Origin of the sequence: Vibrio sp. ZF57, assembly GCF_001691235.1 — a bacterium.
Lineage (GTDB): Bacteria > Pseudomonadota > Gammaproteobacteria > Enterobacterales > Vibrionaceae > Vibrio > Vibrio crassostreae_C.
In genome coordinates this window covers 1-57,671 of sequence record NZ_MAKD01000024.1, presented here as the reverse complement: position 1 = coordinate 57,671, position 57,671 = coordinate 1, and the positions used below count along the sequence as shown (strand labels likewise).

At 44.1% G+C, this 57,671-nt stretch carries 53 protein-coding genes (1 of these 53 running past the window's edge); 25 read left to right on the top strand and 28 right to left on the bottom strand.

Translation table 11 applies throughout. The annotated features are described in order from the left end of the window. The 7 genes from sucC to sdhC all read right to left on the bottom strand — a co-directional run. A protein-coding gene (sucC, locus tag A6D97_RS03320) for an ADP-forming succinate--CoA ligase subunit beta (RefSeq protein ID WP_019820479.1) crosses the window boundary here: on the bottom strand, positions 1-840 show its 5' portion. Its footprint begins 327 nt before the window's first position; 840 of the gene's 1,167 nt are visible here — the first part of the coding sequence; its start codon is at positions 838-840; its stop codon lies beyond the left edge, outside the window. A gap of 206 nt (positions 841-1,046) precedes the next feature. Beyond that, on the bottom strand, positions 1,047-2,255 hold the full coding sequence (gene odhB / locus A6D97_RS03315; RefSeq protein ID WP_017056410.1) for a 2-oxoglutarate dehydrogenase complex dihydrolipoyllysine-residue succinyltransferase: 1,209 nt from the start codon (positions 2,253-2,255) through the stop codon (positions 1,047-1,049). Between the two features lie 21 nt (positions 2,256-2,276). Continuing rightward, the gene (gene sucA / locus A6D97_RS03310; RefSeq protein ID WP_017061946.1) at positions 2,277-5,093 is read right to left on the bottom strand and encodes a 2-oxoglutarate dehydrogenase E1 component; all 2,817 of its coding nucleotides are present in this window, start codon (positions 5,091-5,093) and stop codon (positions 2,277-2,279) included. A gap of 97 nt (positions 5,094-5,190) precedes the next feature. After that, positions 5,191-5,904 (bottom strand): succinate dehydrogenase iron-sulfur subunit, encoded by a 714-nt coding sequence (locus A6D97_RS03305; RefSeq protein ID WP_010436773.1) that lies wholly within the window; start codon positions 5,902-5,904, stop codon positions 5,191-5,193. A 12-nt stretch (positions 5,905-5,916) separates the two neighbouring features. Continuing rightward, the gene (sdhA, locus tag A6D97_RS03300) at positions 5,917-7,683 is read right to left on the bottom strand and encodes a succinate dehydrogenase flavoprotein subunit (RefSeq protein ID WP_017061947.1); all 1,767 of its coding nucleotides are present in this window, start codon (positions 7,681-7,683) and stop codon (positions 5,917-5,919) included. Continuing rightward, complete coding sequence (gene sdhD / locus A6D97_RS03295; protein WP_010436768.1) at positions 7,684-8,031, bottom strand: succinate dehydrogenase, hydrophobic membrane anchor protein; 348 nt, start codon at positions 8,029-8,031, stop codon at positions 7,684-7,686. After that, entirely contained in the window at positions 8,025-8,417 is a 393-nt protein-coding gene (gene sdhC / locus A6D97_RS03290) for a succinate dehydrogenase cytochrome b556 subunit (RefSeq protein ID WP_017061948.1), read from the bottom strand. Before sdhC ends, sdhD begins: the two co-directional genes overlap by 7 nt. A 417-nt stretch (positions 8,418-8,834) precedes the next feature. On the opposite strand from sdhC, the gene A6D97_RS03285 reads away from it, so the two are divergent. Continuing rightward, positions 8,835-10,124, top strand: coding sequence for a citrate synthase (locus A6D97_RS03285; RefSeq protein ID WP_017061949.1), 1,290 nt, complete (start codon positions 8,835-8,837; stop codon positions 10,122-10,124). A gap of 207 nt (positions 10,125-10,331) precedes the next feature. Here A6D97_RS03285 and A6D97_RS03280 read toward each other — a convergent pair whose 3' ends face one another. Then, positions 10,332-11,090 carry a Nif3-like dinuclear metal center hexameric protein gene (locus A6D97_RS03280; RefSeq protein ID WP_065583829.1) on the bottom strand — a complete coding sequence of 253 codons (759 nt, stop codon included), beginning with the start codon at positions 11,088-11,090 and terminating at the stop codon, positions 10,332-10,334. A gap of 90 nt (positions 11,091-11,180) precedes the next feature. Between A6D97_RS03280 and A6D97_RS03275 the strand changes: the two genes are divergently transcribed. Continuing rightward, positions 11,181-11,939, top strand: coding sequence for a DUF1853 family protein (locus tag A6D97_RS03275; RefSeq protein ID WP_017061951.1), 759 nt, complete (start codon positions 11,181-11,183; stop codon positions 11,937-11,939). Between the two features lie 122 nt (positions 11,940-12,061). On the opposite strand, the gene pgm is transcribed toward A6D97_RS03275, so the two are convergent. Together pgm and seqA are read right to left on the bottom strand one after the other, a co-directional pair. Further along, entirely contained in the window at positions 12,062-13,708 is a 1,647-nt protein-coding gene (gene pgm, locus A6D97_RS03270; protein ID WP_017061952.1) for a phosphoglucomutase (alpha-D-glucose-1,6-bisphosphate-dependent), read from the bottom strand. 92 nt (positions 13,709-13,800) lie between these two features. Further along, positions 13,801-14,340, bottom strand: a complete 540-nt coding sequence (seqA, locus tag A6D97_RS03265; protein WP_017061953.1) for a replication initiation negative regulator SeqA — start codon at positions 14,338-14,340, stop codon at positions 13,801-13,803. A 93-nt stretch (positions 14,341-14,433) separates the two neighbouring features. On the opposite strand from seqA, the gene A6D97_RS03260 reads away from it, so the two are divergent. From A6D97_RS03260 to fldA, 3 genes are all read left to right on the top strand, one after another. Continuing rightward, a complete protein-coding gene (locus A6D97_RS03260; protein ID WP_017061954.1) occupies positions 14,434-15,195 on the top strand; it encodes an alpha/beta fold hydrolase in 762 nt (253 codons plus the stop codon). Positions 15,196-15,303: 108 nt separating this feature from the next. Then, on the top strand, positions 15,304-15,522 hold the full coding sequence (locus A6D97_RS03255) for a DUF2788 domain-containing protein (protein ID WP_004737900.1): 219 nt from the start codon (positions 15,304-15,306) through the stop codon (positions 15,520-15,522). A 58-nt stretch (positions 15,523-15,580) separates the two neighbouring features. Then, positions 15,581-16,114: a flavodoxin FldA gene (gene fldA / locus A6D97_RS03250; protein WP_010436745.1), complete on the top strand. Its 534-nt coding sequence runs from the start codon at positions 15,581-15,583 to the stop codon at positions 16,112-16,114. A 96-nt stretch (positions 16,115-16,210) separates the two neighbouring features. On the opposite strand, the gene A6D97_RS03245 is transcribed toward fldA, so the two are convergent. After that, positions 16,211-16,717 (bottom strand): DUF4442 domain-containing protein, encoded by a 507-nt coding sequence (locus tag A6D97_RS03245; RefSeq protein WP_017061955.1) that lies wholly within the window; start codon positions 16,715-16,717, stop codon positions 16,211-16,213. A gap of 207 nt (positions 16,718-16,924) precedes the next feature. Here A6D97_RS03245 and fcrX point away from each other — a divergent pair, with 207 nt between their 5' ends. Further along, positions 16,925-17,371, top strand: a complete 447-nt coding sequence (gene fcrX, locus A6D97_RS03240) for a ferric iron uptake transcriptional regulator FcrX (protein ID WP_017061956.1) — start codon at positions 16,925-16,927, stop codon at positions 17,369-17,371. A 162-nt stretch (positions 17,372-17,533) separates the two neighbouring features. On the opposite strand, the gene glnS is transcribed toward fcrX, so the two are convergent. After that, the gene (gene glnS, locus A6D97_RS03235) at positions 17,534-19,201 is read right to left on the bottom strand and encodes a glutamine--tRNA ligase (RefSeq protein ID WP_065583828.1); all 1,668 of its coding nucleotides are present in this window, start codon (positions 19,199-19,201) and stop codon (positions 17,534-17,536) included. A 299-nt stretch (positions 19,202-19,500) separates the two neighbouring features. Next, positions 19,501-21,063 (bottom strand): N-acetylglucosamine-specific PTS transporter subunit IIBC, encoded by a 1,563-nt coding sequence (gene nagE, locus A6D97_RS03230; protein ID WP_065583827.1) that lies wholly within the window; start codon positions 21,061-21,063, stop codon positions 19,501-19,503. Between the two features lie 475 nt (positions 21,064-21,538). Between nagE and nagA the strand changes: the two genes are divergently transcribed. The 4 genes from nagA to asnB all read left to right on the top strand — a co-directional run bounded on the left by nagA (position 21,539) and on the right by asnB (position 27,468). Beyond that, a complete protein-coding gene (nagA, locus tag A6D97_RS03225; protein ID WP_017062193.1) occupies positions 21,539-22,675 on the top strand; it encodes an N-acetylglucosamine-6-phosphate deacetylase in 1,137 nt (378 codons plus the stop codon). Between the two features lie 2 nt (positions 22,676-22,677). Next, entirely contained in the window at positions 22,678-23,892 is a 1,215-nt protein-coding gene (locus A6D97_RS03220) for an ROK family protein (RefSeq protein ID WP_065583826.1), read from the top strand. A gap of 83 nt (positions 23,893-23,975) precedes the next feature. Continuing rightward, positions 23,976-25,562 carry a cation:proton antiporter family protein gene (locus A6D97_RS03215; RefSeq protein ID WP_017062195.1) on the top strand — a complete coding sequence of 529 codons (1,587 nt, stop codon included), beginning with the start codon at positions 23,976-23,978 and terminating at the stop codon, positions 25,560-25,562. Positions 25,563-25,797: 235 nt separating this feature from the next. After that, a complete protein-coding gene (gene asnB, locus A6D97_RS03210; RefSeq protein ID WP_017062196.1) occupies positions 25,798-27,468 on the top strand; it encodes an asparagine synthase B in 1,671 nt (556 codons plus the stop codon). A 79-nt stretch (positions 27,469-27,547) separates the two neighbouring features. On the opposite strand, the gene rfaH is transcribed toward asnB, so the two are convergent. Then, on the bottom strand, positions 27,548-28,054 hold the full coding sequence (rfaH, locus tag A6D97_RS03205) for a transcription/translation regulatory transformer protein RfaH (protein WP_017062197.1): 507 nt from the start codon (positions 28,052-28,054) through the stop codon (positions 27,548-27,550). A gap of 501 nt (positions 28,055-28,555) precedes the next feature. Here rfaH and A6D97_RS03200 point away from each other — a divergent pair. Next, a complete protein-coding gene (locus tag A6D97_RS03200; RefSeq protein ID WP_017062198.1) occupies positions 28,556-29,953 on the top strand; it encodes a peptide MFS transporter in 1,398 nt (465 codons plus the stop codon). 123 nt (positions 29,954-30,076) lie between these two features. Here A6D97_RS03200 and hemH read toward each other — a convergent pair whose 3' ends face one another. The 3 genes from hemH to htpG form a co-directional block, all read right to left on the bottom strand. After that, positions 30,077-31,039: a ferrochelatase gene (gene hemH / locus A6D97_RS03195; protein ID WP_017063404.1), complete on the bottom strand. Its 963-nt coding sequence runs from the start codon at positions 31,037-31,039 to the stop codon at positions 30,077-30,079. 277 nt (positions 31,040-31,316) lie between these two features. After that, complete coding sequence (gene adk / locus A6D97_RS03190; protein ID WP_017062200.1) at positions 31,317-31,961, bottom strand: adenylate kinase; 645 nt, start codon at positions 31,959-31,961, stop codon at positions 31,317-31,319. Between the two features lie 388 nt (positions 31,962-32,349). Further along, positions 32,350-34,254, bottom strand: a complete 1,905-nt coding sequence (gene htpG / locus A6D97_RS03185) for a molecular chaperone HtpG (protein ID WP_017062201.1) — start codon at positions 34,252-34,254, stop codon at positions 32,350-32,352. Positions 34,255-34,525: 271 nt separating this feature from the next. Between htpG and A6D97_RS03180 the strand changes: the two genes are divergently transcribed. The 3 genes from A6D97_RS03180 to A6D97_RS03170 all read left to right on the top strand — a co-directional run bounded on the left by A6D97_RS03180 (position 34,526) and on the right by A6D97_RS03170 (position 36,410). After that, positions 34,526-35,437 (top strand): transcriptional regulator, encoded by a 912-nt coding sequence (locus A6D97_RS03180; protein WP_017063403.1) that lies wholly within the window; start codon positions 34,526-34,528, stop codon positions 35,435-35,437. Position 35,438: 1 nt separating this feature from the next. Next, positions 35,439-35,954 carry a regulatory protein ToxS gene (locus A6D97_RS03175; RefSeq protein WP_017063402.1) on the top strand — a complete coding sequence of 172 codons (516 nt, stop codon included), beginning with the start codon at positions 35,439-35,441 and terminating at the stop codon, positions 35,952-35,954. Positions 35,955-36,089: 135 nt separating this feature from the next. Continuing rightward, positions 36,090-36,410: a SelT/SelW/SelH family protein gene (locus A6D97_RS03170; RefSeq protein ID WP_017062204.1), complete on the top strand. Its 321-nt coding sequence runs from the start codon at positions 36,090-36,092 to the stop codon at positions 36,408-36,410. Positions 36,411-36,434: 24 nt separating this feature from the next. Here A6D97_RS03170 and yfcE read toward each other — a convergent pair whose 3' ends face one another. Genes yfcE through A6D97_RS03145 form a run of 5 tightly spaced genes read right to left on the bottom strand, consistent with a single transcriptional unit; the run spans position 36,435 to position 39,297 of the window. Next, positions 36,435-36,980, bottom strand: coding sequence for a phosphodiesterase (yfcE, locus tag A6D97_RS03165; protein ID WP_065583825.1), 546 nt, complete (start codon positions 36,978-36,980; stop codon positions 36,435-36,437). Between the two features lie 47 nt (positions 36,981-37,027). Beyond that, positions 37,028-37,435 carry a CBS domain-containing protein gene (locus A6D97_RS03160; RefSeq protein WP_065583824.1) on the bottom strand — a complete coding sequence of 136 codons (408 nt, stop codon included), beginning with the start codon at positions 37,433-37,435 and terminating at the stop codon, positions 37,028-37,030. Continuing rightward, positions 37,432-37,782 (bottom strand): P-II family nitrogen regulator, encoded by a 351-nt coding sequence (locus A6D97_RS03155; protein ID WP_017062207.1) that lies wholly within the window; start codon positions 37,780-37,782, stop codon positions 37,432-37,434. Before A6D97_RS03155 ends, A6D97_RS03160 begins: the two co-directional genes overlap by 4 nt. Then, positions 37,772-38,566, bottom strand: coding sequence for a DUF1538 domain-containing protein (locus tag A6D97_RS03150; RefSeq protein WP_065583823.1), 795 nt, complete (start codon positions 38,564-38,566; stop codon positions 37,772-37,774). Before A6D97_RS03150 ends, A6D97_RS03155 begins: the two co-directional genes overlap by 11 nt. Beyond that, a complete protein-coding gene (locus A6D97_RS03145) occupies positions 38,563-39,297 on the bottom strand; it encodes a DUF1538 domain-containing protein (RefSeq protein WP_017072437.1) in 735 nt (244 codons plus the stop codon). Before A6D97_RS03145 ends, A6D97_RS03150 begins: the two co-directional genes overlap by 4 nt. A 289-nt stretch (positions 39,298-39,586) precedes the next feature. Here A6D97_RS03145 and A6D97_RS03140 point away from each other — a divergent pair, with 289 nt between their 5' ends. From A6D97_RS03140 to A6D97_RS21395, 6 genes are all read left to right on the top strand, one after another. Beyond that, positions 39,587-40,501, top strand: coding sequence for a TIGR01777 family oxidoreductase (locus tag A6D97_RS03140; RefSeq protein WP_065583822.1), 915 nt, complete (start codon positions 39,587-39,589; stop codon positions 40,499-40,501). A gap of 43 nt (positions 40,502-40,544) precedes the next feature. Continuing rightward, positions 40,545-41,372, top strand: coding sequence for an SDR family oxidoreductase (locus A6D97_RS03135; RefSeq protein ID WP_017061923.1), 828 nt, complete (start codon positions 40,545-40,547; stop codon positions 41,370-41,372). Between the two features lie 396 nt (positions 41,373-41,768). Next, positions 41,769-42,623: a co-chaperone YbbN gene (locus A6D97_RS03130; protein WP_065583821.1), complete on the top strand. Its 855-nt coding sequence runs from the start codon at positions 41,769-41,771 to the stop codon at positions 42,621-42,623. A 197-nt stretch (positions 42,624-42,820) separates the two neighbouring features. Then, on the top strand, positions 42,821-43,750 hold the full coding sequence (locus tag A6D97_RS03125; protein ID WP_017063395.1) for an SPFH domain-containing protein: 930 nt from the start codon (positions 42,821-42,823) through the stop codon (positions 43,748-43,750). A 3-nt stretch (positions 43,751-43,753) separates the two neighbouring features. After that, entirely contained in the window at positions 43,754-44,203 is a 450-nt protein-coding gene (locus tag A6D97_RS03120; RefSeq protein ID WP_017061926.1) for an NfeD family protein, read from the top strand. 319 nt (positions 44,204-44,522) lie between these two features. After that, on the top strand, positions 44,523-44,702 hold the full coding sequence (locus tag A6D97_RS21395) for a hypothetical protein (RefSeq protein ID WP_017061927.1): 180 nt from the start codon (positions 44,523-44,525) through the stop codon (positions 44,700-44,702). A 76-nt stretch (positions 44,703-44,778) separates the two neighbouring features. Here A6D97_RS21395 and cueR read toward each other — a convergent pair whose 3' ends face one another. The 5 genes from cueR to zipA all read right to left on the bottom strand — a co-directional run bounded on the left by cueR (position 44,779) and on the right by zipA (position 50,941). Next, the gene (gene cueR, locus A6D97_RS03115; protein WP_017061928.1) at positions 44,779-45,171 is read right to left on the bottom strand and encodes a Cu(I)-responsive transcriptional regulator; all 393 of its coding nucleotides are present in this window, start codon (positions 45,169-45,171) and stop codon (positions 44,779-44,781) included. Between the two features lie 93 nt (positions 45,172-45,264). Next, positions 45,265-46,068 (bottom strand): DUF2057 family protein, encoded by an 804-nt coding sequence (locus A6D97_RS03110; protein WP_065583820.1) that lies wholly within the window; start codon positions 46,066-46,068, stop codon positions 45,265-45,267. A 98-nt stretch (positions 46,069-46,166) separates the two neighbouring features. Further along, positions 46,167-47,267 carry a porin gene (locus tag A6D97_RS03105; RefSeq protein WP_065583819.1) on the bottom strand — a complete coding sequence of 367 codons (1,101 nt, stop codon included), beginning with the start codon at positions 47,265-47,267 and terminating at the stop codon, positions 46,167-46,169. A gap of 525 nt (positions 47,268-47,792) precedes the next feature. Beyond that, positions 47,793-49,805: an NAD-dependent DNA ligase LigA gene (gene ligA, locus A6D97_RS03100; protein ID WP_065583818.1), complete on the bottom strand. Its 2,013-nt coding sequence runs from the start codon at positions 49,803-49,805 to the stop codon at positions 47,793-47,795. Between the two features lie 92 nt (positions 49,806-49,897). After that, positions 49,898-50,941, bottom strand: a complete 1,044-nt coding sequence (gene zipA, locus A6D97_RS03095) for a cell division protein ZipA (protein WP_065583817.1) — start codon at positions 50,939-50,941, stop codon at positions 49,898-49,900. A gap of 229 nt (positions 50,942-51,170) precedes the next feature. On the opposite strand from zipA, the gene cysZ reads away from it, so the two are divergent. The 5 genes from cysZ (at position 51,171) to crr (ending at position 56,172) form a co-directional block, all read left to right on the top strand. Further along, a complete protein-coding gene (gene cysZ, locus A6D97_RS03090; RefSeq protein ID WP_029235129.1) occupies positions 51,171-51,929 on the top strand; it encodes a sulfate transporter CysZ in 759 nt (252 codons plus the stop codon). A 237-nt stretch (positions 51,930-52,166) separates the two neighbouring features. Beyond that, the gene (gene cysK, locus A6D97_RS03085; protein WP_017061934.1) at positions 52,167-53,135 is read left to right on the top strand and encodes a cysteine synthase A; all 969 of its coding nucleotides are present in this window, start codon (positions 52,167-52,169) and stop codon (positions 53,133-53,135) included. Positions 53,136-53,437: 302 nt separating this feature from the next. Continuing rightward, a complete protein-coding gene (locus A6D97_RS03080; RefSeq protein WP_004734263.1) occupies positions 53,438-53,695 on the top strand; it encodes an HPr family phosphocarrier protein in 258 nt (85 codons plus the stop codon). Between the two features lie 136 nt (positions 53,696-53,831). Further along, positions 53,832-55,556, top strand: a complete 1,725-nt coding sequence (ptsI, locus tag A6D97_RS03075; RefSeq protein WP_048660880.1) for a phosphoenolpyruvate-protein phosphotransferase PtsI — start codon at positions 53,832-53,834, stop codon at positions 55,554-55,556. A 106-nt stretch (positions 55,557-55,662) separates the two neighbouring features. After that, positions 55,663-56,172 (top strand): PTS glucose transporter subunit IIA, encoded by a 510-nt coding sequence (crr, locus tag A6D97_RS03070; protein WP_004737851.1) that lies wholly within the window; start codon positions 55,663-55,665, stop codon positions 56,170-56,172. A gap of 490 nt (positions 56,173-56,662) precedes the next feature. On the opposite strand, the gene A6D97_RS03065 is transcribed toward crr, so the two are convergent. Continuing rightward, a partial coding sequence (locus A6D97_RS03065; RefSeq protein ID WP_065583816.1) for a flagellin occupies positions 56,663-57,671 on the bottom strand: 1,009 nt, incomplete at its 5' end.

The following is a 57,671-nucleotide window of genomic DNA, read 5'->3' as shown; positions in this document are numbered from 1 at the left end:
GCCGTGTAGGTTTACGATATCCATCGTACCCATCGCAAGGCCTGCACCGTTAACCATACAGCCAACGTTACCATCTAGTGCTACGTAGTTCAGTTCCCACTGTGCTGCGTGTGCTTCGCGCTCATCTTCTTGAGATGGATCGTGCATTTCACGTAGTTTAGGCTGACGGTACATCGCGTTTGAGTCGATGTTGATCTTGCCGTCTAGACAAAGCAGGTTGCCTTCGCCAGTAATTACAAGCGGGTTGATTTCTAGTAGAGCTAGGTCGTACTGAGAGAACATTTTGCCAAGACCCATGAAGATCTTAACGAACTGTTTGATTTGATCGCCAACTAGACCAAGTTTGAACGCCAGTTCACGGCCTTGGTAAGCTTGAGGGCCTACTAGAGGATCGATCGCTGATTGGTGAATCAACTCTGGAGTTTCTTCAGCGATTTTCTCAATGTCCACACCGCCTTCAGTTGACGCCATGAATACAATTTTACGCGTTGCGCGGTCAACAACAGCACCTAGGTAAAGTTCGTTAGCAATGTTTGATGCTTCTTCAACTAGGATCTTAGTTACAGGCTGACCATTAGCGTCTGTTTGGTAAGTCACTAGGTTTTTACCTAGCCACTTTTGTGCAAACTCTTTAACGCCTTCTTTGGTGTCATGTAGCTCTACGCCGCCCGCTTTACCGCGGCCACCAGCGTGTACTTGACACTTAACGACTTTCTTGGCTGTACTGATACGACCTGCAGCTTCGAAAGCTTCTTGTGCAGTATCACATGCGAAACCTTCTGGTACAGGCAAACCGAATTCTGCAAACAGCTGTTTGGCTTGGTATTCATGCAAATTCATTTTGATATTCCGTTTATTTTCCCTTAAGGGATTATTATTTCCATAACGACACAGTTTCCTGTGTTACGTCTGTAGGGTCTTCTCAAAACAACTGCTGTCCATTTTCTAATGGCTTTACAGTTCAATTGAAGGCCAGACGTTGAGCAGCCTAGCCTTTGAAACTTTTTACGTCTAGCTAACGGGGTTAACTAGACGTTTTAGCGATACTAAACGTCTAATAGCAGACGTGCAGGATCTTCTAGAAGCTCTTTGATGGTCACTAGGAAGCCAACTGATTCACGGCCATCGATTAGACGGTGGTCGTAAGAAAGCGCTAGGTACATCATTGGTAGAATCTCTACCTTGCCATCAACAGCCATTGGACGGTCTTGGATTTTGTGCATACCCAAAATTGCCGCTTGAGGCGGGTTGATGATTGGCGTAGACATTAGAGAACCAAATACACCACCGTTTGTGATAGTGAAGTTGCCGCCCATCAGTTCATCAACCGTTAGCTTGCCGTCACGACCTTTGATTGCTAGCTCTTTGATGCCTTTTTCGATATCAGCGAAACCTAGTGTGTCACAGTCTTTGAGTACTGGAGTCACTAGACCACGTGGCGTAGATACCGCCATGCTGATGTCGAAGTAGTTGTGGTAAACGATATCTGTACCATCAATAGAAGCGTTCACTTCTGGGAAACGCTTCAGTGCTTCTGTTACTGCTTTCACGTAGAAAGACATGAAGCCAAGACGCGTATCGTGACGTTTCTCGAATTGGTCTTTGTACTGCTTACGAAGGTCCATGATTGGCTTCATGTTCACTTCGTTGAAAGTAGTCAGCATTGCTGTGCTGTTTTTCGCTTCTAGAAGACGGTTTGCAACTGTCTTACGCAGGCGAGTCATAGGCACGCGTTTTTGGCTGCGAGCCGCTGCTGGCGCTTCAACTGCTGGTGCAGATGCTGCTGCCGGAGCCGCTTTCGCTGCTGCTAGGTGTGCGTCGATGTCTTCACGAGTAATACGACCACCAACACCAGTGCCTTTAACGTCAGCTGGTTGTAGGTTGTGCTCAGCAAGCAGGCGACGAACAGCTGGGCTTAGCGCGTCGTTGTTCTCTTCTGTTAGCGCAGCTTTATGGCGCTTATCAGGAGATGCTTCTGTATCTTCAGTGGTGTCTTTCGTTGGTTCACCAGCGACAGCACCCGGCTTGATTTTAGCCAAAAGCTGCTTAGAAAGTACCGTAGCACCCTCTTCTTCGATGATAGCTTCCAGAACACCCGCTTCAGGAGCCGGTACTTCTAGAACTACTTTATCTGTTTCGATATCTACAATGACTTCATCACGTGCAACCGCTTCGCCCGGTTTTTTGTGCCAAGTAGCAACTGTTGCATCAGCCACAGATTCAGGTAAATCTGGAACCAGAATTTCAATTGTCATGTGCGTATTTTCCTTTTACTTCTAGTTCTTAAGTAGGGTCAAAGCGTCGTCAACTAACGCTTTTTGTTGTTTCAAGTGTACTGACATATAGCCAACAGCTGGTGATGCTGATGCAGGACGACCTGCGTATTGAATATCAGCACCTACTGGGATAGCAGCTCGGAAATTATGTTGGCTACTGTACCAAGCACCTTGGTTTTGTGGCTCTTCTTGACACCAAACGTAATCGACTACATTTGTGTACTGTGCGATGGCAGCTCTCACGTCCTCATAAGGGAACGGGTAAAGTTGCTCAATACGTACAATAGCGACATCGTCTTGCTCGTTCTTACGTCTTTGGTCAAGCAGGTCAAAGTAAACCTTACCTGAACAGAACACGACGCGTTTTACGTTCTCAGGAGCCAGATCATCAATTTCTGCGATAGCTGGTTGGAACGTGCCTTCTGCCAAATCTTCAAGAGAAGAAGTACACAGAGGGTGACGAAGCAATGACTTAGGTGACATTACAATCAGTGGACGACGCATTGGTCGAACAACCTGACGGCGAATCATGTGGTAAACCTGAGCTGGTGTTGAAGGAACAACAACCTGCATGTTTTGTTCAGCACATAACTGAAGGTAACGCTCAAGACGTGCAGAAGAGTGCTCTGGGCCTTGGCCTTCATAACCGTGAGGAAGCAGCATAGTTAGACCACATAGACGTGCCCACTTTTGCTCACCTGATGAAATGAATTGGTCGATAACAACTTGTGCACCGTTTGCGAAGTCACCAAATTGAGCTTCCCAAAGGGTTAGACCGCTTGGCTCTGCTGTCGCGTAACCATACTCAAATGCGAGTACCGCTTCTTCAGATAACACAGAGTCAAACACTTGGAATGGCCCTTGTTTATCATGAATGTTCGCAAGAGGAACATACGTGCTTGCATCTGATTGATTGTGCAGTACTGAGTGACGGTGGAAGAACGTACCACGACCTGAATCTTGGCCTGAGATACGAATACGCTTACCGTCGTCAACAAGTGTTGCGTATGCCAGAGTTTCAGCCATACCCCAATCGACTTGTTTCTCACCATTCACCATGGCAGTACGATCGTTGTACAGTTTATTTACTCGGCTTTGCAGCTTGTGGCTGTCCGGGTATTGACAAAGTTTGGTACCAAGCTCTTTCAGGCGCTCGATATCAATCTTGTTATCCCACTCGATGTTCCAGTCGTGACCTAGGTAAGGAGACCAGTCTACTGAGTGAAGTGCCATTGGACGCCACTCTTTAACCACAACTTCACCGTGATCAAGTGCATCACGATATTCGTTAACTAGCTGAGTTGCTGTATCAATACCAAACTCACCGCGCTCCATTAGCACGTCAGCGTAAAGCTTACGTGGTGTTGGGTGCTTCTTGATTTTTTGGTACATCAAAGGCTGTGTTGCATTCGGCTCATCGGCTTCATTGTGACCGTGGCGACGGTAACAAACCAAATCAATAACAACATCACGCTTAAACGTATTACGGTAATCCAATGCAAGACGCGCAACAAACGCAACCGCTTCTGGATCATCAGAGTTAACGTGGAAAATCGGAGCCTGAACCATCTTCGCGATATCGGTACAGTACATCGTAGAGCGTGTATCGCGAGGGTTAGACGTTGTAAAACCAACTTGGTTGTTTACAACGATACGAACCGTACCACCTACACAGAAACCACGAGCTTGAGACATGTTAAACGTCTCTTGTACTACACCCTGACCAGCGATAGCTGAGTCACCGTGGATAGTAATTGGAAGTACACGGCTACCATCATTATCACCAAGGCGATCTTGACGTGCACGTACTGAACCGATAACTACCGGGTTTACGATTTCTAAGTGAGATGGGTTAAATGCTAGTGCTAAGTGAACGTTGCCGCCTGGCGTTGCGAAGTCCGCAGAGAAGCCTTGGTGGTATTTCACATCACCAGTACCCCACGTGTCATCGTGCTTGCCCGCAAACTCGTCAAACAGGTCTTGTGGCTTTTTACCAAGCACGTTGACCAACATGTTTAGACGACCACGGTGAGCCATACCAACAACAACTTCACGCATGCCTTGTCCGCCAGCATGACGAATAATTTCTTTCGTCATTGGGATAAGAGCATCACCACCTTCCAACGAGAAGCGTTTTGCGCCTGGGAATTTCGCACCAAGATAGCGCTCAAGACCTTCAGCAGCAGTTAGCTCTTCTAGGAAAGCTTGCTTTTCTTCTTTGTTGAAAGAGGGTTGACCAGATACAGACTCTAAACGTTGTTGGATCCAACGCTTTTGCTCTGTATTTGTCATGTGCATGTATTCAGCACCAATAGAGCCACAATACGTTTGCTTTAGAGATTTGTAGAGATCTTTAAGCACCATCGTCTCTTGGCCAATGGCGTAAGAGCCGACGTTGAACGTCTCATTGAGGTCATCTTCGGTAAGAGTGTGGAAAGAAGGGTCCAGTTCATCAACTGTCGCTCTTTTCCATAAACCTAGGGGGTCTAGATTTGCTGCTTGATGCCCTCGGAATCGATAGGCATTAATAAGTTGCAGAACCTTTACTTGTTTCGCATCGACATCTGGATCACTAACTTGGACACTGTAATGCTTTGTTTCTTGAGCGAGTCGACGGAAGTATTCACGAACACGAGAGTGTGGTTGTTCCACTGTCTCTGAAGCTTGCACAGGCAGTTCTTCAAAAACACTTCTCCATTCGTCACTTACCGAATCTGGGTCACTTAGATACAGTTCATAGAGTTCTTCTACGTACGTTGCATTGGCGCCAGCCAAGTGTGAAGACTCGAGCCATGCCTTCATCACGCCGTTGTGCATATTTTCCCTTAACCAGTAGTTTTCACGTTTGCTGCGGTCTATGCCGAGCTATTAAAAGGCCGCCCCAAAACTTCTAGGGCGGCAATTTTTATATAACTTAAACCGAACGATTCACTAGCATGGTCTTGATGTGACCAATAGCTTTCGTCGGATTTAATCCCTTAGGACAAACACTTACACAATTCATGATGCCATGGCAACGAAAAACGCTAAATGCATCATCAAGATCGGACAAACGTTCGTCTGTCGCTGTATCTCGGCTATCAATTAGCCAACGGTACGCTGCAAGCAGGCCTGCTGGTCCGATGAATTTGTCAGGGTTCCACCAGAATGATGGGCATGACGTTGTACAACATGCACACATGATACATTCGTACAATCCATCTAAATGAGCACGCTCATCAGGGCTTTGTAAGTTTTCACGAGCCGGTGGCACATTGCCATCAGACACTAAGAATGGCTTCACTTTTTCGTAGTTATCGTAGAACTGAGTCATGTCTACAATCAGGTCACGAACAACGGGTAAGCCAGGCAGTGGGCGAATCACAATCTTGTCTTGGCCCGAAAGCGCAGACAATGGCGTGATACACGCTAGGCCATTTTTACCGTTCATGTTCAAACCATCCGAGCCACATACACCTTCACGGCATGAGCGACGGAATGAGATTGTTGGATCTTGCTCTTTCAACAGAATAAGCGCATCCAAAAGCATCATGTCTGAACCTTCATCCACTTCTAGAGTGTATTCCTTCATATAAGGTTTCTGGTCGACATCTGGATTGTAACGATATAAAGAGAAATTCAGTTTCATGGTCATATCTCCTTAGTACGTACGTGCTTTTGGTGGGAACGCTTCACGATGGATAGGTTCCATGTTTACACCACGCTTAGTCATGCTCTCTGACTCTGGGTTGTAAAGTGAGTGGCATAGCCATTGCTCATCATCACGGTCAGGGAAATCGAATCGAGCGTGTGCGCCACGGCTCTCTGTACGGAAATTTGCAGCAACAGCCGTTGCGAATGCCGTTTCCATCAAGTTTTCAAGCTCTAGACACTCGATACGTTGAGTGTTGAACTCTGTAGACTTATCAGATAGGTGTGCATTTTTCAGACGCTCGCGAATCGCTTTTAGCTCTTCTAGGCCTTCAGCCATTGCTTTGCCTTCACGGAATACTGAGAAGTTGTTCTGCATACATTGCTGAAGATCTTTACGGATTTGCGCTGGATCTTCGCCGTCTGTGCTGTTTTCCCAACGGTTGTAACGCTCTAGTGAACGCTCAATGTCAGCTTCAGTTGCAGGTTTCGCTTCGTCTTGCTTCTTCAGTGTCTCACCTAGGTGTAGACCTGTCGCACGACCAAATACCACTAAATCAAGCAGTGAGTTACCACCTAGACGGTTGGCACCATGTACTGATACTGATGCGATTTCACCACAAGCAAAGAGACCTTGGATTTCAACATCGTTGCCGTCTTCGGTTTGCTTAATAGCTTGACCAGAAACTTGTGTTGGAACACCACCCATCATGTAGTGACATGTAGGGATTACTGGGATTGGCTCTTTCACTGGATCAACGTGAGCAAAGGTACGAGAAAGTTCACATACACCAGGAAGACGAGATTCAAGTGTCTCTTTACCTAGATGATCAAGCTTAAGCTTGATGTGTGGACCCCAAGGGCCATCGCAACCGCGACCTTCACGAATTTCAACCATCATTGAACGAGCAACAACATCACGACCCGCTAAGTCTTTAGCGTTTGGTGCGTAACGTTCCATGAAGCGTTCGCCGTCTTTATTGAGAAGGTAACCACCTTCACCACGACAACCTTCCGTTACCAATACACCTGCACCAGCGATACCCGTCGGGTGGAACTGCCACATTTCGATGTCTTGCATAGGAACGCCAGCACGAATCGCCATACCAACACCGTCACCAGTGTTAATGTGTGCATTGGTTGTTGATGCGTAGATACGACCAGCACCACCAGTCGCAAGGATTGTTGCCTTCGCTTTGAAGTAGCAAACCTCGCCCGTTTCCATACAAAGCGCGGTAGTACCTAAAATTGCACCATCTTCGTTTTTAACAAGATCCAGTGCATACCACTCAGAGAAAACCGTCGTTTTGTGTTTAATGTTTTGTTGGTAAAGCGTATGAAGCAGTGCGTGACCAGTACGGTCGGCTGCAGCTGCGGTACGAGCCGCTTGCTCACCACCAAAGTTTTTAGATTGACCACCGAAAGGACGCTGGTAAATAGTACCGTTCTCAAAACGAGAGAAAGGCAGGCCCATTTTTTCGAGTTCGATTACCGACTCAGGACCGTTTTTACACATGTATTCGATAGCGTCTTGGTCACCGATGTAATCAGAACCTTTTACTGTGTCATACATATGTTGTTCCCAATGGTCTTCATGCGCGTTACCAAGAGCAACAGTGATGCCGCCTTGCGCTGAAACCGTATGAGAACGAGTAGGGAAAACTTTAGAAAGCAATGCACAAGAAAGGCCTTGCTCAGAAATTTGCAGTGCGGCACGCATACCTGCACCACCAGCGCCGATCACTACGGCATCAAACTCACGAACAGGAATAGTCACTTACGCACCCCACAAAATAAACAGACCAGAGAAGAAATATCCAAGAAGAACTGCAACAACACCGACTTGAAGACCAACACGCAGTTTTGCGCATTTGATGTAGTCAGTTAGTACTTGCCATAGGCCGATCCACGCGTGAACCAAAACAGAAGTAAGCGCTAACATGGTGAAGACTTTAGTGAAGGTTCCACCAAAGAATTGCGTCCAAGATGCGTAAGAGATATCACCAGAGAAAGCACAAAAGCTAACTAGGTAGATAGTGTAAAGCGTCATAATGATGGCAGTAGCACGAATCAATAGATAATCGTGGACACCATTACGACCAAAAGTAGAAACGTTGTTTACCATACTAAGATCCCCGCTAGTAGAGACAATACCGCTGTTGCTGCGAATGCAACCTTAGCGCTCTTCGCGCCAGATTCCAGCTCTTCAAAGTGACCAAGGTCCATAAGAAGGTGACGAATACCACCAGCAATGTGGTAAGCCAAAGCGGTTAAAATGCCCCACAGAATAAACTTCACGAAGAAACCATCGACAATGTCGCTAGCTTCGGCAAAGCCTACTGGGGATGAGAGGGAAATGGATAGTAACCAAAGCAAAATTCCAATCGCGACAAAAGTTATCACCCCAGACACACGGTGTAGGATGGAAGCTATTGCTGTGATTGGAAAGTGGATGGTCTGTAAATCTAAATTAACAGGTCTTGTCTTTCTTTCTTTCACGGGCTTGCTCACTCAGCTCCATTGAGCATTATGGTCATTAAATAACCTTATGATATTGTTATGGACAAAATTTGATTGTAAACCTTCAAAATTTAACATTAACTTAACAAATAACCGAAGTTGAGCCTTAGATAATTGTAAAATAATTGTTAACTGCTCGATTAAGAAAGACACCTCACATTTCTTCTTAGCCTTGCATTTATAAGGTTTTAACCAAACTTTTCAGCGTCACTATACGACTGGCAACATTCTAATACAATTGATGTAACAAATAATGCTACACAGACCAGATTTTTAACGAATTTAATGTAAAAAACACTAACAAGTGCACACAAAGCTTCAGAAAAATTGACTTTCCCACGTAAGACCAGTAAAAAAATGGCACATAAACATCCTGGACGGATTAAATAATAAACAAAGGAGATTGTTATGGCGGATAAGAAAGCTACCCTTCACATTGAAGGTCAAGCGCCAATCGAGCTGCCGATTACAGAAGGTGTACTTGGTACTCCAGTGATCGATGTTCGTACACTAGGTTCTAATGGTTTTTTCACTTTTGACCCTGGTTTTCTTGCCACTGCATCCTGTGAGTCTCAAATCACTTTTATTGACGGTGGAAAAGGCATTCTTTTACATCGTGGTTATCCAATCGACCAACTTGCCAATAACGCTGATTACTTAGAAGTATGTTACATACTTCTTTACGGTGAAGCCCCATCTAGAGCTGAGTACGAAAAGTTCAAGACTACCGTGACACGTCACACTATGGTGCACGAGCAAATCGCTAGTTTCTTCCACGGCTTCCGTCGTGACGCTCACCCTATGGCTGTAATGTGTGGTGTTGTAGGCGCTCTAGCGGCGTTCTACCACGACTCACTTGATGTCAACAACGATACACACCGTGAAATTGCGGCATACCGCCTGATTTCAAAAATGCCAACACTGGCTGCAATGTGTTACAAATATTCAATCGGTCAGCCGTTTATCTACCCACGTAACGACCTAGGCTACGCAGAAAACTTCTTACACATGATGTTTGCAAACCCATGTGAAGAGTATGAAGTGAACCCTATCGTTGCTCGTGCAATGGATAAGATTTTCACTCTACATGCTGACCACGAACAGAACGCTTCTACGTCTACAGTGCGTCTTGCTGGTTCATCTGGTGCTAACCCGTTTGCGTGTATCGCAGCAGGTATCGCATCACTTTGGGGCCCAGCTCACGGCGGTGCAAACGAAGCTTGTCTGCGCATGCTTGAAGAGATCGGTAGCGTAGATAACATTGAAGAATACGTTGCGAAAGCAAAAGACAAAGATGACCCATTCCGTTTGATGGGCTTCGGTCACCGTGTTTACAAGAACTACGACCCACGTGCAACAGTAATGCGCGAAGCGTGTCACGAAGTGCTTAAAGAGCTAAACATCCAAGATCCACTACTAGACGTAGCGATGGAACTTGAGCGTATCGCTCTTTCTGATGAGTACTTTGTTTCTAAGAAGCTATACCCGAACGTAGATTTCTACTCAGGTATCATTCTGAAAGCAATCGGTATTCCAGTATCTATGTTTACAGTAATCTTCGCGATGTCTCGTACCATCGGTTGGATTGCTCACTGGAACGAAATGCACAGCGATCCGACGAACCGTATCGGTCGTCCTCGTCAGCTATATACTGGTGAAGAACAACGTGACTTTAAAGCACTTCACGAACGTGAATAGTTGCTATAGATCATAATGTTAAAAGGGGTTGATGTGAGAACATCAACCCCTTTTCTTTTGTACGCTCTCAACCCCGTCATCCCCAAGAACGAGGGACGAATGAGTTGGGGATCTCCTTAAGCGAGCAGATAAACTATACAGGTTACCTGCTCAATTCTAGAGAACGACGCATACACTCGACTCGTACCCCTTATCTCGCATCTGCTCTTAAACTGGGTTATCGATATCGATAAACTCAACATCCAAGCAGTGCTCTTTTGCTAACCACTCACCTAGTGCCTTCACGCCGTAGCGTTCTGTCGCATGGTGACCTGCAGCAAAATAATGGATGTCTTGCTCGCGGGCCGAGTAAGTTGTGCGCTCAGAAATTTCACCAGAGATAAATGCGTCGATACCTTGAGAGGCTGCAAGTTCAATGTAGTCTTGACCACCACCAGTACACCAACCGACGGTCGTTATCATTTTGTCTTGGTTTTCTGGAGCGATATGCAGTGGTTTACGATTTAGAGCTTGATCGATTTTTGCTGCGAATTCAGTACCTGTCATTGGTGTTTTTAATTTACCAAACATAGCAACCGATTGTGGGTGCCCTTCCAAGCCACCTTCTACTTCAATATCAAGCAGTTCAGCGAGTTTGGCGTTGTTACCAAGTTCAGGATGGATATCGAGAGGTAAGTGATAACCCAAAAGGTTAATGTCATTCTTTATCAGAGTGCGAATGCGTTTGCCCTTCATGCCACGAATTGCCTCTGACTCACCTTTCCAAAAGAAACCGTGATGAACCAACAAAGCGTCTGCGTTCAGTTCTACCGCTTTATCAATCAAGGCTTGAGAAGCTGTTACACCAGTAACGATTCGCTTCACTTCTGTCGCGCCTTCAACTTGAAGACCATTAGGACAGTAATCTTTAATCTGCTGTGGCTGCAGTTTTTCGTTAAGTAGCTTTTCTAATTGTAAGTTAATCATTTTTCTTTCCAGCTTACCTTCATAATAACGTCGTTATATCAATTTACGGGTAGAATGTCGAAAGCCCCACGATGAGTTTATGAGGAAGAGATGACAGCACTGCAACGTTTTTACCAATGGGTCATCGACTCACCGCCATTACTAGAAATCAAGCCACCGGTTTCGGATCTCAGTGCATTCTCTAGCAACCATGCCATCGACTCATCACATACTTATGAGGGTAATCCTAGATTAGGTTTCCTCTACCAATATCTATGCGAGCAAGTGATCGCTGCCTCACCGAATTACTCGATAAAGCACGACGAGATTCAGATCAATGTGGAAGGCAGAACTCTCGGTGCAATCGACTTTATTCTTAAAGAAGAGAGCAGCCAAAAGCTGGAACATTGGGAAGTGGCGATTAAGTTTTATCTGCTCCACGAACAAACATGGTTTGGACCCAACTCTCACGACCAATTGGATAAGAAACTCGACAGGATGCTCAGCCACCAACTAGAAATGTCCTCTTCTGCCGCCTTTGTTGAGCAATATCCAGAAATCGATGTCGACTCAAAACACTTACTGATGCAAGGTCGTCTGTATACCAACCCTTTCTTAGAGCAAAACATACCGACAAAATGCTTGGGCTATGACATTAACCCAAGCCAAGTAAACGGCTTTTGGTGCTATCAAGATCAGGCTCATTTAATCAGTGAACCACTGTATCCACTCACCAAAGAGCAATGGGCAGCAGGGACGGATGATTTCAGCAGTCAGCCGATCACCGAGTTCGGTGATCGCTTCGTCCATGGGCAAACAAAGTCGGGGCAATTCTGGTTTGTGATGCCACAAAGTTGGCCACACGGTTAGTCGTCTGAGCTAACTCAGTTACCTTTTCCCGCTTATACGTAACTAACACAAACAAAAAGGGCTGATGCTTTCACATCAACCCTTCTTCTATTTACGTAGCAACTCTAGTAATCGAGATTCGATTATAGGCCAGCCGCTGCAAATACTTGGTTCACAATCTCTTGAGCTTCTGCTTCGATTGCTTTCAGGTGCTCTTCACCCTTAAAGCTTTCACAGTAGATCTTGTAGATGTCTTCAGTGCCTGATGGACGAGCAGCAAACCAGCCGTTCTCAGTTGTCACTTTCAAGCCACCAATCGCAGCACCGTTACCTGGAGCGTGTGTTAAGCGTGCAGTAATTGCATCACCAGCCAACGTCTCAGCAGAAACCATCTCTGGAGATAGTTTCTTCAGCACGTCTTTCTGTGCACCATTTGCTACCGCTTGAATACGGTTGTACTTAGATTCACCGTGTTTAGCGGCAAGTTCTTCGTAGTATTCTTGTGGGTTCTTACCTGTCACTGCTGTGATCTCAGCCGCAAGCAAGCAAAGAATCAGGCCGTCTTTATCTGTTGACCAAGGCGTACCGTCTTTACGTAGGAAAGAAGCACCTGCGCTCTCTTCGCCACCAAAACCAAACTGGCCGTTGTATAAGCCATCAACGAACCATTTGAAACCAACTGGCACTTCACAAAGTTCGCGACCTAAGTCAGAAACTACGCGATCGATTAATGCACTTGATACTAGTGTCTTACCAACAGCAACGTCTTTACCCCAACCTTCACGGTTACGGTATAGGTAATCAATACAAACCGCTAAGAAGTGGTTTGGATTCATCAAACCTTTAGGTGTCACGATACCGTGGCGATCGTAATCTGGGTCGTTACCAAATGCTAGAGCGTACTCGTCTTTAAGCGCCAGTAAGCCTGCCATTGCGTATGGAGAAGAACAGTCCATACGAACTACGCCATCTTTATCTAGAGACATGAATTGGAATGAAGGGTCAACCGCTTCACTTACCAGAGTAAGATCTAGATTGTACGCTTTACCAATTTGACGCCAGTAATCAATACCGCTGCCACCCAGTGGATCAACACCAATCTTGATGTTTGCTTTCTGGATCGCTTCCATATCCACGACGTTAACCAAATCAGCGACGTATGGCGCGACTAGGTCAACTTCTTTTACTAGCTCAGACTGTTTAGCCTGTGCGATAGGCGTACGCTTAACACCTTGCATTTGCTCAGCAATGATCACGTTCGCACGGTCTTCAATCGCTTGAGTCAGTTCAGCTTCAGCTGGGCCACCGTGTGTCGGGTTGTATTTAATACCGCCGTCTTGAGGTGGGTTATGTGAAGGCGTGATAACAATGCCGTCGGCTTTTTTGTCATTCACTAGGTTGTGCGTAAGAATCGCGTGCGAGATACCAGGTGTTGGAGTAAAGCCGTTGTTTTCTTGAATAATAACTTCAACACCGTTCGCTACAAGCACTTCGATAACCGTAGAGAACGCAGGCTCAGATAGAGCGTGAGTATCTTTACCTAAGAAAAGAGGGCCAGTTGTACCTTGCTCGGCACGAACTTCAGCAACCGCTTGTGCAATTGCTAGAATGTGGTTTTCGTTAAATGTTGATTTGTCTGCTGTACCGCGGTGACCTGAAGTACCGAAAAGTACTTTATGATCTGGGTTCGTAGCATCCGGTTGCTGTAAGAAATAGTTAGCAACTAAAGCCGGGATATTATGAAGATCTTCCTGCTGAGCTTTCTGCCCAGCACGAGGGTGCATAGCCATTTTTCGACATCCTTATATATAAAATTTTAAAACAAAAAAACCTCATAATATCTTCTTATCCATGGATATTATGAGGTTTAAATCAGATTTCGTTAAATTGAACCTGTTACTTTTTCTATCAATTCTGCTTGGAAATTCATGCGGCTCATAAGCTGCTCAACCATCTGTCTTTTCCGGCTTGTATTGTTATTAGTAATAACCCAAAAAGGACTTTGTGGAATAGCTTTAGGCTTAGTCGTGTTGCCGTTTGCTAGCAACGTCGCTTCGTTATCTGCAAAGTAAACGCGCTTACGGCCTTTTACTTGAGTTGCTTCTGAAAAGCTTAAAGGGTCGATTTTATGCAGTGTTGATAACACAAGCATGAAACGATCAATGGCTTTCTTTAGTGATGCAAACTCATCTGATATTAGTAGTGAGCGCATTTCTTTAACGCCATCGAACTTCTCTGGAGTAAAGCCTACCTCTTTGCTAACAACGATACCTTTTGGCTCAACGATCTCTTCGATCGGAGCCATGCCTTGGCTATCAACCTGTAACAAGCGGCGCAGAATATCTGAAGCGCTTTCGCCAATACGTTCTGTCTGACCCGCAATAAAACGGTATAGGTCCTCATCAACCTCAATTGTTTTCATTCGCTTTTCACAATCTCAATGTTTAAACTCTGGGGGATTATAGCGAGATCCGCGCGGATACTCTACGTCAAACCCACCATGAATAAGATAAAAATGTCAGTACAGCTCAACTATAAAATTGAAGGTGAGGGTCACACCATTGTTTTGATCCATGGATTATTCGGTAATCTGGACAACCTTGGCTTGCTCGCTAGGGATCTAAAAGCCGATCATCAGGTACTTAGTATCGATCTCCGCAACCACGGTCAATCCTTCCATAGTGACACTCATAACTATCAAGCGATGGCACAAGACGTGGCTCAACTGCTGCATGATCTTAAGTCAGAAGACGTCACTGTGATTGGTCACTCGATGGGTGGCAAAGTAGCGATGGCACTGACACAACATCTTGCGCTGCATAAATTGATTGTCTTGGATATGGCTCCGGTCGCGTACACTCAGAGTCGCCACGACAACGTATTCGCAGGCCTGCAAGCCGTGATAGAAGAAGAGCCGACTTCACGCTCAGATGCACTCAAGGTTCTCGCAAAACATATCGAGATCGATGGCGTTCGCCAGTTTTTAACCAAATCTTTGTTCAAAACAGAGCAAGGCATCATGGAATGGCGCTTCAATGTTGCTTCGTTATTGAGCAACTACCCACATATTATTGGTTGGGAACCGATCGAGAAAACCTCGGTCAAAACCTTGCTCATTAAAGGTGGGGATTCAGATTACCTCACCGCAGAACATCAAGCAGCCGTTCAGCAGCAATTTTCTAACGCAAAAGCGCATGTCATTGCCAACACAGGTCACTGGCTGCATGCTGAAAAACCAGCAGAAGTACTTAGAGCAATTAGAAAATTCATCGCTTAACTGCGCTTTTTCGTGCAGATAAATGAGAGCTGTGTAATTACTGCAGATTAACTTTATCTCACAACAGTGATATAGTGCGCCCAAGCAAAATTGGTATATAAGGTTCCCATGCTTTACGACTACATGAACATCATCGAATCTGTTGGTTTAGATCTCCTGTTTGCCGCGATTTTCTTTTTAATCGGTATGGCAATTAAGGACGTTCTCAAGCAGGGAAATGTTCCTCCATTTGGTCGTCGCATCGTATGGTTAGTACTTTTCCTTGGCTGTGCGGGTTTTATCGCCAAAGGGATAATCCAACTAAGCTGGGAAGGAACTGGGATCTAACGATTCTCTTCCGAACTTTATTACACCGACAACAGACAAAATGAAAGGTAATGATTCTATGGCAAGTGTAGGTCTCTTCTTTGGTAGCGATACAGGTAACACTGAAGCTGTTGCTAAGATGATTCAAAAGCAATTGAGCAAACAGCTCGTTCACGTTCAAGACATTGCAAAAAGCAGCAAAGAAGATATCGATAACTTCGATCTACTGCTGCTTGGTATCCCTACGTGGTACTACGGCGAAGCACAATGTGATTGGGATGACTTTTTCCCAGAGCTAGAAGCTATTGATTTCTCAACTAAGCTTGTTGCTATCTTTGGTTGTGGCGACCAAGAAGATTACGCAGAATACTTCTGTGATGCTATGGGTACTATCCGTGACATCGTTGAAGCGAAAGGCGGTACTATCCTAGGTCACACATCAACTGAAGGCTACGAATTCGAAGCATCGAAAGGTTTAGTTGAAGGCGATGACAGCCAATTCGTTGGTCTATGTATCGATGAAGACCGTCAACCTGAGCTAACTGATGAGCGCGTATCTAACTGGGTTAAACAAATCCACGAAGAGATGTGCCTAGCAGAGCTAGAAGACTAATTCTCTAGTGGTTGTTAATTGTTACAGTTAATAACCATTATGTAGATATGAAAAAACCTCCTTATAGGAGGTTTTTTGCTATTTAAAATCTATTAATTAGCACTCAGCCTCTAATGCTTCATCATCATCTCTAAATTGCGGCTTCTTTCTTACATAGAGGGTGCGTTGAATTTCTGAAACCACATTACCCTGCTTATCTTTCACGTGAATAATAAATTCGGGGAAACACTTTTCACCGAGTTGCGTCTGACGATAGATATCGTCAAGCTGCCCTTGCCTTATCTCAAAATCTGCATACAAGTCCGATTGCCCCGGCTTGATGAAGTTAATGCTCGCTTCTTTATCCCAAACATAATATCGTTCACCTAAAATTCCCATTAACATCAATGAGTAAACGGGATCGGTAAGAGAAAAGATACTGCCGCCATATTGAGTACGATTGGCGTTCTTATTCCACCAGCGTAGCTTAAGTACTGTCTTAACAACCCTAAAGTCAGTGCTAATGTGGGCTATTCGAATACCCGCTCCCCAAAAGGGAGGCCAAATATTAAGAGCAAATTTTACAATGTTGGGTTTATATATTTTTGCGAGTTGCTTATTCATAACAACATTCCATGTTCATATCAGAAACACCGTCACCTTGACTGGTCGTACCTCCACTATAAGTGAGATACTTCCAATTTACAAAACAGATTGTGATGTCAGTAAGTAACCCTTTGAAGTTCGTGGTTTATTGTTATGCCTGACTAAACTATAATGGTATTAATATTGAATTCTGTTAATTGCTGCAGATCATCAACAGGAAAGTATATGTCAGACAATAATCAAGCGCTAAAAGATGCAGGTCTTAAAGTGACCCTTCCACGGCTCAAAATTTTAGAAGTATTACAACAGCCAGACTGCCAACATATTAGTGCTGAAGATTTATATAAGAAGCTGATCGACCTAGGTGAAGAAATCGGTCTTGCAACCGTTTATCGAGTACTTAACCAATTCGATGACGCTGGCATTGTAACTCGTCACCACTTCGAAGGCGGCAAGTCTGTATTTGAACTTTCTACACAGCACCACCACGACCACCTTGTATGTTTAGATTGTGGCGAAGTGATCGAATTCTCTGATGACATCATCGAAGAAAGACAGAAAGAGATTGCTCAGCGTTACAACGTGCAACTAACAAACCACAGTTTGTACTTGTACGGCAAAAGCATTAACGGAGATTGCAAAGGCAATCCAGACGCGCATAAAGCGAAGTAGTAATACAGAACGCTGGCTTAGGCCGGCGTTTTTTATATGGTCACTACATAAGACGATTAATCGCAACTTATTCTATAATTGACGACTTTATTCAGATACAAAAAACCGGCTCTAAGCCGGTTTTTTATTAGGGTGCTTATCGAAAGCGAATCACTTTAGCGATTAAGCTTCAGTTTTTCCCCAAGTATCGCGTAGACCAACCGTACGGTTGAATACTAGTGCAGCTGCTTTAGAATCTTTCGAATCTACACAGAAGTAACCTGTTCGTTCAAACTGGTACGCTTGCTCTGCTACACCTTCAGCTAGGCTAGGTTCAACAAAACCATTTAGCGTAACAAGAGATTCAGGGTTTAGCGTTGCAGCGAAGTCATCAGCAGCGGCTGGGTTTGGCACTGTGAATAGACGATCGTACAAACGAATCTCAGCAGGCAGTGCTTTATCAGCAGATACCCAGTGGATAACGCCTTTCACTTTGCGGCCATCTGCAGGGTTCTTACCCAATGTTTCATTGTCGTAAGAACAGAAGATAGTCGTAATGTTGCCTTCTGCATCTTTTTCGATACGTTCAGCTTTGATCACGTAAGCACCACGCAGGCGAACTTCTTTACCTAGAACCAAACGCTTGTACTTTTTGTTTGCTTCTTCACGGAAGTCGTCACGTTCGATCCAAACTTCGCGTGTAAATGGAACTTCACGAGTACCCATTTCTGGCTTGTTCGGGTGGTTTGCAACCGTTAGCGTTTCTACTGTATCTGCTTCGTAGTTTTCGATAACGATCTTAACTGGATCCAGAACAGCCATTGCACGAGGTGCATTTTCGTTCAGATCATCACGGATGCAAGATTCAAGTGAACCGAACTCAATCATGTTCTCTTGCTTAGTTACACCAATACGCTTACAGAATTCACGAATCGAGCTTGAAGTAAAACCACGACGACGTAGGCCAGAAATAGTAGGCATGCGTGGGTCATCCCAACCTTGAACTAGGTTTTCAACCACAAGTTGGTTCAGCTTACGCTTAGACATCACTGTATATTCAAGATTCAGGCGGCTAAACTCGTACTGACGAGGTTGGCAGTCAATCGTGATGTTATCTAGAACCCAATCGTACAAACGACGGTTATCTTGGAATTCAAGCGTACAGATAGAGTGCGTAATACCTTCCAGCGCATCAGAGATACAGTGAGTAAAGTCGTACATTGGGTAAATGCACCACTTGTCAGCCGTTTGATGGTGGTGAGCAAAACGAACACGGTAGATAACAGGATCGCGCATAACCATGAACGAAGAGCTCATGTCGATCTTAGCACGTAGACACGCTTTACCTTCTTCAAAGCCACCGTCACGCATTTTTTCAAACAACGCTAGGTTCTCTTCAGGGCTGCGGTCACGGTATGGGCTCGCTTTACCAGGCTCTTTTAGCGTGCCACGGTACTCACGGATTTGATCAGGACTTAGCTCGTCAACATACGCTAAGCCTTTATTAATTAATTCCACAGCATAAGCGTAAAGCGTATCGAAGTAGTTTGATGAGTAACAAATATCACCAGACCATTCGAAGCCTAACCAGCTTACATCATTCTTAATTGACTCAACGTATTCAACGTCTTCTTTTTCAGGGTTTGTATCATCGAAACGAAGATTACATTGTCCCTGGTAGTCCTGAGCAATACCAAAGTTCAAGCAAATAGATTTAGCGTGACCAATGTGCAGGTAGCCATTTGGCTCCGGCGGGAAACGAGTATGCACGCTACTGTGTGTACCATCCGCTAAATCTTTATCAATAATTTGGCGAATGAAATTCGATGGACGAGCCTCAGCTTCACTCATCTATAGCACCTCTATGTATTTAGTATTGTCAGAGAAAGTTATCTTTCGTCCCCAAGAAAACGGTCGCTTATAGCGCCAGTCAAAGATAGAAAGATCATTGTTGCTAATCATCCACAATTCTTAGCCTTTGCACAATAAGAACCGTCCGTTAATTGCGATTATTTCTGCTATTCGATGAAGAATAGAACGAACCGTGTTCGCTGGTCTTAAACTGCAGGCACAAAAAAGCCTCCCGTGTGGGAGGCTTTCAATTTGACACTTACTTAAGAGTAACTTTACGTCTTAATTAAGTACTTCCCTTACTGTGGAAGTTTTACATCAGATAGGTCTTCGCCTGCACCAATAGCTTTCATTTCGCCAGCTACGATTTCAGCTAGTGGGCCTAGGATAACCTGTAGGTTGTTTTCACCTAGTTTAACCACACCTTTAGCACCAAGTTTCTTAAGAACAACTTCATCTGCAACAGAGCGGTCTTTAAGAGTTAGACGTAGACGAGTGATACAAGCGTCGATTGAAGTTAGGTTGTCGTGACCACCTAGAGCTTTCAGGTATTGACGTGCAAGGTCGCCCTTTGGTGCGTCGCCAGCAGGAGCTGCAACAGCTTCGTCATCATCTTCACGACCTGGCGATTTCAAGTTGAAAGCGCGGATTGCGAAAGAGAAAGTGAAGAAGTATAGAGCACCGAAGCCAAGACCGATTAGTAGTAGTACGAATGGTTTAGTTGCTAGACCCCAGTTCAATACGAAGTCGATAAGACCAGCAGAGAAACCGAAACCGTGCAGAGTACCAAACATGTTAGCAACTACTAGAGACAAACCTGTAAATACAGCGTGCATTGCGTATAGAGCAGGAGCTAGGAATACGAACATGAATTCTAGCGGCTCTGTGATACCTGTTAGGAATGAACAGAATGCAACTGAGAATAGTGCGCCACCAACTTGGCTACGTTTTTCAGCAGGAGCAGCTAGGTACATTGCAAGTGCAGCACCTGGTAGACCAAACATCATTACAGGGAAGAAACCGTTCATGAATACGCCAGCACCTTTATCACCACCGAAGAAACGGTGTAGGTCGCCAGATTTAACTGTTTCAGTCACTTCTTTCACAACAGTTGTGATTTCTGGAGTAACAGAGTTAGCGAATGTGAACGTGTGCTCTTGACCAACAACTAGTGTTTTAGCCAGTGCAGGGTCAACACAAAGTTGAGTGATACCAGCGAATGCGCCTTGACCAGCAACGATGATTTCTTGACAAGAGCCCATACCGAACCAGAAGTACGAGTTCAGTACATGGTGTAGACCTACTGGGATAAGTGCACGGTTAAGAGTACCGTAAACAAATTGACCGATAGCGCCAGACGTTGAAACTGCGTGAGCAAGTGCATCTAGACCAGATTGAACAGCAGGCCAAACAACACCAAAGATTGCGCCAGCAACTAGAGCAAATAGACCAGCCATAATAGGAACTAGACGTTTGCCAGAGAAGAATGCTAGCCACTCTGGAAGACGAGTCGCGTGGAATGCATTGTAAGAGTGACCTGCGATGATACCTGCAAAGATACCGCCGAAGAATGACATATTTACACTAGCATCGATGTTTGTTGCGGTTGCTGTCAGAACAAAGTAAGCAACTGCACCAGCAAGACCTGCTGCGCCGTTACCGTCTTTAGAAAGACCAATAGCTATACCCAAACCAAACAATAATGGTAGTTGACTGAAGATTGCGTTACCAGCAGATGCCATGAATGCGATATCGAGTAAGTCTGGTTGACCCAGACGTAGCAGCAATGCCGCAATCGGAAGCGTTGCGATTGGTAGCATTAACGCCTTACCAAGCTTCTGCGCATATCCTAGAATATTCACCAGTTGTTTCCCCCTATAGGATTTTTTAGAATTCGTTTGAGAAACTTATTTTAGTCGCTCAATTTAGTCCTATTCAGTGTATTCAATTAATTTTGCCCCGCAAATTAAAACCTTACCATTTGTGATCCTAATCACCAGTTTTTACCAAATCCAGAGGTTTTTGCTAGCGAGATCATAAAACTTATTTTATCATTCAAAAAAATGAACATTTATGGATAAAATCCAAATCTAATCATTAGGCAAAAAGATGGTAACTCCGGGCTTATAGAGCACCGTGAATAATCATTATTGATGGACCTAAATGTATAATAAAAATCAATTGTTCATATGTTTTTCAACAACTTAAATCGCTTATCATTTTGAAGCCGTTTGCCCATAAAAGATAAATCGTTACGTAAATGATGCTCGCAAACTAAGTCCGCATTTAGGTAACGAACGAATTTAAAAGATCTCACGAAATAAGGATTAGCTGACTATGTACGCGCTAAGTAACTGTAAAATTTACACTGGTAGTGATGTTCTAACCGATCATGCTGTTGTAATCGAAAACGAACTGATCAAAAAAGTCTGTCCTATCTCTGAATTGCCAGAAGGAATCGAGCTTCGCGACCTAGACGGAGCAAACCTAAGCCCAGGTTTCATTGACCTACAACTGAATGGTTGTGGCGGTGTAATGCTTAACGATGAGATCACTGCAGAAACCATGCAGATCATGCACAAAGCAAACCTGAAATCTGGCTGTACTAGCTTCCTACCAACGCTTATCACCTCTTCAGACGAAGATATGCGTGCGGTTATTACGGCAGCTCGTGAATACCATAACCAGTACCAAAACCAATCTTTAGGTCTGCACCTTGAAGGCCCTTACCTAAACGTTGCGAAAAAAGGCATCCATAGCGTCGATCACATTCGTAAATCTGACAACGAAATGATTGAGCTTATCTGTGAGAACCGTGACCTTGTTGCAAAAGTAACATTGGCTCCAGAGCTTAACGACCCTGAACACATCGAACGCCTGCACAAAGCTGGCGTTGTCGTTTCTATCGGCCACACCAACGCAACTTACGCAGAAGCGCGTCAAGGTTTCGAATCTGGTATCACGTTCGCCACTCACCTGTTCAATGCAATGACGCCGATGGTTGGTCGTGAGCCTGGCGTTGTTGGCGCGATTTACGATACTCCTGAGGTTTACGCTGGCATTATTGCCGACGGCTTCCACGTTGATTACGCAAACATCAGAATTGCGCATAAAATCAAGGGAGAAAAGTTGGTATTAGTGACGGATGCCACAGCTCCTGCAGGTGCTGACATGGAATACTTTATTTTTGTCGGTAAGAAAGTATATTACCGTGATGGTAAGTGTGTTGATGAAAACGGCACACTGGGCGGCTCAGCTCTGACTATGATTGAAGCAGTTCAGAATACAGTTGAGCACGCTGGTATCGCTTTAGACGAAGCTCTTCGCATGGCTACGCTATACCCAGCTACGGCTATCGGTGTAGAAAGCAAGCTAGGTCGAATCAAAAAAGGCATGGTTGCAAACCTAGCTGTATTTGACCGAGACTTTAACGTTAAAGCGACTGTTGTTAACGGACAATACGAGCACAATTAAGTATGAATGGCGGACAAATAGGTAACGTAGACTTAGTTAAACAACTAAACAGTGCGGTGGTATACCGACTTATAGACCAACAGGGGCCTATCAGTCGTATACAAGTGGCTGATGTAAGCCAACTCGCACCGGCAAGTGTTACAAAAATTACCCGCCAACTTTTAGAGCGCGGCCTAATTAAAGAGGTTGCGCAGCAAGCGTCTACTGGCGGTAGACGCGCTATCTCCCTAACCACAGAAGTAGAGCCTTTTCATTCTGTTGCTGTGCGTTTGGGTCGAGACTACATTCAAATAAGCCTGCATGACCTTGGTGGTCGTGAATTGGCTTTCCAACAGCAAGACCTGAATTATTCAGACCAATCAGACCTTACCCAAGGCTTGGTCAATAACCTCAAAGCTTTCATTGCTGAGCATCAACCAAAGATCGATCAACTGATTGCTATTGGTGTCACGCTTCCAGGCTTGGTTAACCCAACGACCGGTGTTGTTGAGTACATGCCGAATACCGACATCGATAACCTCGCATTAAGCGACATTATTCGCGATACATTCCATGTTGCTTGTTTTGTTGGTAACGATGTTCGTGGAATGGCGCTTGCTGAGCACTACTTCGGTGCAAGTAAAGATAGCCAAGATTCTATTTTGGTCAGTGTTCACCGTGGTACAGGTGCAGGTATTATCGTTAATGGTCAGGTTTTCCTAGGTCATAACCGTAATGTGGGTGAAATTGGTCATATCCAAATTGATCCGCTAGGCGAGCAATGCCAATGTGGTAACTTCGGCTGTCTTGAAACAGTAGCGGCAAACCCAGCTATCGTTGAACGCGTGCAGAAGCTGATTAAACAAGGCTATGAGTCTTCTTTAACAGAGCTTGAGCATATTACGATTCAAGACGTTTGTGACCACGCGATTAATGGTGATGAGCTAGCCAAGCAAAGCTTAGTTCGAGTAGGAAACCAGTTAGGTAAGGCTATCGCGATGACGATTAACTTATTTAACCCTCAAAAAGTTATCATTGCTGGTGATATTACCAAGGCACAAGAGATTGTTTTTCCTGCAATTAAGCGCAATGTAGAGAATCAGTCGTTAACGACTTTCCATAGCGGCCTGCCTATTGTAGCATCACAGATCGATAAACATCCTACGATGGGAGCTTTTGCTATGATTAAGCGCGCCATGCTTAACGGCGTGTTACTGCAGAAGCTTCTCGAAGACTAGAGAAAACAATTCTGATTTTCCGCGGGCCGTGTTTGTATAAACACGGCCCGTTTTTTTAAGCTAGGGAACTACAACAACAAGTTATGGAACTTATATTAATATCCACTGCGTTTATCGCAGGATTTATTGCTTTAAAGTGTCACCTTCCCCCATTAGTTGGTTTTTTGGTTGCAGGCTTTGGGCTTTTTGCCTTTGGCTTTGAAACCAATGACACCATCATTACTTTAGCTGACCTTGGTGTCACGCTGCTTCTATTTACTATCGGCTTAAAGCTCGATATCAAAACCCTACTCTCTAAAGAGATCTGGGCTGGCGCGACAATCCACAACCTTTTGTCCACTCTGTTTTTCGCCGTCGCCCTGTTTGGCTTTAAGTTCTTAGGTATTTCATCGCTAGCTGCCATGTCGGTAGAACAGATCGTTCTGCTCGGTTTTGCTCTTTCATTCTCTAGTACTGTATTTGCGGTTAAGACTCTGCAAGAGAAAGGCGAAATGAATGCGACCTACGGAACGTTAGCGATTGGTATCTTGGTCATGCAGGATATCTTCGCCGTAGTATTCTTAACGGCTTCTACGGGCAAAATACCTGAGTGGTATGCAATTGCTCTGTTTGCCCTACCCTTATTACGCCCACTGTTCTACAAAGTGCTCGATTGGGTTGGTCACGGTGAGATGCTGGTTCTTTCCGGCATCTTCTTCGCATTAGTCGTCGGTGCTGGTTTATTCCATTTGGTTGGTGTGAAACCAGATTTGGGGGCTCTTGTTCTAGGTATGTTACTTGCTGGTCACCCAAAAGCCTCAGAATTATCAAAGTCGCTGTTTAACCTTAAAGAACTTTTCCTTGTCTGTTTCTTCTTGAATATTGGTCTGTCAGAGCAACCAACCATTCAAGGCTTTATGCTCGCAATCTTGTTCTTGCTGATGCTGCCAGTGAAAGGTGTTCTCTACTTCTTGGTACTCAACCGCTTCAAGTTCCGTGTTCGAACGTCTCTACTTGCCTCGCTATCACTGTTTAACTATAGCGAGTTTGGCCTCATCGTTGGTGGTCTCGCCTTCAAGATGGGTTGGATGTCGGGTGATATCTTAGTTGCCGTTGCCATTGCAGTTTCACTGTCTTTTCTAATCGCTGCTCCTTTAAACCGAGCTGGTCATAAGCTTTATCAGCAGTCAGGTAAATGGCTAAAAGAGCATGCGTCAGAAAAGCTTCACCGACGTGATAAGCGAATTGACCCTGGTCGTGCCCAAGTGCTTATTCTAGGTATGGGCCGAATTGGTACCGGTGCTTATGACGAATTACGTACTCGCTATGGCAAGGTCAGCCTAGGTGTAGAAGTGCGTGAAGAAGCCGCGCACAACCACAGAAGCCAAGGCAGAAACGTGATTTCTGGCGACGCGACTGACCCAGATTTCTGGGAGCGAATTCTAGATACAGCAAACGTAAAGCTGGTGATTTTGGCAATGCCTCACCACCAAGGTAATCAAACCGCTTTAGAACAATTAAAGTCACGTAACTTTAAAGGCCAAATTGCGGCTATTGCTGAATATCCCGATCAACTCGAAACACTGAAAGAGAATGGCGTTGATGCGGCATTTAACATTTACAGCGAGGCTGGTAGTGGTTTTGCTCGCCACGTTTGCGAACAGTTAAATCCAAATATCAATAAAATCTAGTATTAGACAGTGTTCAACTAAACCTCTCAAAACTGCCTATTTTTCGCACTTTTGAGAGGTTTTTGTTTAAAAAACCAACCGCAATTAAACATCACACACCAAAAGCACATAAAAATTAGATAATTTCTAACAGAACACCCTTTATATTATTTTTTTGCTCACATCCGGTTGCTTTTTTTAGCCAGAATGGCAAATTGAATGCAGTTGATTTGGAAATTATTTAAAAGGAAGTTCTATGTGTTCAGTATTTGGCATTCTCGACATTAAAAGTGATGCCGCAGCACTTCGCCCTATTGCTTTAGAAATGTCTAAGAAGCTTCGTCACCGTGGTCCAGACTGGTCTGGTATCTATGCTGGTGAAAAAGCAATCCTTGCTCATGAACGTCTTGCTATTGTTGGCTTGAACAGTGGTGCTCAACCACTATACAGTCAAGACAAAAAGCACATTCTTGCAGTAAACGGTGAAATTTATAACCACAAAGAACTTCGTGCACGCTATGAAGATAAGTACCAGTTCCAGACTGATTCTGACTGTGAAGTTATCCTAGCGCTATACCAAGAGATGGGTGCAGACCTTCTAGAAGAGCTTAACGGTATTTTCGCATTCGTTTTATACGACGAAGAGAAAGACGAGTACCTAGTGGGCCGCGACCATATTGGTATCATCCCGCTTTACCAAGGTTACGATGAGCACGGCAACTACTACGTGGCTTCAGAGATGAAAGCATTGGTTGAAGTATGTAAGACGATCAGTGAATTCCCTCCAGGTAGCTTCTACTCTTCGAAAGATGCTGAACCTCAACGCTACTACATCCGCGATTGGAACGAGTACGCTGCGGTACAAGGCAACAGCACAAGCAAAGAAGAACTGACTGAAGCGCTAGAAGCAGCCGTTAAACGTCAACTAATGACTGACGTTCCTTACGGTGTACTTCTATCTGGTGGCCTGGATTCATCAATTACTTCAGCAGTTGCAAAACGCTTTGCGGCAATGCGTATCGAAGATGATGAGCAATCTGAAGCTTGGTGGCCACAACTGCACTCGTTCGCTGTTGGTCTTGAAGGCGCACCAGACCTTATCGCTGCTCGTGAAGTTGCGGACAAGATCGGAACTGTGCACCATGAGATGACTTACACTATTCAGGAAGGCCTAGACGCAATCCGTGACGTTATCTACCATATCGAAACTTACGATGTAACGACGATTCGTGCATCAACGCCAATGTACTTGCTGGCTCGTAAGATCAAAGCGATGGGGATCAAGATGGTACTTTCAGGTGAAGGTGCTGATGAAATCTTTGGTGGTTACCTGTACTTCCATAAAGCGCCAAACGCGAAAGAGTTCCACGAAGAGACAGTACGTAAACTGCTTGCTCTAAGCATGTTCGACTGTGCTCGTGCAAACAAATCGCTAGCGGCATGGGGTGTTGAAGGCCGTGTACCATTCTTGGATAAAGAGTTCATCGATGTCGCAATGCGTCTAAACCCTGAAGACAAGATGTGTGGTAACGGTAAGATGGAGAAGCACATCTTGCGTGAGTGTTTTGAAGACTACCTACCAGATTCAATCGCATGGCGTCAAAAAGAGCAGTTCTCTGATGGTGTTGGCTACGATTGGATTGATACATTAAAAGCAACGGCTGAAGCAAAAGTAACGGATCAACAAATGGAAGCTGCTAAGTTCCGTTTCCCTTACAACACGCCAACAACCAAAGAAGGTTATGCTTACCGTGAAATCTTTGAGGAGCTATTCCCTCTAGAATCTGCGGCAGAGTGTGTACCTGGTGGTCCTTCAGTTGCTTGTTCATCAGCGAAAGCGATTGAGTGGGATGAGTCATTCAAAAACTGTGTCGACCCATCAGGCCGTGCAGTACAAGCCGTTCACAACGATGCTTACAACGCTTAGAGCGTTTTGAACAAATCCTAAAGACTAAAAAAGGCGCATTATGCGCCTTTTGTTTTAAGCCTATTTTTTATTACTACAGTTATGCGCGAGCTTGTAGTGCTTCGTTCTCAATACTGATTGGAACGACTTGGCTGATCATTTTGACCAGCATAATCGATCGAGCCTCACCGTCTTTCTGATCGAAAATAGCTTCAACCCCAGCAAATTGGCCACTCTGAATCTTAACTACCTGTCCAGATTCAAACTCAACACAACAATCTTCCACTTCGTTACTGCAGCACTTCTCAAACTCTTTAAGTTCAAACACCAAGTCTCCTTGGACCTCGTGCGGCAGTGAACCGAACTTAATAAAGTCCACAACGCCACGTGTTGAACGAACGGTCGTGAAGCTAGGACCTTGCTCATAATCGAAGCGAACAAAGATGTAAGACGGAAACAGCGGTTCTTTGACCTGCTTTTCTTTCCCTCTCACCACCTTTTTGACTTCTATTTGAGGGTAAAAGCACTCTACCCCCTGATTCTCTAAGTGCTGCTGAGCGCGTTTTTGATCACCACGCTTACAGTAAAGCAAATACCAACGTTTCATTTAACTAGCCATTTTATATTTTTAGATATTTTACCACATGCCTAAAACGGTTGAATCGCCATTAATAAAATGAATCGTTGCTAACGAAAAATAATGCGTAGCAGACCAATTTATCAACAAAAAGTTATAGGTGTCGGAGTGGTTAAGCATTGTACAGAGATCATTTAGAGATCAAAAGACTCATTGTTGTAAGCATATGTATACCCCACCTAATGAGCACACCACTCCCTTTAAACTCAAAATGATACACCAGAGCAATGCCTCTAAAGATTTTTATTCAACACGACTTTAATAAAGGTTATTAACCAACCAGCTCAAATCTGGAAAATTAGTTTGCAGCACACTTAAAATGGGCAACATTAAAAGTAAAGATGATTAATATCAATACCTTAGCTAAATCAAGTTGTCGTAACCATAAAATACGTCTATTGCAGACTTTTATCCCACTGTGTATACATGAATGACCATAAAATCTTTTAATACCTAAAATTAGTAAAACTTATGCCAAGCAACCACAACATCTTTGGCCACCCTAGAGGCCTATTTCTACTTTTTAGCACAGAGCTATGGGAACGTTTCTCTTACTATGCGATGCGCGCCATCCTTGTCTTATTTTTGACTGACACTACCCTCAACGGTGGACTGGGTTGGTCAACGAAAGACGCACTCGATCTCTACGGTATTTACACCGGTTTAGTCTACATCACACCATTAATTGGTGGCTGGATTGCCGATAACTACCTAGGTCAGCGTAAATCAATTCTGATTGGCGGTGTATTAATGGCACTTGGCCAATTTACACTGGCTCTACCTAACGGCTTCATCGGTTTAGACCAAGTGAACGCTCTGTACCTTGGTTTAGCACTGCTAATCAGTGGTAACGGTATGTTTAAGCCGAACATCTCAACCATGGTTGGCGATCTGTACCAAGAAGGCGATAACCGCCGTGACGGTGCTTTCACCATTTTCTACATGGGCATCAACTTAGGTGCGCTGCTTGGTGGATTAATTTCAGGTGCTGCTGTCGATTCATTCGGTTGGAAAGCAGGTTTCCTAGCCGCTGGTATTGGTATGGTTATTAGCTTGATCATGCAAGTGACAATGGCTCAGTCTTGGTTAGGCAACATCGGTTCTGTACCTGCTGCTGCAAGAGCGAAAGCACTGAACAAATCTAAAGAAAAAGCGCCACTGACCAAAGAAGAGTTCGACAGACTAAAAGTGATTCTTATCATGGGTCTGTTCGTGATTGTATTCTGGGCGGGCTTTGAACAAGCTGGCGGCCTAATGAACATCTACACTCAACAATATACTGACCGTATGATTGGTGGCTTTGAAGTTCCTGCTGCGTGGTTCCAATCTTTGAACCCATTCTTCATCATTACACTTGCTCCAATCATTGCTGCGTTCTGGGTGAAACTGGGTAAGCGTGAACCCAACTCTCCTGTGAAGTTTGCAATGGCATTGTTCTTCTTAGCACTGGGCTTTGTGTGCATGATGGGCGCGGTAATGGAGCAAGGCGGTGACCTAACAGTGAAAACATCAATGCTATGGCTAGTCGGCGCTTTCTTCTTCCATACCCTTGGTGAGCTTTGTCTATCTCCTATTGGCCTGTCGTTGGTCACTAAGTTAGCTCCGCTTCGCCTAGCATCATTGATGATGGGTGCATGGTTTGGCTTCAATGCGGTGGCAAACTACGTGGCAGGCCTGGTTGGTTCTCACGTTGGTGAGCTTGGTGCTATGTCAATCTTCAGTGGTATTGCTATCACAGCAACGGTGAGTGGCATATTACTGCTGCTTTGTGCTGGTAAGCTTGTGTCATGGATGCACGGCGTAGAAACCAACATGACGCTTGAAGCAGAGCCTAAAGCTAAGCAAGCAACAGAGACATCTGCGGCTTAACTCTCAAGCTGTTTCAAAACGAAATATCCTGATCAAAAAGGGCTGCTCAATGAGCAGCCCTTTTGTTATTTGTATTATGCGCCTTAATGCTAACGATAAGTCATAATCAAGGCTCAGCATCTGTTAGCGATACAGCGCCACTAACTCTGCCATCATATCGATGTGCGAATCTCTGTCGTTCAGACACATAATGTAGCTAAAGTCCGAACCACCAGCGTCAATGAAAGTCTCTTTACACTGGTCTGAAATCTCTTCCAACGTTTCCAAACAGTCAACCGAAAAGGCAGGTGCCATAATGTCGATCTTCTTGATGCCTTTACTCGGCAGTGATTCAAGTGTCTCGTCAGTGTATGGCTTCAACCACTCTTCTCGACCAAATCGCGATTGGTATGTCATTGTGATATCGTCCGCTGACAAACCTAACTCTGCCGCAAGCAGCTTTGTTGTCGCTTCACAATGCTGAGGGTAGATATCGCCTTCATCAGCCAGTCGCTTCGGAATACCGTGGAAAGAACACACTAAATGATCGGCTCTGCCATTTTTATCCCAATGACTGCGGACGCTTTCAGCCAATGCTTTGGCATAGCTTGGGTGCGCGTAGTAGTCGCGAATAAAGCGATAGCTCGGGATAACTGGCATCTGCTTAAAGGCTTTGGTTAAACCATCAGAAACCGCCGCTGTGGTTGTACCAGAGTACTGCGGATATAAAGGCAGTACGATGATGTCCTCAACGCCCTGCTCCATCAGTTGCTCAACACCAGTCTTTAGGCTTGGGTTGCCATAGGTCATACCCAGTGCAACAGGCATCTCTAGCTTCTTCTGGAGCTTTTCAGCTTGTCTTTGAGAGTACACAAGCAGTGGTGAGCCTTCATCCATCCAGACAGACTGATACAGCTTAGCAACTTTAGGCGAGCGAATCGGTAAAATCACCCCATGTAATATAGGACACCAAAGCCAACGCGTTAGGTTTACAACTCGCTTGTCGTGTAAGAATTCACTCAAAAATCGACGAACGCCAGCGGGGGTCGCCGAATCTGGAGTTCCTAAGTTCACCAGTAAAACACCCTGCTTTTTATTATTTTCCATAGATACCTGAGACCAATATGTGATTTTCTGGAAAGTAATATACTAATCTGCATAAGTTTAAGATCATTGCGCCTCAATGAAAGTCTGAATAATCACTCTTCATATGAGATACACAACATCCACTCTCAATTGCTAGCCACTGCCATCGGGTCTGAACCGTTCTGAATCATGTGCAATCAAATTATCTAGATTGGTATCGTACTAAAAATTGAAACAAAAAAAGCGACCCTTAAGGTCGCTTCCAATATATCAAATTCTAAAACTGGCTGTTAGCCAATTATGCTAGTGCTTTCTCAAGTTCTGCACTAACTTCAGCAACTTGCTTAGTACCATCAAACTTAAGGTACTGAGTGTTGCCTGCTTCAGCTTCTTTACCGTAGTAAGAGATTAGCGGAGCTGTTTGATCGTGGTATACACCTAGACGTGCACGAACTGTTTCTTCTTTGTCGTCATCACGTACCACTAGGTCTTCACCCGTTACGTCATCTTTACCTTCTTCTTTAGGCGGATTGTACACAGTGTGGTATGTACGACCAGAAGGAAGGTGAGCACGACGACCAGCCATACGCTCAACAATCACATCGTCAGCTACGTCAAATTCAACAACGTAATCAACAGCGATGCCCATTTCTTTTAGGCCATCAGCTTGTGGGATTGTGCGTGGGAAACCGTCTAGTAGGAAACCTTTCTCACAGTCATCTTGAGCGATACGCTCTTTGATAAGACCAAGGATAATTTCATCAGAAACTAGCTGACCAGCGTCGATTACTGATTTTGCTTGCTTACCAAGCTCAGTACCCGCTTTGATAGCAGCACGTAGCATGTCACCAGTTGAAATTTGAGGGATACCAAATTTGTTCATGATGAAGTTAGCTTGAGTACCTTTACCCGCGCCAGGAGCACCTAGAAGAATGATGCGCATGTTTAATCCTCTTATAAAATTATGATTTATACCGAAGCTCACTATCCCTCCATTCTTGCTCATTTTTAGGATGAACAGAAAGCGTTAAGTAACCATTGAGGCTAAGCAAAACTGTGAACAGAAGCAAAACGGTAAGTTTCGGTATAACGTTTAAAAATCATACAACTGGAGATAGTCGCTTCTTAGCCCCAGCTGATTAGGTCGAGCATTCTATCACATTAATATTCAATTTGGCTGAATTTACGACTAAAGAATGCATCGACAACATTTGTTGTGACGATAACGGTGACGTTGACCACGTTAGGTCAATTTTCAACGACGTTCATAAAAAAAGCCCGCATTTGCGAGCTTTTTATTGTAATTGTTGGCTTAACCTAAAGTCGAAAGACTAACGCTTTGTTAGTAGCTCGTTGATTGCACCCAAGAATTGTGACGGATCTTCCATTGAGCCCTTTTCAGCCAGCATCGCTTGACCAAGTAGCAACTCAACCCAACGACCAAACGCTTGCTCGTCTGCTTCGTCAGCCATCTGTTTAACCAGTGCGTGCTCAGGGTTAATCTCGAAGATGTACTTCACTTCCGGTGCCGCTTGACCCGCAGCTTCAAGAAGCTTCGCCATTTGCGTGCCCATTTCGAAGTCGTCAGTCACAACAACCGCAGGTGTTGTTGCTAGCTTGAAGGTCGTACGAACTTCTTTAACACGACCACCTAGGTAAGATTGAGTGCGCTCTACAACAGATTTGAACTCTTCTTCTGTCTCTTTTTGCTTCTCTTTCTCTTCTTCACCTTCAAACTTGCTTAGGTCTAAGCCTGCTTTAGTGATCGATTGGAACTGTTTACCGTCGAAGTCAGTCAGGTAGTTCATTACGTACTCATCAATACGATCGTACATTAGAACCACTTCAATACCTTTAGCTTTGAACTGCTCCAAGTGTGGGCTGTTCTTAGCGGCAGCGTAGCTATCTGCTGTCAGGTAGTAAATCTTATCTTGGCCTTCTTTCATGCGCTCAACGTAAGATTCTAGGCTGATGGTTTGTTCAGCAGAATCCACTTCCGTTGACGAGAAACGAAGTAGACCAGCGATCTTCTCTTTGTTCGCCATATCTTCAGCCGGGCCTTCTTTCAATACTAGGCCGAACTCTTTCCAAAACTCTAGGTACTTATCATTGTCATTCTTCGCCATGCGCTCAAGCATAGTCAGTACACGCTTGGTACATGCGCCACGAAGAGACTGAGTTACCTTGTTGTCTTGCAGGATTTCACGAGACACGTTCAATGGCAGATCGTTTGAGTCAATCAAGCCACGAACGAAACGCATGTAAGATGGCATGAACTGCTCTGCGTCATCCATGATGAATACACGCTGCACGTAAAGTTTCAAGCCACTCTTGTGGTCACGGTTCATCATGTCCCAAGGTGCTTTCGCTGGGATGTAAAGCAGGCTTGTGTAATCGTTCTTACCTTCAACCTTGTTGTGGCTCCAGGTTAGTGGATCAGCAAAGTCGTGAGATACGTGTTTGTAAAACTCTTGGTACTCTTCTTTCTCGATATCAGACTTGTTACGAGTCCAAAGTGCTTGCGCCTTGTTGATCTGTTCCCAATGTTTCTCTTCGGTGTCTTTACCTTCGTCATCTTTCACTGCTGTGAAGATAGAAACAGGAATGCCGATGTGGTCAGAATATTTACCAATCACTTCACGCAGACGCCACTCATTTAAGAACTCTTTACCGTCTTCACGCATGTGCAGAACGATGTCAGTACCACGAGACTCTTTAGTGATGTCTTCGATTGTGTAATCGCCTTCACCTGCAGAGTGCCACTGAACAGCTTCATTGTTCGGCAGGCCAGCTGCACGTGTGCGAACCGTTACCGCGTCTGCGACGATGAATGCAGAATAGAAACCCACACCAAATTGACCAATCAGTTGAGAGTCTTTGCTTTGGTCTTCAGACAGCTTTGAGAAAAAGTCTGCAGTGCCTGACTTAGCAATCGTACCTAAATGCTCAATAACGTTGTCGCGGCTCATACCGATACCGTTATCAGAAATGGTTAACGTGTTTGCTTCCGCGTTGAAAGAAAGTTTTACACCTAGATCTGCATCACCTTGGTAAAGGTCACCGTTCGATAGAGCTTGAAAACGAAGCTTATCAGCCGCGTCAGATGCGTTAGAGATCAGCTCACGTAGAAAGATTTCTTTATTTGAATACAGTGAGTGAATCATTAGATGAAGTAGTTGTTTTACTTCAGATTGAAAGCCACGAGTCTCTTTATTTTGCGTTGCCGTTTCGCTCATTTTTACTCCAAAACATCTATACTTTATGTTGAATAATCATAGGGGCGTAACACTTGATGCCACTCTTCTGTTCATTAACATGAGGATGACAAATGTAAATTCAAGGTCAAAAATCATAAAAACACTGTTTTTTTTATCTGTTTTTATTATCCTTGAGCCTGATAAATATAAAAGAACATAAAATAAGCCATGATTTGGTGAAGAATTAACGGAACTTCACCTGAGATTTGTCTATTTCGCCCCCCAAAACAATCCAAAATAGAAGAATTCAATGAGTAATATCGGCACAAAGTTTATTCTCGCACAACGGTTCGTATTCGACCCAAACAGCAATTCACTTGTCGATCAAATGAGCGACGGTGAAGTCGTACGTCTTGGTAGCAATGAAAGCCGCATTCTCTTGATGCTGTCAGAAAGGCCTAATGAAGTTATCACTCGTAATGAATTGCATGAGTATGTTTGGCGAGACCAAGGCTTTGAGGTGGATGACTCAAGCTTAACGCAAGCCGTATCGACTCTGAGAAAGATGCTCAAAGACTCGACTAAATCTCCTGAATTCGTAAAGACAGTACCGAAGCGCGGTTACCAATTTATTGCGACCGTTGAGCGCTCTGCGCCACTGTCATCAAATGATCAGCCAGTAGCCGCTGAAATTGCAGAAAATGACGTTGAACCTATCCTAACGTTTGCAACGCCTGCAGCGACTGAACAAGCAATCACTGACACATTTGAACCTGAGCCAATTACAAAAGTTCAACAAACTAAAGTGGCAGTAGAACCAGCAACCGCTCCTGTTGTAGCTCCGGCTAAAAGCACCAATAAATGGTTAACATTTTGGTTACTGCTTGCCGCTTTCATCATGCCGATTCTCGTTTTAACGTTTACTACCCCGGTGGAGTCCGAGTTCACGGTTTTGACTGAAGTGGATGGTGTAAAGGTTCAATCACCGGTTAACCACCCAGACCTCAGCAGTTGGCTGCCAGCAATAGAAAAGTGTGTATTAAGTTACAACACGAGTCACACTGGTGTGTTAAAGCCGGCTGAAGTGATCGCTACAGGAGGACAAACCAATAACCTTGCCCTCAATTACATTCACCCGCAAGATTACTCGAGCGAAAATGTAACCCTAAGAATTTACGCAAACCAGTCGGATGTAAACGACATTTGTAACGGTGGTAAGTAACATGAAATTAAAAGTATCGATTATCTTACTGGTTCTATCGGCATTTTTGAGTGGTTGGCTATATTGGAGCAGCAATGCAAAAGTAGAGCGCTTGCTCACTCAGCATGAATGGCAGTCGAGAATGGTGACGCTGATTAGCGATAACAAGCAAGCTGACTCAATCGGCCCACTTCGTAGAGTTGAACTATCATCGAATGCGAAATACCTACCAAATGGTACATATTTAAGAATGTCAGTGGTTAGACTTTACGGTAATCAAACTGAGCCTGCGAATGTCATCAACATCTCTGAAACGGGTCAGTGGGATATTAACGATAACTACTTACTGGTTTCGCCAACGGAGTTTAAAGATGTGACCTCGGCTCAGCGCCAAGACTTTTCAGAAGAACAGCTAGAGCTGATCACTCAAGTCATTAAGATGGACGCAGAGCAAAGCCGCCGCATAGATATTGTTAACCCGAAGGCACTGCTACTGACTAGCTTAAATCATGGTTCTACCGTATTGTTTTCAAACTAAGATTGGATCGCTATTTACTGTTTATGAATAGCTGAATACCATGAAACGGTAAACCAATAGAAAAAAGGGGCATGAAGCCCCTTTTTTGTTAGCCGTTGGTATCAAATTACGGATGTAGCATTTTAAGGATTAACCATGAAAACGGAACAACCTAATCTGGCGCCAGCGAAAGAGACAGCAACAAAAGCCACAATCGCGATACACTATTGCCGTCAATGCAATTGGATGCTTCGCTCTAGTTGGTTATGCCAAGAGCTACTGCATACCTTCAGCGAAGAAATTGAACAAGTGAGCTTACACCCAGACACAGGAGGCAGGTTCGAAATCTTTTGTAATGGTGTGCAGATTTGGGAAAGAAAAGCAGATGACGGTTTTCCAGAGGCGAAAGTTCTGAAGCAAAGAGTACGAAACATCATTGCTCCAGACAGAGATCTCGGCCACGTGGACTCAAAATAAGCCTTTCACAGCCGATCCAATGATTTAAAGCTGACCACTCACGAGAACATCACCTTCAAGGCTAACGACTTTGAAGGTATTGTTTTCATAGATGCCATAGCTCGCCGCGTGTCCCTCTCGTGGGAACGTCACCGAGCTAGGATTAAAGATAAAGATGTCGTCTTGGTATTCGGCGACAGGAATATGGGTATGACCGTGTGCAATGATATCGCCCGCCTTCAGCACAGGGCGTTTATTGGTGTTGTACAAATGGCCATGCGTTAGGAAGATACGTTGACCTGATTCTAATAGCACCCACGAGTAATCCATCATCATTGGAAAAGACAACAACATCTGATCCACTTCGCTATCGCAGTTACCACGAACAGCAATGATCTCTTGAGAAAACGCATTCAACTTATCTGCAACCGCCGGCGGGTTATACCCTTCTGGGATCGGGTTTCTTGGTCCATGATTCAGAATGTCACCCAATAGAACTAAATATTGCGCACCAGATGCTTGGTAGAGTTCTAATACCTTTTCTGTTGCTGGCAGCGAACCGTGTAGGTCTGAAGCAAAAAATAATTTCACACGTACTTCTCCATAAAGTTTATGAGCCTATTGTACGTATCTAAATGCTACACGTCATCTCTCGCCATACCGTTGATCACGATATTATTGTAACTAACCATACCGACTATCTTGTTATCACGAATTACTGGCGCACGACTGATACCAAAGCGTTCAAACAAGCGAGCGCAATACTTTACGTTCATCTCAGCAGACACGCTTAGCGCTGGCTTGGTCATGATCTCATAAACATTAGTTCGCTTCGGAGATCGATTTTTAGCCAACACTTTCTTTGCTATATCATTCATCAACACGATACCGTACTCGTCATCCTCGTGGCGTTTATCGACAATGATGGCTTTCACTTTGTGCTTCTTAGCCATCTCTATCGCTTCTAACACAGTGGTTAGCCCATCGATAATCACGTACGTATTGGCCATGACATCACCTACTCGGATTTTTTCACTGGTACTCATAACTCATCCTCCACAACCTTAGTTAATGTCTCGACTTGATGCGCTACCCCGACTGCATCTTCGATATCGATCTGCACCGCTATACCTTGTCCTGACTCCTGGTCAAACTCACCGACTTCGCCAATAGTTTCAAGAATATGCCTCGCTAAGTGTTCCTCAACCACAAACAGCAACACATCTTTTTGCACCTCTAACGTTAAGCCGAAGAAGGTGGTTTTTTGGTTTAAGCCTTGCCCTCTGGCGTTATTAATCACCGTTGCTCCAGTCGCGCCCGCATCACGCGCGGCATCGAGCACAGTGTCGGTCTTGCTCTCTTCTACAAACGCTAAGATAAGTTTAAAGCGCATCTTTGCTCTCCTTAGATGTGTGTAAACGGTTTAACCATTGTGTTATTTGGGCATAGCCCATCACTGAAATGATGGGAAATAAGCTGGCAAAGGCGATCAACCCAAAGCCATCAATGACAGGATTTCTTCCTGGTACGGTTGAAGCAAGTCCAAGCCCGAGCGCCGTCACTAAAGGGACTGTCACCGTTGATGTAGTGACGCCACCCGAATCGTAGGCTAATGGGATAATGAGTTTTGGGGCGTAAAAGGTTTGAATGACCACGACGACATAACCAAAAATGATGTAGTAATGGATCGGGTCACCCGCAACGATACGGTAGCTGCCCAGTGAGATACCGATAGCAACGCCCAATGCCACGGCGATCCTCAGCCCATTGACGCTGATACTGCCACCGGAAACTTGGTTCGCCTTAATCGCTACAGCAATCAAAGAGGGCTCGGCTATCGTGGTGCTGAAACCAATACAAAACGCGAAAAGATAGACCCAGTAATAATCAAACCAAGCCAAAGCAAGACCAGAACTGATCTTAAACTCAGTCAAAAAACTTGGCTCGGTGAGTTGCATTGCCATCGTCTCCCCTAGAGGGAATAACGCGAGTTCCAATCCCATCAAAAAGAGTGATAAGCCAAGAATGACGTAGAAGAAACCGATCAGCACTTTGGCTAGGTTATTGACTGGCTTTCGTAATACCACCAACTGAAAACCGAAGATGATGATCGCAATCGGGATCACATCCATCACAGTGCCGAGAAAGGTGTCGATAAATTGTTGAACACTGATCATGTCACCACCATCCCGTACACCATGACAAACATCATCGGCAGCAACGAAGCAAACGCGATCAACCCAAAACCATCTATCATCGGATTACGCCCTTTAATTGCCGAGGCTAAACCCACCCCTAACGCAGTTACTAATGGGACGGTGATCGTCGATGTCGTTACTCCACCAGAGTCATACGCAATTCCAATGATGTTTTCCGGAGCAAATGCAGTGAGCACGACCACTCCAATATATCCACCGATGATCATGTACTGGATTGGCCAACCTTTTAAGATTCTCAGCACACCGAGTAAAATAGCGATACCGACTGACAGTGCCACAGTAAAGCGCAGGCCATTGGCATACTGCTCCATTTCATCTAACGTATTGGGGATTACACCTCCCTCAGCTGCCACTTCTGCGGCTTCGGCAGCGACTGCGGTTAACGCTGGCTCGGCTATGGTGGTACCAAAACCCAAACAAAAAGCGAAGATCAATAACCAGAACACACTCCCCTTTCTGGCAAATGCTTGAGCCATCGATTCGCCAATTGGAAACAACCCCATTTCAAGGCCAAAGATAAAGAAAGTGAGTCCAAAAACGACGAGCACTAAGCCAGTCAGAATAGATAAAAGATGAGGAAGTGGCTCTTGTAAGACAGCAAGCTGGAAGAAAGCGATTACCGCCACGATTGGCAATAGATCCCTCAGGCTACCTAACATGGATCGAAACAAAGCAAGCACCGCCGTCATCGCAATTCCTTGTCGCTGATTATGAATTAATAATAATCATGGCAAATCCTTATCATTGCTTATGTGACAAATATTACGCAGTTGGTAACATATCCGAGTAAAGTGCATAAGTGTGATGACGGTACACATCCTGACTTGATGAATTTAATTTCACTCCTTTGTAAATTGAAAAAGGCGTAATTTGGGCATCACACGATTGAAACCTTATGATCGTTATAGTGATTTTTTCGTATTGATTGGCGACTAAAAACAAGCCATGTCTATAATTATGTTTAATAGGGAGATTGGTATGAAGATATTGTTAACGGGTGGTACTGGATTTATTGGCTCTGAATTGGTCAAGAGTTGGAACACTGACGACGTGACATTGCTGACGCGGAGTCCTGAAAATGCGAAGCAAAACCTAAATCACCTCAACCAGAACAACCTTCATTACATTCAATCCCTTGATGAGCTCAGTGATCTCAATGACTTTGATGTGGTGGTCAACCTCGCGGGTGAGCCGATTGCCGATAAGCGTTGGAGTACAGAACAAAAAGAGAGGATCTGTAACAGCCGCTGGCACATCACTGAAAAGCTGGTCGAATTAATTCATGCCAGTAACAACCCGCCACACGCTTTTATTAGCGGTTCAGCCGTCGGCTACTATGGCGATCAACAGCAGCACCCATTTGACGAGTCACTGCAAGTAAAAGATGAAAGCTTTCCTCATAAAGTCTGTGCCCACTGGGAAGAGATAGCCAAGAGAGCACAATCAGAAAGCACACGCGTGATACTACTGCGAACAGGGGTTGTACTTGGCGAGAATGGCGGCGCACTCAAGAAGATGCTATTGCCTTATAAACTCGGCGTCGGTGGTCCACTAGGTTCAGGTGACCAGTACATGCCATGGATTCACATTCTCGATATGGTGAGAGCCATCAATCACTTGTTGTCACTCCCCCACGCTCAAGGGGAATTCAATATGTGTGCCCCTCACCCTGTGACCAACAAACTGTTCAGCAGCACGTTAGCGAAACAATTAGGCCGACCGCATTTCTTATTCACGCCGAAATGGGCAATGTCGATTCTCATGGGGGAATCATCTTGTTTGCTATTTGACAGCATTCGCTCCAAGCCGAAGAAACTCACTGAGATGGGATTCATCTTTAGTTACTCAAGAATCGAGCCAGCACTAAAAAACTTGTTACAACATCAAGACTAATTCTTTACCCTAGAGCGATAGAGACTCTAATAAAGGATTAAGTGTGAACAAGTCGATTCTGATTACCGGTTGCTCAACAGGTATTGGCTATACATGTGCTCATGCACTTCAAAAGCGTGGTTTTCATGTCATTGCATCTTGTCGTGATCCACAAGATGTTCAACGCCTTCAAGATGAAGGCCTCACCTGTATTCAATTAGATCTTTCCAACCAAGAAAGTATTGAGCATGGCGCCAAGCTTGCTATTGATCTCGCACCTAATGGATTGTATGGATTATTCAATAACGGTGCTTACGGTCAAGCAGGGGCACTAGAAGACTTACCGACCCAAGGACTCAGAGAACAATTCGAAACCAACTTCTTTGGTTGGCATCATCTCGTCTGTCAGATCCTTCCGCACATGCGCGAGCGTGGCGAAGGTCGAATCGTACAAAACAGTTCCGTATTAGGTTTTGCAGCCATGAAGTATCGTGGTGCTTATAATGCTTCTAAATTCGCGATTGAGGGTTGGACAGATACCTTACGATTAGAACTGCATGGCAGCGGTATACAGATCTCATTACTGCAACCAGGGCCAATTGAGACTCAATTTAGAACCAATGCCTTGAAAGCGTTCAATAAATGGATCAACATTTCTGGCAGCGCCCACCAAGACGCTTACCAACAACAAAAAGATCGACTCGAAAAAGAATCATCGAATAACGCTTTTGTCCTGCCTCCAGAAAGTTGTATTGAGCCGGTATTCCATGCTCTCACCGCCGACAAACCCAAGCTAAGATACCGAGTTACGACCCCGACTAAAGTGTTCGCGGTATTGAAAAGGATTCTACCGAGTCGCTTGCTAGACCCTATTTTGAGAAAAGCTGCATAAATTACTAACTTTGAATGCAGAGTCGCAAACTTTAATGTAACGATGTAATTTTTCCGTAACAATAAGATGTCATGATTATCCTATCCCATCAGTTATTCCCAATTGATGGTTCTACTCTGGAAATCTCATGACTTTAAACCGCCTTAATTGGGTAGGTGTGGGTCTGGCAATTACGCTGTTTATACTGTTTTGAGTATCTCACGCAACGCCTCACTGACTACCTCGATGATAACGCTATGCCTTCCATGTTGAGATAACAACTCTATCAACATCGAAGCATAGCGTTTTTCTATTTTTGGTTCTTTTTATCCGAGATAACCGAGTTAGATCTTGAAGTTACCGACTAACCCCCCCATATTTGCAACGTATCCACAAAACAAACCTCAAGGAACGTAAATGCAATCTCCGCATATTGTTGAACTTAATGAGCAGAACTTTCGTCAAGTATTAGAAGGTTCGATGCAGACCCCTGTACTCATCCATTTTTGGGCACCAATGAGCCAAGAGAGCGCCCAAGTCATTCCTGAACTGCAAACTTTAACTCAGCAATACAACGGTGCCTTCACCTTAGCCCTGCTCAATTGCGAACAAGAGCAAGCTATTGCTAGCCAGTTTGGTGTTCAAGCACTGCCCACTATTGCACTGTTTGTTAATGGTCAGCCAGTCGATGGGCTCGGTGGCCCTCAAAGCATAGAAGCTATTGTCGATATGCTCAGCAAACACCTTCCTAGCCAAGATGAACTTGCTTTGCGTCAGGCTCTTGAGCAAATGCAAGCTGGCGAGCACACACAGGCACTAGCAGCAATGCAGCAACTTCCAGCAGAGCTGACGAATAAAGGTGAAGTAAAACTGGCGATCGCAGAGTGTTTGTTAGAAACACAACAATTTGACCTTGCTGAAACTCAGCTAGCAACTATCCCTCTTGAGTACCAAGACAACTACTACAAAGGCTTAGTTGCAAAGCTTGAACTTCATAAACAAGTAGCAGACAGCCCTGAAATACAAGCATTAGAAGCCGCTCTTCAGCAAAATCCGAGCGACGCTAAAACAGCATCTGAATTAGCATTGCAATATCACCAAGTGAACCGCAGTGAAGAAGCTATGGATCTATTATGGTCTTTCCTAGCCAAAAATCTTAATGCTCTCGATGGTGACATGAAGAAAGAGTTCATGGACATCTTGAGTGCGCTTGGACAAGGTAACCCAGTTGCCAGTAAGTACCGTCGACAACTGTACTCTCTGCTTTACTAGTTAAACCTAAAAAGCCGTAGATTAAACATCGAAAATTGACAATTCAATCAATTAGTTTATCGCATAATAGAATGTAAAATGGGCCATAAAATCAATACTTTATGGCCCATTTCTCGTTTATAAATTTGCTCAGAATTTAAATATGAGCCAGTATCAATACTGAACTATCAAAAACTCAAACTTGCAAAGGATTTTGTATGCCTATTGATACCTTGATTACTATCGGCGTCTTTACTGCCGTCGCACTGTTATTTATCTTCGCTGGCGTAAAAACCGTTCCACAAGGCAACAACTGGACCGTTGAACGCTTCGGGCGATACACACACACCCTTAAACCGGGTCTTAACTTAATCATTCCATTTATTGATAAAGTTGGACAGCGCATCAGCATGATGGAGCGTGTTCTCGACATCCCAGCACAAGAAGTCATCTCCAAAGATAATGCAAATGTGGTTATCGATGCGGTTTGTTTTGTTCAAGTTATCGACGCGCCTAAGGCAGCTTATGAAGTGAATGACCTTGAACATGCGATCCGTAACTTAACCCTCACCAATATCCGTACTGTGCTTGGCTCGATGGAACTGGATGAGATGCTGAGTCAGCGTGACATGATCAATACCAAGCTACTGAACATCGTTGATGAAGCGACAAACCCTTGGGGCGTAAAAGTCACCCGTATCGAAATTAAAGACGTACAGCCACCAGCAGACCTTACTGCTGCGATGAATGCCCAGATGAAAGCCGAGCGTAATAAACGTGCTGATATCTTAGAAGCAGAAGGTGTACGACAAGCTGAGATCTTGAAAGCAGAAGGCCACAAGCAATCAGAGATCCTGAAAGCAGAAGGTGAGAAGCAAGCGGCAATATTGCAAGCAGAAGCCCGTGAGCGTGCCGCAGAAGCAGAAGCTAAAGCGACAGAAATGGTATCAACGGCAATTGCTCAAGGTGACATGCAAGCGGTCAATTACTTCATTGCACAAGGTTACACCGACGCATTGAAATCTATAGGCCAAGCTGAAAACGGCAAGATCATCATGCTACCACTCGAAGCAACTGGCCTTATGGGTTCTGTAGCGGGTATCGCGGAGATGTTTGCACATAAGAATGACAAAGGTAGTAAGGACTAACTTATGGTCGAATTACTAGAACAAGTAAACCACTGGCATTGGTTAGCGTTTGGTCTAGCATTGTTAGCGCTTGAGCTAATTGGAACCGCTGGTTACTTTTTATGGATAGGCATATCTGCCATGCTGGTCGGTGCCCTATTAGGAGCATTACCAATTGGTTGGCAGATGCAATGGCTGTCCTTTGCTAGCTTCTCTCTTATTACCACTTGGTTGTGGTGGAGAAGACAACTCTCGAATGACAAGCAATCGGATGCAGGGCGAGAGTTAAACCAAAGAGAAAAGCAATTGGTAGGTCAAACCGTTATTTTAAGTGAAGACGTAAAGAAAGGTAGCTGTCGAATTAAGTTCGGTGACTCTTCTTGGTCAGCAAAGGCCAGTCAAGATATTCCATCTGGAACCGAAATTAAGATTGTCGCTTTAGACGGAATCGTTCTAATAATAGAACCTTTATAAACAAGAGCTATATGAAGCCTGCATTTTCAATAAATGCAGGCTTTTTCTATTTTTGAACCTTAATAATATTCGAATTATCATTGCGATAGATTGAATTGAAAAAAAAATAAGTTCTTATTTCGTAAAGCTAAAAAGTTTGATTGAGCTAAAAAGGTATAAGAAAGCCAGATTTCTTACCCAATATATATATGAATAGTTAACCTTACTCTCGCTTATTTATAATCATTAAAAATGTTAAGTCCGTCCAATTTTTGAAATTTTCTTTTCCTTGTCCATACTTTCAATTATCTCAATTAGAGATAAACCTAATGGAGTTTGTATGAGACATTTTTTAATAATTCTAACGGCTATTTTCAGCTTGTCATTTGGAAGCGCTCTAGCGAGCAGTCAGTCTCCTGGTAACGGAAACATGGGGCCTATCGTTAAGTGTTCAGATGGTAACGCAGTCACTCATGTACCACTGTTGATCTGTAAACATTACGGCGGAAAGGTGCTGTGATAGGTGCTGTGATAGGTGATTAAAGTCAGGCTAGTAATGAAATTGCTGCCTGACGATTATTTAGAACTGGAATAACCTAACTGCGGCCAGATAGATTATTCAAGATAGGACATTCCGTTGAAGTATCTCCAGGGCAGTCATGTACCCAAGATTGTAGCTGCACCTTCATCTTGTTTAACTCCGCAAGCTTCAACTCTATTTCATCTAACTTCTGAGTAGCCTTCTTCTTTACTTCGTAGCTTTGTCTGTTGGGATTCATTGCCAACTCAACCAGTGACTTACACTCATCGAGAGTGAAACCAACCATTTTAGCTCTCAAAACGAACTCTAACTGTTCGATATGAATCTCGCCATATTGCCTGTAACCATTTTCTGATCGGTGCGGTGGGCTCATCATGCCTTTACTTTCGTAAAAACGAATGGATTTCGCTGTTGTACCAACACGCTTCGCTACTTCACCAATATTCACAATCTTACCTGTAAGCCTAAAATGAAAAACCGCAGTACTGCTGTTATACAATACTGCGGTTGAAAAACATAGCTAGAGACTTACGTTAGAAGCCTACTCTTGCTCTAATAGCCAAATCATAGTTTGAGATTTTTCTTCGCTGTTTAGCTTATTGAACCAATATGAAACCATTTCGATTTCTTTTGAGCCTTCTAGTGATGTTGGGGTAGCGTTTTTACGATTCTTGAATGCCCAATCAGTCACAGCAGCTTGCTCTTCTTTTGTCGCTTGACCATACCAGTAATTAACCATCTCTTGAGCTTGAGACGCTTTTGGTTCTTCAGCAACTACAGCCGCAACAGGTACCGCAACCGGAGCAACAGCGATAGCCGTATGATTATTTGCACCGTTATAAATTGTGTCGATATACGCTTTCGGCACAATGAAAGTTGTACTCATCACTGAGTTTTGTCCATCAAGTGTAAATTCTAAATTCTTTTTTCTTGCTTGCTGGATGTCAGCTTCGCTCAATGGAAATTTAATATACTGAGTCTTTGTGCAGTGTTCGCTGCAGCTCTCTCTTGGAAGTTGTCTCTCTTCAAGGTCTATCGTCTTACCAAAAAAGCTAACGGTTTCGTATTCTTTATAGCTCTGGAAATAGCTTACATCCATGGTAATGGAAGATTCTGGAGCCGAATTCTGCGTTATTTCTTTGTTGTATGTAAAGTAGAGTGACGATTTCAGGATGTCTGCCCCGACATTCGCTTTACTTTCCGCTACATAAGATTGCCCAGTCACTTGAATGTAGCCACCTTTTGGCTGTACATCTGCAACTGAGTCTACAAAATTACTTTGTGAATCGAGTGAACTACAAGCTCCCAAAAATAATGATAATACGACTACACTAACTTTATTCATTATGACTAATTCCTTATGTTCACTATGGAAAAACGCTGGCAAACAAAATTTACCAGCGTTTTGATTTTTATCTAACTGTTTAAGCTAAAGATTCTAGCTTAGAAACCGTATTCAAGACCAACGCGAGTTACGATATCTGTATCAGCGTCACCAACAGTACGACCCGCTACACGTAGGTAAGGTACGAAACCGTCATGAACAGCCATTAACTGACCAGAAATAGTGTTGCTGTCTGAGTTAGCGTCTTTCTTACCGTTTGTTTCAGACTCAAGGTTAGCTGCGTAGCCTAGTTTGAAACCGATTGGACCATTCCAGTATTGACCGATGATAGAGTAAGAATCTTGAGTTACTTTGCGGATGCTGTTATCTAGCTCTTCGCCTTTATATGCTGCAGCGAAACCGAAACCTGCTGGTAGGCTAGCTTCGAAACCAACAATGTATGCGAATGTATCATCATCGTAACCAGCTACTTCAGGAGCCTGTTCTGGGTTACCGTTTTCATCAAAAGACCAATCACCACCAGACGCGGCAACGACACGAGTACCAGATTCAACCGCACCCATTAATGTTACTTTCTCGAAGCTGTACTTAGCACTTGCGCCAACAAAGTTTGCGTCACGAGTTGCTGCACCACCACCGTTGTCGTTATCGTCACGACCAACAGAAGCTGCAAAAGAGAAACCGCCAAATTTAGCTGAATCGTAACGAACTTGGTTAGATTGACGATCGTAGTGACCGTTGATGCCGCCCCAATCGAATACAGAACCTAGACCAGGGTTAGAGAATGGCCAGTCGACGATTTCGTATAGTGGAGTAAGAACACGACCCACACGCAGGTTACCCCAAGAGCCAGAAGCACCAACGAACGTATCACGGAAACCAAGCACACCGCCTGAAACGCCGCCATGACCCCAGTCTGTGCTATCTACGTAGCCAGATTCAATCTGCATTGTGATTAATACGTCATCAAACATCTCTTTATGAGCACGGAAGCCGATACGAGATTCATTCTCTACAGCGTAACCAGTACTAGAGTCGTTGTTGTCAGTTGTGTTGTAGTTAACTAGAGAGATAGCTGCAACACCGTATACGTCAACGTTGAAATCAGAGTTGATACCAACTTCTTTCGCCATTACGCCTGTCGATAAAAGTGCAACGGATGCACCTAGTAGAGTACGTTTGAAAATTTTGTTTTCCATGGAATAAAACTCCTAAAAATGGATATAGCTGTTTGAATATTCCCCGCCTAAAGTTGGCCGCCGTAGAGAGAAATACCTTTTCTTGTTTGAGAACCCTAAACTCTGAATTCTCTATTTCCTTTCTGGTTATACACATCATGTGCATCCATGGCATTAAGACTAACTTCGCCCTCAAAAAGATCAATGAGAACTTAATTTTCATCTAAAAAAATATGAGTTGGTGCAAATTTAATAGGTACTTAGTGATCCAGATCGATAAATAGAAAAATCCTCACCAAAACAAAATCAATACCAATAAATTCAACAACTTGAGGTGATTATCACTTTGTAAAAATAGATATGACTCGCATTTTTGATACAACTACAATGGTATTTCATTAATGTTGAGCAGCGTCACTGTCCTGATTTTAGAGTTCGTATAGGAACAAAATTCTCAACAATTAAAAAGCCCTCATTTTTATATCAGAAACAAAAAAGGCACTCCCTTGAAAGGAGTGCCTTTGAGCTTTTTTTATCTGTATTTACTTACGAAATAAGGGCTATTAGATCTTCTTCTGTTCTTATTTCGATACCTAAATCTTGTGCTTTAGTTAATTTAGAACCCGCAGCTTCACCGGCAAACAAGATGTCCGTTTTCTTCGATACGCTACCCGTCACTTTCGCACCTAATGCTTGTAACGCAGCTTTAGCTTCACTTCGACCTAATTGCGACAATGAGCCTGTTAACACAACGACTTTACCTTCTAATGGTAGCTCTTGGTCATCGGCAGCTTCTTTGATGATTGGCCAATTCACACCTAGCTCTATCAGCTGATCGACGACCGCTCTGTTTTTCTCTTGTGAGAAGAAGCTGGTGATATGGCTAGCAACGATGTCACCAATATCTGACACTTCAACTAATTGTTCATGAGTAGCTGCTTGAACCAGTTCCAACGTCTTAAAGTGTTGCGCTAAGTTCATCGCTGTCGCCTCACCGACTTCACGAATACCGAGTGAATAGAGGAAACGTGCCAATGTTGTGTCTTTGGCTTTATTAAGTGCACTAACTACATTTTGCGCCGATTTTGGCCCCATGCGGTCAAGAACTGTAATCACTCCCGCGCTGAGCTTGAACAAGTCAGCGGGCGTTTCTACCATTTCACGGTCTACAAGCTGCTCTATCACCTTTACGCCAAGACCATCAACATCCAATGCCTTTCTCGACACAAAGTGCTTAAGCGCTTCTTTACGTTGAGCCTGACACACCAAACCGCCTGTACAACGCGCTACAGCCTCGCCTTCAACGCGTTCTACTGCAGAGTTACATACAGGGCAAGCATCAGGGAAAACAATGTCTCTAGCCGTTCCAGGGCGACGATCTAGTACAACAGCCACAATTTGCGGAATAACATCACCTGCACGGCGAATAATAACGCTGTCGCCTACCTTCACGCCTAAACGCGCAATCTCATCGGCATTGTGTAAAGTGGCATTGCTGACTGTCACGCCACCAACGAAGATAGGTTCAAGTTTAGCAACCGGCGTAATAGCGCCAGTACGGCCCACCTGAAATTCAACGTCATTGAGCAGTGTAATCTCTTCTTGAGCTGGGAACTTATAAGCAATTGCCCAACGTGGCGCTCGTGCAACAAAGCCAAGTACTTCTTGAGCCGCGATATCGTCGACTTTGATAACAACGCCATCAATCTCGTAAGCCAGAGCATCACGACGAGTCATAATATCTTGGTAATAGGCTTTCACGTCTTCGAGAGAGCTCAGTTGCTTAGTCTCGGGGCACATAGGTAAGCCCCAACCTTTAAGCTGTAAAAAGCGTTGGTAGTGACTATTTGATAGCTCAGCGCCTTGTACAACACCGACACTGTATGCGTAGAAAGCTAGCGGACGTTTCGCAGTAATACGAGAATCAAGCTGACGCAGGCTACCTGCGGCGGCATTACGTGGGTTAACAAATACTTTCTCGCCTTTCTTCAACGCCATCTCATTCAACTTATCGAAACCCGCTTTTGGCATAAACACTTCGCCACGAACTTCAATACGCTGCGGCCAGCCTTCACCTTGTAACTTAAGTGGGATAGAGCTGATCGTACGCACGTTTTCAGTGATGTTTTCACCCGTCGCACCGTCACCACGTGTCGCAGCCTGAACTAAAATACCATTCACATAGAGTAGGCTAACTGCAAGGCCATCAAGCTTAGGTTCACAACAGAAAGTCTTGAGGTTAGCGGTTGGCGCTCTATCAGACATTCGCTTATTGAACGCATCCAAATCTTCATCAGAGAAAGCATTGTCCAGAGAAAGCATTGGGATCTCATGAGTCACTTGAGTGAAACCATCGAGAGGCTGACCACCAACACGTTGGCTCGGAGAATCTACCGTCACTAGTTCCGGGTTCTCTTCTTCGATCTTTAGCAATTGCTGCATTAATCGATCGTACTCGACATCAGGGATCTCAGGGCTATCTTCTACGTAATAACGAACGGCGTGATAATGCAGAGTTTCTCTTAACTGCTCTAAGGTAACTTGAATCGATTCTTTCATATCATTCTCTATCGTGATTGAAATATCAAAAAGGGCTCCCTTAGGAGCCCTTTTCTATAAATATAGATTATTTACAAGGCTAAACAATACGGCTAGGCATTCGATGCCGTCATAAAGTCTCTGATTTGCTTGCGGTAGTCAGATAAACGGTTTGGTGTCATTAAGTTGCGTGACTCATCCAACACGTTTCCGCCCATATCGTCAGCAATTTTCTGCGCCGCACTCAGCATCACATTGAAGTTTTGATCAGCTTGACCATAACAAGGCAACGTCATAAAGAACGAAATACCTTTAGTCGTGAAGTCAGCAGGATCATCATGTTCTAGCGTTCCTGGCTGCATCATGTTTGCAACGCTGAAAATAACCTTTGGTGCATCTGTAGATTGTGCAAAGCAGTGGTAAATAGACATCTCACCATAAGTTAAACCGTTGTTCTCCATGCTGCGGAAAAGTTCAGTCCCAACGAATGGGATCTCTCCAGCACAGTGAACATTAAGAACGATCACTTCTAAACCAAGTTCTTCATCTGGTTTTGCTTCTTCAACAGTCGCACTTTGCGGAGTCACGACTTCTTTCGCAACAACGGGCTCTCTTTGAGTAAGCGTTTCGTTTGGAACGACTGGCTCATCAACTGTTTCAGAAGGCTCTTCAAACGAACCGTACTGCACTTTAAAGCCGGCATGGTTTTCTTTTTGCTCGTCAGTCAACTCAAAGCTTGGAACTTCAGGCTCAACGTCCTTCTCTTCCTCAATCACTTCAGGTTCACTTTCAACCTTAATTGGGTCTTCTACGCTGAAAGAAGGAAGATCATTTAATTCGATATCATCTTCGTAAGCTTCTTTCGCTTGTGGCGCTGTTAGCGGATCTGAGTCGATCAGCGGATCAGTCTCAGAGGGTGAAACAGCAAAATCCGGCTCTTTACGTTCTTTTCGGATTATCTCAAAATCATCTTCTGGGGCGAATGAACGATTTGGAATAGTTTCGGCTTCATCTAAGCTGTCGTTATCAAGCTTACCGAGCGGCTTATCTCCAAACTTTGCTTTCCCTTCTTTTTTACTCGTCCATAGACCATGGAACAATAATGCGGCGATAGCTAATGCGCCAACAATAATGAGTACAAATCGCAATTCCTGCATTTTTCGCTCTCAGCTTTCTTAGTCAACTAGCTATAAACACGCTGTCACTAAGTTGGGTTAATTTGGCTAATCTCACTACTCTATCAAAAGTAGCCACTGTTTTAGAACAACTTAATACAATTAGTTCCTTACATGGTGTGATTTTCACCACGCTTTTTTTCTTAATTTCGGTCGAGTACACTAGACATGTTTGCTATTTAACCAAATTCACATGTGACCTAATTTAAATATGACTATTGAATCTGTTCCCCGCTCCGGCTTTGGCTATTTTATTTTCGGAATAAAAATCGCTTTATCACCGAGCATTCGTAAGTTTGTACTAATGCCACTTATCGCGAACGTGTTACTCGTTGGTGGTGCCTTGTTTTATATCTTCTCCAACCTAAACACTTGGATTGAAGGTTGGATTGGTGCATTGCCAAGTTTCTTGTCGTGGTTGTCATACATTTTATGGCCATTACTTGTGTTAACCGTCTTGGCCACATTCTCGTATTTCTTTAGCACGCTCGCTAACTTCATTGCCGCACCGTTCAACGGTTTACTCGCGGAAAAAGTTGAAGAGTTGTTGAGCGGTAAAAAAGTTAATGACGATGGTTTACTTGATGTCCTCAAAGATACCCCACGTATATTAGCGAGAGAATGGCGCAAGCTTGTCTACATTCTGCCAAAAGCGATCGGTTTATTCCTACTTTTGTTAATTCCAGCACTAGGGCAAACCGTTGCTCCGTTTTTATGGTTCATTTTCACAGCATGGATGTTAGCGATTCAATACGCCGACTACCCGTTCGATAACCATAAAATCAAATTTGATGACATGAGAAACAATTTGAAACAAAAACAAGGCAAGAGCTACAGCTTTGGCGCGCTTGTTTCTGTGTTCACCACAATTCCAATTCTAAACCTGATCGTAATGCCCGTTGCCGTTTGCGGCGCGACGGCAATGTGGGTTGCTGAGTTTAAAGACCAAGCTCTGCGTTCTCGTCTATAATTCTCGTCTATTACCCCGCCTATACTTCCTAGTTTCGCCTATCTTTTTGAAGTTCTGATTTCAATAAAGATAGGCGTGAATTCTGCTACATATCTATATGATATAACTTTTTAATCCTTTTACCTTTTTTTCAACTTGTTTAATCTAAATTCAAGCTGAATAAACATCGTAAGACACTAGACGGTAAAGTGATTGATATACTACGTTTAGTTCTGTCATTAAATGAAGGAATATCGCATGAGCAAGATCTACGAAGACAACACCCTAACGATTGGTAACACACCTCTAGTCCGCCTTAACAAAGTAAGCAAAGGTAACGTCCTAGCTAAGATCGAAGCTCGTAACCCAAGCTTCAGTGTTAAATGTCGTATCGGTTCAAACATGATCTGGGAAGCAGAAAAAGCGGGTACGCTTAAGCCAGGTATCGAGCTTGTTGAACCTACCAGTGGTAACACAGGTGTTGCACTTGCATTCGTAGCAGCAGCACGCGGTTACAAACTAACGCTAACTATGCCTGAATCAATGAGCCTAGAACGTCGTAAGCTGCTTAAAGCGCTTGGCGCAAACCTAGTGCTGACTGAAGCACCAAAAGGTATGAACGGTGCGATTGCTAAAGCAGAAGAGATTGTTGCTTCAGACCCAGACAAGTACCTACTACTTCAACAGTTCAACAACCCAGCCAACCCACAAATTCACGAGCAAACGACTGGTCCTGAAATTTGGGAAGCAACAGACGGCGAAATCGACGTGTTTGTAGCGGGTGTTGGTACGGGCGGTACTATCACAGGTACAAGTCGTTACATTAAAGGTGAAAAAGGCAAAGCGATCACTTCAGTAGCGGTTGAACCAGCAGAGTCTCCAGTGATTGCACAGGCACTTGCAGGTGAAGAAATCAAACCAGCTCCACACAAAATTCAAGGTATCGGTGCAGGTTTCATCCCTGGAAACCTAGATTTAGAGATTATTGACCGTGTTGAATCGGTAACTTCTGAAGAAGCGATTGAGATGGCTCAACGCCTAATGAAAGAAGAAGGTATTCTTGCAGGCATCTCATCTGGCGCGGCAGTTGTAGCAGCAAACAGAATCGCCGAACTACCTGAATTTGCAGGAAAAACTATCGTTACTGTACTACCAAGCTCTGGTGAGCGTTACCTAAGCACAGCCCTATTTGCTGGCATCTTTACGGAAAAAGAGAACCAACAATAATATGTGGTCAAATCAATTTTTCGTCCAAAAAAGCCCCGTTTAGGGGCTTTTTTGTTGATCCCTGCCCCACCTTTGGTAATATCGGGTCTGTTTTATTTTTCGCTTCAAAATAAAAGAAGCAATAAACAAATTCTGAAAGTCATGAGTACTCAGCAAAAGACGACCATGGCTGGATAAAAATTTATAACCAGTCTAAGTTCTAACACGAACATGGCGTACTAGCCTCTAGCGCATTTGGGCTAAAGCAGTTAAGCTAATCTGGTTACAAACTTACAAAAAATAAATTAATTGGGGTATATAAAATGTACGAGAAGCAAGTAGAAATCACAGCAGAAAACGGTCTTCACACTCGTCCAGCTGCACAGTTCGTTAAAGAAGCAAAATCTTTCGACGCTGACATCACAGTGACTTCTAACGGCAAAAGCGCTAGCGCGAAAAGCCTGTTCAAACTACAAACTTTAGGCCTAGTAAAAGGTACTAACGTTACTATTTCAGCTGAAGGTCCTCAAGCTCAGCAAGCAGTAGACCACCTAGTTGCTCTTATGGATCAACTACACTAATACGGTCTCCTTCTTTCAAAGCCATTTTGCATAGCAAAGTGGCTTTGTTCGAAATAGATAGGAATAAGCGCGACATTAGTCGACGACTTAAAGTCACACACTCTCCCGTTTACAGTTGAACAACTAAGGTAAGGCTATGATTTCAGGCATCCTAGCATCTCCTGGTATTGCTTTCGGTAAAGCACTACTACTTCAAGAAGATGAAATTGTCCTAAACACTCAATCTATCTCTGACGACCAAGTTGAAGCAGAAGTACAGCGTTTCTTTGACGCTCGTAACAAATCTTCTCAACAACTTGAAGTTGTTAAGCAAAAAGCACTTGAAACTTTTGGCGAAGAAAAAGAAGCAATCTTTGAAGGCCACATCATGCTGCTTGAAGATGAAGAGCTAGAAGAAGAGATTTTAGCACTCATCAAGAAAGACAAGATGCACGCAGACAACGCGATCCACACTGTGATCGAAGAGCAAGCTGTTGCACTAGAGTCTCTTGATGATGAGTACCTAAAAGAACGTGCAACTGATATCCGTGATATCGGTACTCGTTTCGTTAAAAATGCTCTAGGCATCAACATTGTATCTCTAGCAGATATCAATGAAGAAGTTATCCTAGTAGCTTACGACCTAACGCCATCTGAAACTGCACAAATCAACCTAGACTACGTTCTTGGTTTCGCTTGTGACATCGGCGGTCGTACATCTCATACTTCAATCATGGCACGTTCTCTTGAGCTTCCAGCTATCGTTGGTACTAACGATATCACTAAGCAAGTTAAGAACGGCGACATGCTTGTGCTAGACGCGATGAACAACAAGATCATCATCAACCCTTCTGAAGCTGAACTAGCAGAAGCTAAGAAAATCAAAGCAGATTTCGAAGCAGAAGCGGCTGAACTAGCAAAACTAAAAGATTTACACGCTGAAACTCTAGACGGTCACCGTGTAGAAGTTTGTGGCAACATCGGTACAGTAAAAGACTGTGACGGTATCCTGCGTAACGGCGGTGAAGGCGTTGGTCTGTACCGTACTGAATTCCTATTTATGGACCGTGACGCGCTTCCTACTGAAGAAGAGCAATACGTTGCTTACAAAGAAGTAGCAGAAGCAATGGAAGGCGAGTCAGTGATTATCCGTACTATGGATATCGGTGGCGACAAAGACCTACCATACATGGACCTTCCACAAGAGATGAACCCGTTCCTAGGCTGGCGTGCAGTACGTATCAGCTTGGATCGTCGTGAAATCCTACGTGACCAACTACGTGGCATCTTACGTGCATCTGCACACGGTAAACTACGTATCATGTTCCCAATGATCATTTCTGTTGAAGAGATCCGTGAACTGAAAAAAGCAATCGAAGAGTACAAAGTTGAACTTCGCGCTGAAGGCCTAGCTTTCGATGAAGAAATCGAAATCGGCGTAATGGTTGAGACTCCAGCAGCTGCTGCAATCGCACACCACCTAGCGAAAGAAGTATCTTTCTTCTCTATCGGTACTAACGACCTAACGCAATACACTCTTGCGGTAGACCGTGGTAACGAAATGATTTCTCACCTATACAACCCACTATCTCCTGCTGTTCTTACAGTAATCAAGCAAGTGATCGACGCATCACACGCTGAAGGTAAGTGGACTGGTATGTGTGGTGAGCTTGCTGGTGATGAGCGTGCAACGCTACTTCTTCTTGGTATGGGTCTAGATGAGTTCTCTATGAGCGGTATCTCTATCCCTAAAGTTAAGAAAGTAATCCGTAACTCTAACTTCGCTGAAGTTAAAGCTATGGCTGACGAAGCACTATCTCTACCAACAGCTGCTGAAATTGAAGCTTGCGTAGAAAAGTTCATCGCTGAGAAAACTCAGTAATCGCCAATCGCTTAATAACGTTAGACGGCTAAAAATAGTCGTCTAATTTGTTAGATTGGTATAGTATATTCTACAGAATAAAACTAAACGTTAGGAGCATGACACAATGGGTCTGTTTGACAAACTGAAAAAGCTTGTATCTGATGACAGCGCTGATGCTGGTGCAATCGAAATCATCGCACCTCTTTCTGGTGAAATCGTAAACATCGAAGATGTGCCAGATGTAGTTTTCGCTGAAAAAATCGTTGGTGACGGCATCGCGATCAAACCAGCTGGCGACAAAATGGTAGCTCCAGTTAACGGTACTATCGGTAAGATCTTCGAAACTAACCACGCATTCTCTATCGAGTCTGACGACGGTGTTGAGCTTTTCGTTCACTTCGGTATCGATACTGTTGAACTTAAAGGCGAAGGCTTCACTCGTGTAGCTGAAGAAGGTCAATCTGTTAAAGCTGGTGACACTATCATCACTTTCGACCTAGCGCTTCTAGAAGAGAAAGCAAAATCTACGCTTACTCCAGTTGTTATCTCTAACATGGACGAAATCAAGGAGCTGAACAAGCTTTCTGGTTCTGTAACTGTTGGCGAAACTCCAGTTCTTAAAGTAACTAAGTAATTTCGATTACTTATCTGCTTTAATTAAAACGCTACCTAAGGGTGGCGTTTTTTGTGCCTGTTATATTGCTCGAGTTCCTTAAACAACAGTTCTGATTACTACTCCCACCTTGCTGTAAACAATCCCTCAATAAGCCACAGTAATCCCAATCCTTAATTACCGACTAACACCTACTTTGTATTAAACCAAGTTAAACGCCATTCTAGGCGCTGCTACCGCACGTTAAATCACGGGGGATGACTTCAGGCAGACAACAGTTCTCTGATATCTCGCTCGACTCGATTCTGAGATGACGACTAAAGACTTCGATTCAGGTAAACAATGGATCAATACCACCCAATCGTCGTCCTTCGCTCACCAAATAACAGGCAATAAAAAACCCAGCCGAAGCTGGGTCTGTTTAGCGCTCATCTCTCACCACGAGCTAATTTGTGGAAGCCTAACGTTAACGCCTATGAACAACATATAGTCAACGTGGCTTTTCAATCGATTAACCTAGTAGGCTAAGTGCCGAGTTCGGTGCTTGCTTCGCTTGAGCAAGAATCGAGCTTGAAGCTTGAGAAAGGATCTGAGACTTAGTCATCTGAGTCGTTTCTTTCGCGAAGTCGGTATCTTTAATTCGGCTCTTAGATGCGTTAACGTTCTCGTTAATGTTGTCTAAGTTGCTGATAGCGTGGTCGAAACGGTTTTGGAAAGCACCTAGCTCAGCACGGTGGCTATCTACATACTTAAGTGCCGCATCGATAATAGCTACAGACTCTTGTGCGCCGCCAACTGATGTTACGTCGATAGTATCAACCGTTACGTCTTTGCCAGGTTGTATGCCTAGTTCGCCAGCCAGGCTGCCAGAGAATGCCACTTCGCCTTCAACCTTGTTGTTACCAGTAAACATTTGTAGCTTACCGTCTTCAGTTACAGACGCTTTAACAGAGTCTTGTTGACCGTTGATGTACGTTGCTAGCTCTTCGATGTCGTCACCCGCTTTTGCGCTGATGTCGATTTCTTGTGCTTGACCGAAGTTATCAGTGAACGACATTTTTAGGTCGTTAGAGCCTGCTTGAACGTTCCAATCTTTATCTTTCGCGTTCTCAGTTTGGTAGCTCTTACCACCCATCTGAGCGTTATCAGAGCGCATGTCTTTCAGTTGAAGCATTACCGCTTCACCGTTGTCTGCACCGATTTGGAATGATTTAGTACCGTGAGTACCGTTAAGCAACTTGTTGCCACCAAAAGACGTCGTTTCCGCGATACGGTTCAGTTCGTCGTTCAGCGCTGTTACTTCTTCTTGAATCGCTACACGCTCAGATTTTGAGTTTGAGCCGTTTGAAGATTGTAGAGACAAATCACGCATACGTTGCAGGATGTTCGTTGTCTCGTTCATTGCACCTTCAGCTGTTTGTGCAATTGAGATACCGTCGTTCGCGTTACGTACAGCAACATCAAGACCACGACTTTGAACGTTCAAACGGTTCGAGATTTGTAGACCCGCAGCGTCATCT

Bases quoted from the DNA above. Each gene is read 5' to 3' on its own strand.
- odhB (WP_017056410.1), bottom strand. From the start codon at position 2,255: ATGACAATTGAAATTCTGGTTCCAGATTTACCTGAATCTGTGGCTGAT.
- sucA (WP_017061946.1), bottom strand. From the start codon at position 5,093: ATGCACAACGGCGTGATGAAGGCATGGCTCGAGTCTTCACACTTGGCT.
- A6D97_RS03305 (WP_010436773.1), bottom strand. From the start codon at position 5,904: ATGAAACTGAATTTCTCTTTATATCGTTACAATCCAGATGTCGACCAG.
- sdhD (WP_010436768.1), bottom strand. From the start codon at position 8,031: ATGGTAAACAACGTTTCTACTTTTGGTCGTAATGGTGTCCACGATTAT.
- A6D97_RS03285 (WP_017061949.1), top strand. From the start codon at position 8,835: ATGGCGGATAAGAAAGCTACCCTTCACATTGAAGGTCAAGCGCCAATC.
- A6D97_RS03280 (WP_065583829.1), bottom strand. From the start codon at position 11,090: ATGATTAACTTACAATTAGAAAAGCTACTTAACGAAAAACTGCAGCCA.
- A6D97_RS03275 (WP_017061951.1), top strand. From the start codon at position 11,181: ATGACAGCACTGCAACGTTTTTACCAATGGGTCATCGACTCACCGCCA.
- pgm (WP_017061952.1), bottom strand. From the start codon at position 13,708: ATGGCTATGCACCCTCGTGCTGGGCAGAAAGCTCAGCAGGAAGATCTT.
- seqA (WP_017061953.1), bottom strand. From the start codon at position 14,340: ATGAAAACAATTGAGGTTGATGAGGACCTATACCGTTTTATTGCGGGT.
- A6D97_RS03260 (WP_017061954.1), top strand. From the start codon at position 14,434: ATGTCAGTACAGCTCAACTATAAAATTGAAGGTGAGGGTCACACCATT.
- A6D97_RS03255 (WP_004737900.1), top strand. From the start codon at position 15,304: ATGCTTTACGACTACATGAACATCATCGAATCTGTTGGTTTAGATCTC.
- fldA (WP_010436745.1), top strand. From the start codon at position 15,581: ATGGCAAGTGTAGGTCTCTTCTTTGGTAGCGATACAGGTAACACTGAA.
- A6D97_RS03245 (WP_017061955.1), bottom strand. From the start codon at position 16,717: ATGAATAAGCAACTCGCAAAAATATATAAACCCAACATTGTAAAATTT.
- fcrX (WP_017061956.1), top strand. From the start codon at position 16,925: ATGTCAGACAATAATCAAGCGCTAAAAGATGCAGGTCTTAAAGTGACC.
- glnS (WP_065583828.1), bottom strand. From the start codon at position 19,201: ATGAGTGAAGCTGAGGCTCGTCCATCGAATTTCATTCGCCAAATTATT.
- nagA (WP_017062193.1), top strand. From the start codon at position 21,539: ATGTACGCGCTAAGTAACTGTAAAATTTACACTGGTAGTGATGTTCTA.
- A6D97_RS03220 (WP_065583826.1), top strand. From the start codon at position 22,678: ATGAATGGCGGACAAATAGGTAACGTAGACTTAGTTAAACAACTAAAC.
- A6D97_RS03215 (WP_017062195.1), top strand. From the start codon at position 23,976: ATGGAACTTATATTAATATCCACTGCGTTTATCGCAGGATTTATTGCT.
- asnB (WP_017062196.1), top strand. From the start codon at position 25,798: ATGTGTTCAGTATTTGGCATTCTCGACATTAAAAGTGATGCCGCAGCA.
- rfaH (WP_017062197.1), bottom strand. From the start codon at position 28,054: ATGAAACGTTGGTATTTGCTTTACTGTAAGCGTGGTGATCAAAAACGC.
- A6D97_RS03200 (WP_017062198.1), top strand. From the start codon at position 28,556: ATGCCAAGCAACCACAACATCTTTGGCCACCCTAGAGGCCTATTTCTA.
- hemH (WP_017063404.1), bottom strand. From the start codon at position 31,039: ATGGAAAATAATAAAAAGCAGGGTGTTTTACTGGTGAACTTAGGAACT.
- adk (WP_017062200.1), bottom strand. From the start codon at position 31,961: ATGCGCATCATTCTTCTAGGTGCTCCTGGCGCGGGTAAAGGTACTCAA.
- htpG (WP_017062201.1), bottom strand. From the start codon at position 34,254: ATGAGCGAAACGGCAACGCAAAATAAAGAGACTCGTGGCTTTCAATCT.
- A6D97_RS03180 (WP_017063403.1), top strand. From the start codon at position 34,526: ATGAGTAATATCGGCACAAAGTTTATTCTCGCACAACGGTTCGTATTC.
- A6D97_RS03175 (WP_017063402.1), top strand. From the start codon at position 35,439: ATGAAATTAAAAGTATCGATTATCTTACTGGTTCTATCGGCATTTTTG.
- A6D97_RS03170 (WP_017062204.1), top strand. From the start codon at position 36,090: ATGAAAACGGAACAACCTAATCTGGCGCCAGCGAAAGAGACAGCAACA.
- A6D97_RS03160 (WP_065583824.1), bottom strand. From the start codon at position 37,435: ATGAGTACCAGTGAAAAAATCCGAGTAGGTGATGTCATGGCCAATACG.
- A6D97_RS03155 (WP_017062207.1), bottom strand. From the start codon at position 37,782: ATGCGCTTTAAACTTATCTTAGCGTTTGTAGAAGAGAGCAAGACCGAC.
- A6D97_RS03150 (WP_065583823.1), bottom strand. From the start codon at position 38,566: ATGATCAGTGTTCAACAATTTATCGACACCTTTCTCGGCACTGTGATG.
- A6D97_RS03145 (WP_017072437.1), bottom strand. From the start codon at position 39,297: ATGACGGCGGTGCTTGCTTTGTTTCGATCCATGTTAGGTAGCCTGAGG.
- A6D97_RS03140 (WP_065583822.1), top strand. From the start codon at position 39,587: ATGAAGATATTGTTAACGGGTGGTACTGGATTTATTGGCTCTGAATTG.
- A6D97_RS03130 (WP_065583821.1), top strand. From the start codon at position 41,769: ATGCAATCTCCGCATATTGTTGAACTTAATGAGCAGAACTTTCGTCAA.
- A6D97_RS03125 (WP_017063395.1), top strand. From the start codon at position 42,821: ATGCCTATTGATACCTTGATTACTATCGGCGTCTTTACTGCCGTCGCA.
- A6D97_RS03120 (WP_017061926.1), top strand. From the start codon at position 43,754: ATGGTCGAATTACTAGAACAAGTAAACCACTGGCATTGGTTAGCGTTT.
- A6D97_RS21395 (WP_017061927.1), top strand. From the start codon at position 44,523: ATGAGACATTTTTTAATAATTCTAACGGCTATTTTCAGCTTGTCATTT.
- A6D97_RS03110 (WP_065583820.1), bottom strand. From the start codon at position 46,068: ATGAATAAAGTTAGTGTAGTCGTATTATCATTATTTTTGGGAGCTTGT.
- A6D97_RS03105 (WP_065583819.1), bottom strand. From the start codon at position 47,267: ATGGAAAACAAAATTTTCAAACGTACTCTACTAGGTGCATCCGTTGCA.
- ligA (WP_065583818.1), bottom strand. From the start codon at position 49,805: ATGAAAGAATCGATTCAAGTTACCTTAGAGCAGTTAAGAGAAACTCTG.
- zipA (WP_065583817.1), bottom strand. From the start codon at position 50,941: ATGCAGGAATTGCGATTTGTACTCATTATTGTTGGCGCATTAGCTATC.
- cysZ (WP_029235129.1), top strand. From the start codon at position 51,171: ATGACTATTGAATCTGTTCCCCGCTCCGGCTTTGGCTATTTTATTTTC.
- cysK (WP_017061934.1), top strand. From the start codon at position 52,167: ATGAGCAAGATCTACGAAGACAACACCCTAACGATTGGTAACACACCT.
- A6D97_RS03080 (WP_004734263.1), top strand. From the start codon at position 53,438: ATGTACGAGAAGCAAGTAGAAATCACAGCAGAAAACGGTCTTCACACT.
- ptsI (WP_048660880.1), top strand. From the start codon at position 53,832: ATGATTTCAGGCATCCTAGCATCTCCTGGTATTGCTTTCGGTAAAGCA.
- crr (WP_004737851.1), top strand. From the start codon at position 55,663: ATGGGTCTGTTTGACAAACTGAAAAAGCTTGTATCTGATGACAGCGCT.